We start from the raw sequence: 57,671 nt of genomic DNA on the forward strand, positions 1-57,671 counted from the left end.
ATGGTCAAGTGTCGCATAATCCTCCGCAACACGAACTGGGTCTAGAACACTTAGAACAGTTACCGTTGTCAGCAGCCGAACGCGAAAGGTTCTTGCAGCGATAGCCGTCAATATGATCGGCGGAGAGGAAGACAAGAACGGTTCACCATGCCTCTCACCCACACCGTATGCGTCAAATCCTAACTCCTCTGCCAAAACAGCTTGCTTTAGAACATTCTGAAACTTCTGCTGATCTGTCAGGACCTCCCCAGTTACAGCATTAGGGATATTCATCAATAAGCTGAACAACGCGAATTTCATCTCCTGATGTCCCCCTTTACTGGTTGCTGAAATTATTAATAATACGGATAACAGCTCCCTTTTCTTGGTCCAGGACTTCAGCACGTTGTTCTCTAAAGTAGCCTAGAAGTGACTTTTTAACTGTCTCTTCTAACTCTCCAATAGCCTTGCCACGGCCCTCATATTCGGGATGATTCGCCCAAAAAGCATCGATCCATTGGCTGAAAAGCGCCGAAATCTCTTCCGGTCTCTCAATAAAAACACCGAGCTCCTCACCCGCTTGATTAAAGAAGATATAGGTCGGTATATGGTTACGGCCATCAGGATGCAGATAAAGTTCAGCAATATCCTGATTATCGGGATCGCGAGGGAGGATATGCAAATTCAGTTTATGTGTCTGATCCGCTATTTTGCCGAAAAGAGGTAAATTAGCAACGACATCTCCGCACCAATCATGAGCAAGCACAAGCACATCAAGAGGTTGCTCTAAGCTTTCGAAGAAAGCGAGATCCTGTTCATTCAATAAATAGGCTTCATAGTTAGCTTCTAGTATTTCCTTATTTACGATAGCCTCATCGGAAAATTGCTTATACGTAACCGCCTCCTGAAAGGCACGTAAAAGGCGCTCAGTAGCCATACTTCTATAATTGGAAATGCTCATTAGAATACCTCCTCATGTATAATTCCGACTATTCATATCATTATTTATTTAATTATCATATTAACCCTTCCTTCTGAATCAGTCTAATCAACAATTTCTATAAGAGAATTAACTAATTCCATCTTACATTTCCATGTTTATATGCTCCAATGGAACAGAGAGCTTTTTACTTTTCATTTGTCGTATGACAGAATAAGAAATAAGCTTCGTTCTCAACGATAAATCTAAGGAGGTATTCATGAACAACAATTCAAGCTCTTCCCGTGCGCTTTCCGTTGACTCTTTATTCAAACCTTTCGAAGCAGGGCATTTATCCCTTGCTAATCGTATCGTTATGGCCCCAATGACACGTGGATTCTCTCCAAACGGTGTACCAGGAGCAGATGTTGCTGATTATTATCGTCGCCGAGCAGAGTATGGTGTCGGACTAATCGTAACTGAAGGCACATTGATCAACCATCCTGCTGCGGGCAGCAGCCCGAACGTGCCGAATTTCCATGGCGAAGCTGCATTGAATGGCTGGGCTCAAGTCGTCAAAGATGTTCATGAGGCTGGCGGTACAATCATTCCTCAGCTTTGGCATATTGGAATGAGTCGCCCCCTCGGAGCTCAGCCAAACCCAGAAGCACTACCTGTCGGCCCATCAGGACTTAGCCTCACTGGAGAGAAAGTTACAGAGCCATTATCGGAGCAAGAAATCAGTGAGCTCGTGAAGGCTTATGCCCAAGCTGCAGCAGATGCGAAGCGTATTGGCTTCGATGGTATTGAGCTTCATGGTGCGCATGGTTACCTGATTGATCAATTTTTCTGGAAGAAGACCAATCAGCGTACGGATCGCTATGGGGGCGATTTGGTGAAACGTACGCGGTTTGCGGTAGAAGTGATCGAAGCTTGCCGTGCCGCAGTTGGGCCTGACTTCCCAATCGTGCTGCGTTTCTCCCAGTGGAAAGGAGCGGAATACACGGCCAAACTAGCAGAGACACCAGATGAACTCGCTCAGTTCCTTGCGCCTCTTAGCCAAGCTGGCGTCGATATCTTCCACTGCTCGACTCGTCGTTTCTGGGAACCGGAATTCGAAGGCTCTGAGCTCAATCTTGCCGGATGGACGAAGAAGCTAACGGGCAAGCCAACAATAACGGTTGGATCAGTTGGTCTAGACGTGGAGTTCACTAGCCTCTTTAGAGAAGGCAAGGGCGCCGAAACGGTCAGTATCGATGGATTAATTGAGCGGTTAGATCGGAATGAATTTGATCTGGTGGCCGTCGGCCGCGCACTGTTGAATGATCCCGAATGGGTAGCCAAAATCCGCGAGGGCCGATTAGACGAGCTCGTCCCGTTTACTGCGGAATCAACGAGAACATTGGTTTAGCTCCCCTCGCCAATACAGGACAGGACAGCTGACCAATCGCTTATACCCCGTTAATCCGGATTCAAATGATTAAGTAGCAGCTGCGGAATGTTAAAAAAAGCGGAAAAGCATAGAATCTGCTTTTCCGCCTTTTGTTTATTTACTCTGTGTGCCGTTGATTACCTCATCGGCTTTCTTCAGTGCATCCTCCAATGATGTTTCATTAGCTACATATTTCTTGAGCGCTTCACTGACTTCGGACTCGACTTTTTGGCCCGCTTCGGCCTTCAGCAGGACGTCGGTGTCGCGTCCGACCGTTTTATCAACATCGAATACGAAAGCGTCCGTATTCTTGCCTTCAACGATGCCTTTTCTCCAGTAATCATCGGTTTGGAGCGATTTCAGAATCGGAACAGCCGTTCCGCCGGCTACGCCGAATGCTTTATGCTCGGAAGCTTGGCTCGCGCGCAACGGAAATGCTCCTGTTCGAGTGGTCCTCCGACTCCGAAAAAGGTATACTCAAGGATGAGATCGTCCCGACCCTTATTGTCCGCAGCAGCACGATAAAGCGGATACCCGAGGAAACGAGTTGACTTATATAGCTTGCAATAAGAAATCTCTCCTTTTGTAGATGGTTGGGTGGTACCTCCATTTACCAAAAGAGAGATTTCTTTTTGTCGTTTTCTCATTCTTTTTGAGATCAGACCTGTAACGGATTATAAGGCATATTCTAATACCTCACCAGTTTCCCCGATGTATTCAATGACAGTCCTATAGGTTTTCAGATCGATCAACAGCTGACAATTCTGATGATCCTTTTTCCAACCAAACCGAATTTCGTCGGTGGCCGAGGGTAAAACGGTGAACTCTCCGTCGAATGCCTCATATTCATTTCTAAATTTGATAAGTTTAATCAATCTTTGAACTACATTCTTCTCAAGAGACTTTTCGATTTCCTCAAGACTGAAGTTATGACGGTTGATTTCTCGGCCTTCTCCGGTACTCTTTATACGCTCCAAATCGTTTTCTCCTGCCAGAAGTCCGACATAGTAGACTTGAGGGATTCCCGGCACGAAGAATTGAATGGCTCTTGCCGCTAAATAGGCGTCGTCGTCACAACCGAGAACAGAGTAATAAGAGCATCTGATTTGATGAACATCGAAGCCATCCTCAGCCTTATGCTCATTAGATACTATGAGGCTAAGATTCGAACCTCTTTCCACGCATAAGTCCACCAATTTTCTAGCTTCTTTCGAATCGATCAAACCATCCATGTCTGGCTTAACAGGTATACCATCGTGACAATCCAGCATGGTGAACTGTTTTTGAGGACGAGTCTTCAGATAGCTGTACAGATGCACGTTTGACTTATAGATCAAAGCATCTAGTACGGTGTAGGGCAGTATAAAATCATAAATCCAGCAGCCGTGCTCCGCAAGCTTGTACTGAATGGTGTAATGAGCATGAACTTCAGGAAGCAATTCGATGTCCAACGATTTCGCAAGATCCAAAATCCAATCAAGGAATTCGTAAATGTCCGGCTCAACAAAAAAACAGCTTGTTCCCAGCTTCTTAATAAGATATCCGACAGCATCCAGCCGAACGATCTTGACATTCTGTTTCTTGAAATTGTTAAAAATATCGATCAGCAGCTGCCTCACCTTATCCGATCCGATATCTAGATCAATCTGTTCGGACGGGTCCTGCTTGCCGAACGTCGTCCATACCTTCTCTTCCTCTCCAGTTTCTTCAATGGTAAAAGTAGAATAAGGAACCGGTCTGCGCAGAAACATTTTGGCAATGTCTTCTTGAACCGGCTGGCCATCCTCCCATATTTTATCTAATGATAGAAAAAAGTCGGCATATGCCGATTGGCGCCCCTTTCTGAGGAAATCCTGGAAATATTCGGACTGCCTCGAAATATGGTTTACCATCACATCGACCAATACATCAAAGCGTTCTCCAATGGCTCTAATATCGTCCCATGTACCGAAGCTCGGCTCAATTTCCAGATAGGTGAGTGGAGCAAATCCTCTGTCTCCGGAAGACGGGAAAGGAGGCAAAATATGAACGCCACCTTTAAACACATCGGAAAAATGTTGAAAGAGCACCTGTTTAAGAGCCTTCAAATCACCACCCAAGGAATCAGGATAAGTGATCAGCTGTACTTGGTTTTTCACTGGCATATAGCGACTCTCCTATAATCCGTATTTTTCTTTTATATCCTCGAGATTCGGTAAATTCACAATGGCTCCTGTATATTTCAATTTATAAGCACTCACGGCGAATCCCAAGGAAAGAGCGTGTTTCAACGAATATCCTTTGACGATTGCCGCATAAAATCCCGACCAAAATGCATCTCCGGCTCCAGTAGTATCTTCAACCTGAGTAGCCAAAGAGTTGAATGTAATCGTCTCTCTTCCATTAGAAACGATGGCGCCGTCTTTCCCCAATGTCAAAATAACCAGTCTAGCACCCAGTTCTAAGAAATTATCGAGATAACGCTCAGGCACCGCTTTTCCAAATAATCTCTCAGCATCGTCCTCCGAAGGCTTTACAATATCAACTTTACCGATAATGGATTTTACATATTCGATTCCATTCTCGCCCTTTTGCCATATCATCGGATGATAGTTGGGGTCGAATCCAATCAGAACATCATGGTTTCTTGCCGTATCAATAACCCTTTCAATCGTATAGCGAGACGGAACTCTCGATATCGGCCAGCAGGAGAAGTGAACGATTTTGGAATTGATTAGGGAGTCTTCAAGCTTGGGCGTATAAGATATCTGATAATCAGCACCTCGATAAAATATCGGAATAGGTGTAGATACACTCTTTGTTACAACGACCATACTTGTGGATTCATCGGCACGCTGGATATGATCCGTATCGATATCCGCATGTTTCAGTTGATTAATGAGAAACCTGCCCAACCCGTCTTCTCCAACTGTTGATACTATAATCGGGTTAACCCCTAATTTTTTTACATTCAAAGCAATATTGGACGGAGATCCCCCAAACAGTTTACGATACGTATTACATTCATCGTTATTGTCATATTCCGTTGTCATCATATCGATAAGAAGCTCGCCCACAGTCAAGATATCATTCTTCTTTTCTCTAAAAGGTATGTTATCCTTGAATTCAAACACATCATCACTTCCCGGTATTTATTGCAATGCCCACAATAAAGCTTTTTCGATGTATTCATTCCAAAAATCCCATGTATGGGCCCCCGAGCTTTCTACATACGTGATCTCTACCTGCTCGGCAATTAGAAAATCGCGAAATTGCTGATTGACATCCAATAGGAAATCTTCGGAACCACAAGCCAAATACAGCCCAGGAACTGCCGCTTCTTTCCGCTTCAAGCTCAAGATCAGAGCCTCCGGGTCTTTATCGCTCCCTTGAAGCTGATCCAAGTCACCGAATACTCTCGTAAAATATTTATAATCCGCTATGCCATCGTTATAATCTACACTAGCATTTGCGATCTTATAAGTAATGATGGCCGAAGACAATGCGATGATACGGCTAAAATGTTCTGCATATTTTAAACCGTTCCGAATGGCTCCATACCCGCCCATCGATAAACCACCTATGAAGGTGTCTTCTCTTCGATGGGATAATGGGAACATGTCACGTGTAAATGCTACTAGTTCATTTCCGACATATTCTCCGTATAATGCCCCTTTATCTACATCATCCAGATAAAAATGGTTTTCTCCGGCTGGCATAAAAACCGCAACACGGTATTTGTCGGATAACTCCCGAATTCTTGAAAAGCTGATCCAGTCTGAATAGGTGCCACTGTATCCATTCAACAGATAGAGCGCTTTTATCGGCTTCTTCTCCGTTTTTGTTTGCCCTGGGAACTCCATAACATCCAACGGAACAAGCGCATGAAACGTGACTTCTCTTCGCATCGCCTTAGAAAAAAAGTTAACCTGCAGCATCGCCATCGTTCTATTCTCCTTTATATTTCATCTCATATCATTAGGCTTACAGATACAGAAAAGGCTCCTTTGCATCGATAAATGAAACCGGGAGGCCAGCTACCAAAGGCTTCAGCCATTCGGCCATAAATTTCATTCCCCATTCCTCGCTTCGCTCATGACCAACGACTATCATGGCTTTATTTAGTCCGAGCATACGTGCATCGTTGACATAAGCGCAAAGTGTCCATTCCACGATTTCACCGCATACGATGACATCCAAGTTCTTATCGCGCATCAGCTCCATGGGCATTTGCTCTCTTCCAAGACCCAAGCTGCCTCCGCCTACCAGAATTCCAACTCTTGAACACTTCATGGCAGGATCGCCTACGATTTGGATCACATCCATACCCAATTTATCTTTAAAGAATCCTGTCAGTTCTCTCAAAGAGACCTCCTCAATTTGGTAGGTGTGAGGCGGGTGCTTTTCCAACAAATTGTCTTCCCAACCGATCTCCTTAAGAAGTCCGTCGTAAATTCGATCTGTCTTTGCCATGTGCATGTAATCATGATAACGCCAGATCGCAATTTGTTGATCCTCTAATAATTTTCGCTTTGCCTGATATACAGGGTCATCCTGAAGCCAGTCCAATTCGTCGATTCCTGTATAGAAGGTGGGTTCGTGTGTGATGATCATATTAGCCCCGCAAGCGATAGCCTGATTAATCACATCGACTGTTGCCATAAACGTCGTTACAATACCGGTTACCTCCGTATTGGGGCTTCCACTCACCAATCTATCGCCAGTTTTCTCTAGTCTGAAAGTGCCGCATGAATCCGTAAGAATCGCTTCAATTACCTGCTGAACATTCATTTCATAACCATCCTTCGTTTTATAAAGTGATTAACCTTTTACGGCGCCGACAACGACGCCCTTCGTGAGATATTTCTGCAGGAAAGGAAGTACGAACAGAATTGGGACGATAGCGATAATACCCATTGCCATCCGTACCGCTGTGGATGGAAGATCCGCTGCACCGGCACCTAGCAGGCTACTCGCTTGGCTTGATTTTAAAAATTGAATATTGTTCATCAGACGGATCAACAAATTCTGGATACCATAATATTGAGGTTTCGTGATAAAATATAATGCATTAATCCAATCGTTCCAGTAAGCAAGTCCCGTAAACAAACCGATTGTTGCCATAACTGGAACCGAAAGCGGCAGCATAATGCTGTAAAAAGTTCTTATTTCGCTAGCTCCGTCAATTTGAGCCGATTCGATAAGCGCGGCAGGCACATTATGTTTATAGAAATTCCTTACCAGTAGAACATTAAATCCATTCATCAGCATATTGGGTACAATCAGTGCGGCTAACGAGTCTTTAATCGAAAAAACTTTTGTCCACATCATGTAGGAAGATACAATGCCTCCGTTAAACAACATGGTGAAGAATACGATAAATGCAAGGACATTATGGTACTTAAAATCCTTTCTCGACATTGGATATGCAAGCATTGTCGTTATCGCGAGACTGATGCCTGTTCCAACGACAGTCACCAAAATAGAGACTCCGTATGCCCTCACAAAGGTCGACGCATTACTGAACAAAAACACGTAGGCTTCGATGCTCATTTTATTCGGAAAGTAACTATATCCGTCTCTTATTAGCGTTTTTTCGTCCGTAAACGATGCCATTAGCATCAATATAAAAGGTAAAAAAGCAAATGCGGTAATTAAGGTCATGGCTGCCGCGGAGAACATCGTAAATGCCCGTTCTCCTCTTGATTGTAAACTCGTCATGATGGATTCCCCCTAAAAAAGTGCATTGTCGGAGTTTATTCTCCTTACAATACTGTTTGCTACAATGACAAGAATAAAGCCTACCAGTGACTGATAAAGACCAGCCGCCGCTGACATACCAATATCGTTAACCTGCATAAGAGCTCGATATACATAAGTATCGATGGTTTGTGTTGTGCTGTATAAAGCGCCCGCATTTAACGGTACTTGATAAAAGAGTCCAAAATCGGAATTAAATATTCTGCCGACCGATATTAATCCCAGAATGATAATGGTTGGCGTCAGCAAAGGAAGTGTGATCATAAAAATTTGCTTTAGTTTACCTGCTCCATCAATTTTAGCGGCTTCATAAATACTTTTATCGATTCCCGCGATAAAACCGAAGTAAACGATAGAACCATATCCCGCTGTTTTCCAAAGCTGTAAGATAACAAGTATGAAAGGCCAATATTTAGGCTCCGAATACCAATTAATTCCCGATATCCCCAGTGGTTGTAAAATCGAATGATTAATAAAGCCGCTATCTGCATTAAAGTAAGCAAATACGAGAAAAGATACGATCACCATAGATACCAGGTTGGGAAGAATTAAACCTGACTGAAAAAACTTCGAGTAAAACTTATTTAATAGCTCGGTCATCAGAATAGCTATGAATATGGAAACAATGGTACCAAGAATGATAAATGTGACATTGTAAAGAATCGTATTTCTAGTCATGATCCATGCATCGGAAGTCCGGAATAAAAACTCGAAATTTTTCAACCCAATCCAATCGCTTCTGAATATTCCTTTTGTAAAATCAATATCTTTAAATGCGATAAATACCCCGAACATCGGAATGAAATTATTGATCAACAAGTATAACAAACCGGGAGAAGCAATCAGTAAAAGCGGCAACGTATTGCTCACTTTCTTCCTTTTTTTATTTCCTTTATTCTCCATAACACGTACCCCTTAAGGAAGGAGAATGGAGCAGTTTCCGGCTCCATTCTTCACCAAATGTTTATTTTTTTTGCTCAGCAATCCATTTATCCAACTGCTCTTGCTTCTTCTGAATAATGATTTGCGCCCCAGCATCATTCAATGCTTTTACAAACTTAGGAATGGTTTTATCCGGATCCAACACGCCAGTGATCAAACCAGGAATGTATTGGTTAATCACATTGTTTACTGCACTTAACTCCGTTTTTACGGAAGATTGGTCGAAGATGAATCCAAAGTATGGCGACCTTTTCGTTTCTTTGTTCTCTTTAAGCTTAAACTCGGTATCTTTCCAATCCGTACCTTCCAGTGCATACTGAAGCGACTCGGAGCCGAGAATGCCGGAGGATAACTGTGCAGTGTAAGGAACAGTTGATGCATCTTTTCCATCCGGATATTTGACATGATGGTCGTCCACTTTTACATAATCCCGTCCTTCAATTCCATAAAGCATCGTATTTAATAGATCTTTATCCGTATAAATTAAGTTCAAGAATTTCATGGCAGCTTCGGGTACTTCGGTCGTACTTGACATCATCCAAACAACGAAGTCTACTGCTTGTGTATCAAAATAAAATGGAGCAATTCGTTTCATGGCGATGTTCTTGCCGGTCTGGGCACTTAACGCCTTACTTGCTTCCATACCGCTATAACCACCTAACGTGGAGAATCCGCGTCCTGATGAAGCTAAATCGGAATAACTGGTTGAAGTTGTGGCCGCATCTTTTTGCAGATAGCCTTTATTGTACCAATCTCTCATCATGTTAACGCCGTTTCTAAAAATATCTGTTTCATAAAGATTAACTACTTTATTGCCATTTCCAACAACTACACCAACCCCTGATTCATCGGTTAGAAGATCTATGTCATTTGTTCCTCTTAACAATCTAACCAGATTGGTATCACTTGGATTGACATTAATCGGAGCAAAGGGCACAACATCCGGGTGCTTTTTCATTACGGCATCGAATATTTTAGGCAAATCATTGACTGACTTAATGTCGTCTGCAGTAAAACCTGTTTCTTTCAACATGTCGGCGTTATATACAAAGTTGATCGGAATAGACATTCCTTTATTGGCGGGAATTCCATAAATATGCCCGTTCATCGATGTTGCTTTCAACAGTCCGTCGCCGAAGTCTTTGTCTAGAATGGCTTTTGTTTCTTGACCGTATTTATTGATTAAATCTTCCAGCGGATAGAGTTGTTTTTTTGCAGCATAGCTTGGAAATTGACCCGGACTGGTAAATAAATCTAGTTGTTCTCCGCTTTGAAGAGCCAAATTTACTTTTTGCCCGTAGTCTGCAGGTCCATATACTTTAAAGTCTACTTGCACATTAATCTTCTTTGTTGTAATTTTGTTAATTGCGTCATTTATGCTGCTCATGTCATCGGGAATTTTATTAAATGACGGCATGGCTATAACAACTTTTTCAACCTTTCCGTTGGTCCCGCTCGTTTTCGAGTCTTCTGATTCAGTGGACTTTCCAGTCCCGGTCGTGCAAGCTGTCAGCACGGTGCTGACTAGCGCTACTGACATCAATGACGCTAAGATACCCCTTTTGTTTCTCATCTTTCGTAGCCTCCTGAAATAGGTTTTTGAATACGGTTTCAGTTTAATCTTTATCCCAATGTTTATCTTTAAAAAATCAGCGCTATTTTTTCGAAAATCAGTTGTATAAGAAGAAATGGCTTACGCCGTCCTTGGCGGCGAAGCAAGTTTCTTCCCTCTAAAATATAAGCAAAGTATAGAGGAAACTTATACTTTCTTATATTTTTACAAAAAGAAAAAGGCCTGTTTCGGCCTTCTTCGCTTTATTATTTAAATTTGGCTCTAAAAGCATTCGGCGTTTCTCCCGTTATTTTTTTGAAAACTGTTGAGAAATAAGATATGCTGTCAAAACCGATCTCGGTTGCAACAGTACCAATACTCTCGTTTCCTTGTATAAGCAGTTCTTTTGCGATTAGGATACGATGCTCATTAAGATAATCTTTAATGGATAAACCTGTATCGCTTTTAAAAATTTTAGAAAGATAGTCGGGTGATAAAAAGACGCTCGACGCTACATCCTCGCGATTCAGATCCTGAAAGTAGTTATTGTGTATGAAGGTTTTAGCCTTCTCTACAACACTTTCGGATTGTTTCACTTCTCTTAGATAATCGATTGTTTTATTGGTTACGAAAGCGGCCCATTTCATCATGTCCATGACACTATGTTCCGATTTCTGCAACAATGTTTCAGAGATTTTATCGGAAAACAACCTGTGTGCAAGAATTTTATTTTTATACAGAATCGAATATACGATCTGCATAAAATCTTGCTTGATGGAATGCAGGGTATTGGCATCTAGTTTATTTGAATCAGCTAACATCTCTAGATCTTTTTTAAGCTTATTTACGATTTGTACCTTTTCTCCTTCTATAAATAGCTGCTCAAATACATTCACATCAAGCGTATACGATTCATTCGTTGCATAATCGAATCGGTCTTCTTGATAATGAACTTTTCCTTTAAAAATAATGTTCTTCCTGTCCATGACCTCTAATGTAGTCCTCGTTGCTGTCAGCATATCAATCGCTACTTTCTCGCTGATGTAGCAGGTCGCAGTGCAGTGAAAATAATCCCGACAATAACGGATTAGCTGTCGGCATCTAGTTGTAATCTCTTCCAGAGAACTATTGCCCCTTAGTATCGTCGCAATATAATAACGATCATGTTGCTGATAATTGATAACATGACTAGGATTCAGGTTGTCCAACATCATTTCAGAAGTTAGATTGAGGAACGCATAAATAAAGGTGCTTTCTTCCCAACTATCCTCAATTTCCGTTTTTCCGATGCTCGCTAATACGAGAAAATTGCCATATTCCAATTCTAGAGATAGATCTCTCTTCCGAATTTCGCCATGAATCAGATCTAAGCGCGGTGAGATTCGGGCAAATAATATGTCTCTCCAGAAGCTTTGTTCTACAAATGCTTTATTTTTTAACCAACTCACGCCGAATTGGCTGTATTCTTGCAGCTGATTCTTCGTTCTCAGTGAATTTACTGTTTTGGATAGCGCCGATTCAACCTTACTTTTATCAAAAGGCTTGATCAAATAAGCATCAGTATTGAAGGAAATAGCCGTCGAAGCAAATTCAAAATTTTCATGACAAGAAAAGAAAATAAAAGCACAATCATAATGGTTCTCCCTTACCCATTTGATCATGTCAAGTCCAGAACCTTTTGGCATTTCGATATCACAGATGATGATATCCGGTTTATTGGCTTCGAGTAGAATCTTAGCATCCGTAATATTATGCGCAGTTAGTATGCTATTAATTCCAAATGTATGCCAGCTAATGAAGTCACGCATAACCTCTACAGTTGGAATATCATCATCAATCAAGAGACACTTCAATTTCATCCCTCCTCAGCTTGATCCACGAATGATTGATAAGGAAGTAAAATTGCCACCTTTGCGCCAGAAGGTTCGTTGTTGGAAAGCTTTAAAAGTCCATCCCTCTTATAAAGTAAACTCAACGTTTTCTTGATATTGGAAATGCCTATTTTTCGCCCCGTATCATTGAAATTAGTATCCACGGCATTCACTTCTTCAATAATCTCCGTGGGAAACCCTTCCCCATTATCTTCAATGGTAATCAAAATAAAGTCCTCTTCTTGATTCGAGTATATTTCCACTTTAATAAATATCGACAGGATGTCTCCATAAACTAACGCATGCTTAAAAGTATTCTCTATAAAGGTTTGTATAAGAAATTGCGGCAGCATATGCTGCTCCAAGTTTTGTTCTATATCAATCATATGGAAAATATGATTGGGGAATTTTATCTCTTGCATATGAATGTAATTTTTCACATGATCGATTTCTTCTTTTATTGTTACGTTCACCAGAACTCCCTTGAACGTATATCTCAGGTACTCCGACAAATAGTTGATCAGTTGGCGAATTTCATCGCTTTTATTTTGATACGTGAGACTGGAGATGGTTGTGATGGCATTTAAGAAAAAATGGGGCTTAATTTGCATTTGAAGATATCTAAGCTCAGCTTTGTTTCGCTCAAGCTTTTCTTCATAAGAACTAATCTTTAACAGTTTTATCTCTCTAGTCATGGATGTAAATGAATGAAACAGCCTTGCAAACTCGAAGGACTCCTTATGCGGTGGCAAATGGTAATCCCAATTCCCCTTCTCGATTTCTTTCGTTGCTTTGACAAGTTCAAAAACAGGCTTGATAATTTGTCGCGAAAGTGAAATTAAAACGAGAGGAACGATAACTATGGAAATGACTCCTAGAGAAATAATCATCCATTGTATAATATCCAAACCGGAAAAAACGCTCTTGCGTTCTATAATATTCGAAATTCCCCCGATCTCCGGTATGTCCTCTGAAATGATAAAATATTTGTCATCAAGCTTGAACGAGGTATTCAGGTAATCTGGCAGCGAATTCATATCAAAAAGAAAAGGATCGGAAACAGAAAGCAATTTTCCGTTTTTTTCTGTTAATACATAATGGTTTTGGAAATTTGCAGTCTTTCTCACATTATTCATAAGGGTATCTGCTTTTACCATCGCCCCAATCAAAATGTCCGACACCTTGAAGCTTTTAACTTCATAACTTATTCCATTTATTTGCATCGAGGACCATTCTCTTCCGAACACCGTATTCCTCGTGAATTTTTCACTCTTAAAATAATCGGATAAAGTTGGTTTTTCTTTTGAAAGTATGTTTTTACCGAACTGCATCAAAAAAATATCTTCACTAGGCTCCAAAATAAATAAAGCATCAATATTTTCGTTATTGGAAACTTTAGAGATTATCATATTTTTTAATCGTAAGGCATCGAAGTATTTGCCGCTCTCATCTTTTTGCGGATATAGAACGACGTCATCTATATTATTTTCAAATACTTCATCTAAATCTTTGGAAACACTGTTTAAACTGTTTTGGATATTATTAATGTGTATCCCCATGGTGTATTTTGAGTTATTAACCATATTAGTTTCAACTACATTGAATGAATATACATTGCTAATAATCAGAACTGCAACGAGAATTGCTAATATCGACGTAATCCGTAATGAAAATTTGTGAACTAGTGATACCTGCTTTGTCCCTTTAAACATGGCAACCTTCCCTCTATACATAACCTTAATCAAAGAGAGTGCCTGAAGCCTTAACTCTCCTTAGCCTGTGAACGATAAATTCAGTTTCCTGCAAGTTTATAAATAGTGTTTTCATTATAGTATTTCTCAAATAATAATTCAGCTGTTGTTATTGATCAACTTATTTATTTTCGCTGTGAAGTCTTCAGTCGGTGCTGCCAATGGTAATCGTACCGGTACAACAGTTAAGCTATCCGCACACGAGCCCATGCGGAGAGCGATATATTTTCTTGACCTTAATCGTTTCCCCCCCACTTTTTTAGCCCCGACAAAATTAAAAAAACCGCCAATTAAAATTGACGGCAACCTTACAATCTAAAATGTCTTCAGTGTATACGCCACCATATTTCGTCCAGAGCATCAGCTCGCAATAGATGAACTAGCTTGTCCATAATAAGCTTGAAGTGCGGGTATAAGGCCAAGTGGATTTTTACGCAAATCTTTGGCACTGAAGAATAGATCACCGCTTACTTCAGGATGAAGCTTATTATACTTCAACTGATTAATGATTTCCTGGGCATTCTGCCAGCCAGCCTCAGTCGTGCCGAGCTTATAAGGCGAGTGTCCGATATACAACTTCACTTTCGTTCCCTTTACTTCATTGGACCACCAATCCACAAGCGTATCATATCGAGCCGCAGAGAATGATAGGCTCCAATAGATTTGGGGAGCGACATAATCGATCCAGCCATGCGTAATCCATGCTCGTACATCGGCATACATGTTGTCATAAGCTGTCACGCCTGCTTTTGTATCCGAGCCGGTAGCATCCATCGCTTTGTTGCGCCATACGCCAAAAGGGCTGATGCCGTAGCTGACTTGCGGTTTATCTCTATGAATCGTCTCACCTAATTGTCTAACGAATTCGTTGATATTGTCACGACGCCAGTCAGGTATCGTTGCAATATGGTTATTATTATACATACGGAATGTCACGTCATCATTGAACACCCCGTTAGAAGGATAGAAATAATCATCAAGATGGACGCCGTCAATATCATAATTATCTACGACTTCCATAATGGTATCGATAATATGCTGCCTTGCTTCTGGGATACCAGGATTGATGTAAAGCAGATTACCAGACTGTACAATCCACTCTGGATGCTGTTTCGTCACATGCGTGCTATCCAGCTTATCGATTTTTGTATCCGTATTTGCTCGAAAAGGATTGAACCAAGCATGGAAGGTCATTCCTCGTTTATGTGTCTCTTCAATCATAAAGGCTAGCGGATCATAATCAGGAGCTTTACCACTTGCACCCGATATATACTTGGACCACGGAACAAGCTTGGAAATATAGAAGGCATCAGCAGAAGGCCGAACTTGGACGAATACAGAATTCAGTCCCATTCCCTGCAGCTCATCCAGCAGATTGATATATTCCTGCTGCTGCTTGGCCGAATTTCCGACAGCACTCGATGAAGGCCAGTCCAAGTTATAAATGGTAGAAACCCAAGCTGCTTTCAGATCCTGACTCCCACCGTTGTTACTTCCGTCACCATTACCATTATTCCCACCTGGCTGCGGAGAAATGCCTGCGGATAATAATGAAATCGTATACGCTTTCTGATCCCAATTGACCTGAAGACCGAGCTGTTCTCCGACAAAACGCAGCGGAACCATCACTCTTCCCTGTTTGGAATCAACAGAAGCATCTAATGGGACTTGGTTTCCATTAACAAGCGCATACTTCTGTCCAATTGTCATCGCAATTGCAGTTTCTGGCCATGTAATCGTAACGGACTTTGATGTCTGATTCCAGTCAACGGCAGCGCCAAGACCTTCGATAATCACTCGCAGGGGCACCAAAGTTAGATTGACCTTAGGTAGTACATAAGGTGACACATCGCTGTTAATCTCCTGTCCATCCAGAAAAATCCGGATATTCTGGGCACTCTGTGCGGACGCTGGCTGATACATCGTAGAGATCGACAAGAGCAATACAACAACAAGAAACATAACCATTCGCTTGCATACATTCATTAAAAAATCCTCCATTAATTATAACGTCTTTCATATAGACGCTTAATAATGGAATTTGTTACTGTAAAATAAGAATAACCTCCGAACATCGGAGGTTATTCCACGTTTTTGTAATGAACATGTTACGAGAGGAGGAAAAAAACCTTCCCTGAAGAATATGTTAATTTTGAATATTTAGTTGTACGAAGTAGTCCTCGATCTCTTCGAGGAGTGGAGGTAGATATCTAAGGATGAATAAGCGCTATTGTTTCAATCAAAATGAAATCGAAAATATAATTAAACGTTTTGGTAAAGAATTTTATGAAAAAGTTTTGAGGGATATTGACGTATATGCTGTTAAGTGGACTTTAACCTCTTTTCAATTTATTCCTTCCTATTCTGCAAACTTAGTTTTTAAATGCTATTCAGAAAACTTTGGTAGCGTAGTGCTGAAAATAGGCAATCATTCTTTCAGAGAAATATTTACAGAATTTAATACTTTGTGTCAATATAACGGCAGACGATTTTGCGGAGTTTTTGACGCTGATATTGAAAACGGCGTCATACTTGAAGAGTGTGTGCAGCCGGGGAATCCTTTAAGGGATGAGAGTTCTCTTGATAAAAGACTATCTGTATTTTGTTCCCTATATAAAGGCTTGCATATAACGCCCGCTAAAGCAGAAATATATCCGACTTACACAGAGTGGATCGGCAGGATAACAGAATACATGAGCAAGCGACAAGATTGCAAAGAATTATATTTGTATATGAAAAAAGCAAAAGATATATGCTTATCGGTTTCTACTTTGTATCCACAAAAGATGCTGCTTCATGGCGACTTTCATCATGATAATATTTTACTTGGTAATGATGGAGAGTATATAATTATCGACCCAAAAGGTGTAATAGGCGATCCTGTATTTGATGTTCCACGTTTTATATTAAATGAATTTGGTGATGAAATAACTACTGAGTTATATAAGAAAATAAACGATATAATAGGCATCTTAGAAAAAAAGCTTAATATTCCAAACGACATACTAAAGCAATGTCTTTATGTGGAAACTGCAATGGGAGTATGCTGGAGCGTAGAAGACGGCTCAACCCCTGAGGAATATCCGAGTCTTATAAAAAAAGTTGCTTTCGCAGAAACAATTTTGAATACTTGATTGCTTATTTATACTATTCGATAACACACGGAAGTTAAGTTAGTTCATCATTTTCAAAAGCAAAGCTGTGCGTGAGCTGAGAAATCTATGTGTACCAGCCCAGTCGCGCACGCCTTTGTAAAGTTCGGGGTACAAGCTGCATCGTTGGTTCAGCTTCTTGGACGACTAAAGCTTGGCTCCATCCAGCAATTGATGACGCGTCCACTCATTGCCTACAATGGGGTCGCCATCGGCCGTGAGCTGTTCATATAGCCGCCAACGAAGCTTCGCTATAGTCGCTGCGTTTTCTGGATTAGCAATTTGATTGACAAGCTCTGCTGGGTCAGCGTCAAGCTCATAACACTCATCTACATCTGTTAGATTCCAAATGTACTTCCACTTCTCCGTTCGAATCATACGCTGCGTATACAGTCCGAATTGTTGACCGTTATAGGTTGCTACGATTGAATCCCGCCATTCTGGAGTTATCGTATTCTCAACATTCATAAGCAGCGGCATGAGTGACCTTCCCTGTAAATGACCAGGATCACAATGCTGCAGCTCCAAAAGCTCAAGCAGCGTAGGCGGCATATCCAATAGATTATAGACAAAATGATGGCATGACTTCCCCACCTGCTGCTCACCTGGCAGTCGAATCATTAGCGGAACACGAACCACATCGTCATAAAGTATATAATGCTTATCCATCATGCGATGAGAACCGCACATATCACCATGATCCGCCGTAAAAATAACAATCGTATTCTCGCTCGCCTCCATCGCATCAAGCTTGGTAAGGACTTTGCCAATTGCATCATCTAACTGGCTAATAATGCCGTAGTAACGGGCAACGATGGGGGCCCAATCTGTCCACGTATAATGCTCGACTCCCCAGCTATGAAGCTGCTGACGTTGGATATAAGGCTTTCCTTCAAGATTATCCTTGAAGCCTGCCCACTCGGGTATCGAATCCGGGTTATACATTGAAGCAAATCGACCAGAAGGACGACATGGCAAATGAGGCTCAGAGAAATGAAGGGCCAAATGCCAAAGACCACCGCTGGCCTGCAGCTGCTCAAGAGTCTCAATCGCTTGATCCGCCAACCAGTGCGTTGCAGAATCTTCTATCGGGACAGGATTCGATTCACCGAAATAGCCGTTCGTAAACACCACGTGCGGATAACGGGTGGACATAAATGAACGATAGCTATCTTCTCCCACATAACTGCTATAACCGAATGAAGTGGGATCATAGACCGGATTCACCCCCCATTTTCCTATAAAAGCCGATTTATATCCATTCTCCGCAAGTGCTGCTGTCCATGAGAAATCCTCCGGCTGAAGCGAGGATACCGGCAGAGAAGCCTTATCGTTCCATAAAGCACCGAAGGTCTCCGGCCTCCTCCCGTTAAGAAAAGATTGCCTCGCTGGGCCGCATACCGGTATATGCGAATACGCATGATGAAACACCGTACTCTGTGCTGCTAAACGATCCAAGTTCGGAGTCCGAACCGGATACTGCTCGCTGTATCCGACACAATCGTAGCGAAGCTGATCGGCCGTAATCAATAGAACATTCGGTGGACTTTTATCCATGCTGCGTCCTACTTCCTTTCCCTAGCCTGTCATTCGATACTGAGTGGGGGAGCATCCAACATGTCTTAGAAACAGTCTATTAAAGAAGGATTGGTCCTCGTAGCCCACCATCGTTGCTACAACGATGACCTTCTCGCTTGTCTCCAGCAATAGATGCTTCGCCCGCTCCATACGAATCTCGTGCAGTGCCTCGAATACACTTCGGCTGTACTCTTCGCGCATAAGTCGGTTGAGCTGTCTAGTGCTCGAGTTGAACAACAAAGACAGCGATTGAAGCGTAATCTTCTTCTCGTAGTTTCGCTCCAAATAACCATAGATACGTCTGGCCGTCATTTCACGATCCAACTGGCGCGGCGAAGGAACGGCTCGATGCTGCTGCATGAGGGTATAATACCGAGAAAGCAGAACGAGCAGCTCAATCATTTGCAGCCGGATAATGGTAGTATGACCCAGTCCCCCGCAGCCGATTTCTCTAATCATGCTCTCAAGAAGAGTCAGGACAGAAGCCGCTTCCTGTCCATGCAGATTAAGACGGTGATTGAACCTGACGTCATGCTTCAGAAACGGATGAACATAGAAATAATCCATAGAGGCCGTTATTTCGAGCTCACTTAGCAGCGCATCGGGAATGAAAGAAGGCATGAACAAACAGTTAATAATTTCAAGCTGATCTCCCGGTTCCACGAAATAAGCATGTGTTTCTCCAGGATTAATAATGAATACATCTCCGGCTTGAACCGCATAGCTTGAACCCTCAAAGATATGCAGTCCTTTACCCCGAACCACATAAACAAGCTCAACAAATTCGTGACCATGCTCGTCAATAGACCCCTGCACCGACCGATTGATCCAGAAAGGGAATTCCACTTTCATTAACTCCTTGCTGCTAATAATAGCCTTCATCCCATCTCACCCTTTGTCAAAAGACTACCACTCGTTGGTTCGTAGTTTGATTGGTGCTGGTATTCATTAAATCTTAATCAGTCGTGACTGCGCGAAGCCTGATCGAACCTCTCTCGATCTGGATCCCGACTCCATTCCTCCCAAGACATGCCGGCAGCATCCAGAATTTGCTCGATTCGTCTTCGAAAGGGCAGCCCCTTCTCTTCCAGCTGCCGCTCCATTGGATCCTTGTTCCCGGATAGCTTGGCTGCTGTCCAATCGTTCAATTGTCCCTCAAGTAAATCAGCTAGCTCTGGCTCCTTATCCGCAAGGTTGACTGTTTCCGCAGGATCAACAAGCAGATCATACAGCTCTCTTGCTGGGCGGTTGAACGGTCCCGAATCGTAAGTACAGATAAGCTTATAACGTTCCGTCCGTATCCCTCTTGCGGCCTGCCATGCACATTCGCTTAAGTAGATTATTTCGTGCGTGCCATCCTCTTCTCCTCTAATCGACTTCCATAAGCTTTGCCCGTCAAGGCCTGCTGGATCAGCAAGCTTCGAGCTGTCTATATCAGCAGGCGCTTCCGCACGGACCGCCTCCAATAGGGTAGGCAGCAGGTCAACTTGCTGCACAAGGCCTGGAACCCTTCGACCAGCCGAGATTCGTCCAGGCCAGCGCATGATAAGCGGCACATGAACAGTTGGTTCGTACAGTCCGCAATGATCCCAGTAGATATCATGCTCGGTCAGACTCTCACCATGATCGCCGAATAGAATCATTAAGGTGTCTTCTTGAATGCCTAGCTTTAGCAAATGTTCATCTAATTCCTTCAGACAATCATCCAAATAACGGATTTCAGCATCGTACAAAGAATCGTAATAGTCACTATCCGTCACTGGACCTACAAGGTCATAATGATGGTGCTTAAAAAACGGATAGGCTGAATGATTATACGCCTGCTCCATGCTTTTGTTTCGAGGATCGAATGGATCTTTACTCTGATCGTAAAATTGTGGAATATAGGATTGCGGCGGCAAATACGGAGTATGCGCATCCCAGTAATGAAGGAAGAGGAAGAAGTCCTCCTCTTGATGCTGCTCGATCCAAGGCAGCGCCATATCGTTAACCGTTCGCCCATCAATCCAACGATTACCACCTACACTGTTCAGATAATACTTGTATCCTCTCGCGAACCATTCTTTGAGCTGATATAAATTATCTACCGCCGCAGTCGTGAAGCCCGCAGAACGGAGCAGCGCCGGCAGCCATTCGACAGATTTGGGCAGTTGAGTCAGCTCTGATCCATGTGACACAACCCCTGTCGTCAGTCCAACCTTTCCCGTAAAAATGCCGGTATGTGCCACCTCTGTCGGGATATCTGCTGCGAAGGCCCGCTCAAACAACACGCCCTCACTTGCAATTCGGTCCATATGCGGACTTGTAGCCTTGCCGTATCCATAACTGCTTAATCGAGACGCACGAAGAGTATCAAGTGAAATAAGGATGATCTTCATCTTATATCCAATACTGCATTGTAGCTGCTTGGAGTTGTGGTGAAGCTTGGTCCATCCAGGTTAGAATGGTTTGACCATTTTGCTCCAATGTTGAAGTCGAAGTACACAAGGTAAGCGCCGGATGGGCAGGCTCTTCATAAGGGTCAGAAATACCGGTAAAATGATTCACTTCACCGGAACGAGCTTTGGCATACAGCCCTTTGACATCCCTCATCTCGCATACATGGAGGGGACATTTCACATAAATCTCCACATAGCTTGGAAGCTGCTGACGTGCGTACGCTCTCATTTCATTGTATGGCGTAATGGCCGATACAAGCACATCTACCCCATTGCGTGATAGCAGTCCTGCCACATAAGTGATTCGCTTCACGTTCTCATAACGATCCTCCCGGCTGAAGCCGAGTCCCTTGCAGATCGTTTCACGCAAATCGTCTCCATCGAGCAGTTCCACGCGTCGGCCCTGCCCCCTGAGTTTCTTCTCCACATATTTAGCCGTTGTTGTCTTACCGGCTCCAGATAATCCAGTAAACCATAAGACAGATCCTTGGTAACTGTTCATGTTCGTTTTCCCTCCGTATCTCCTGCCTCAGCCTTTTGTAGGTAGTGTCACAGGTATTCCACCTAGCTGATGTGAACGAATTGCCGCTTCAATGACTTCCTGCGCAGCAAGCGCATCGGCCCCTGATGCCGTTATTTCTTCCGGTTTGGTGTCTCTTTTAATATCCGCAATAAATCGGTTAATTCGCTGATCGAATGTATCGTCAAAACCTTTCATTCCACCGAATAGCGGGTTTCTCACAACCGTCAATTCATCCGAATGATGCGGGTAATAGGTCATGCTTTCGTATACATTGTCAATGACAATACGACCTTCACTGCCAGCCACCTCACAGTATTCGATGGGGTGACGCATGGACATATCGTAGCTTCCAGTAAGATGCCCGACCGCCCCGGAGACGAACTCCATATTCACGGAGACGGTGGACCAGGTTTGACGACCTGGCGCCTTCATCATAAAAGATTGAACTCTCCTCACATCGCCTGCGAAATATCGCATCACGTCGATCGAATGAGGATGAAGCGCGCGCATGTGAAGCCATTCCGCATCCTCCTGCGGATTGTGAATAGTCAATCGCATGTTGAGAAATAGCAGTGAACCAAGCTTTCCCTCCGTCACCAGTTCCTTGGCCTTATATGCAGCAGGAGTAAAGCGGTGATTCAAGTTGCAAGCTAACCGGACTCCTTTTTCCCTGGCAAAAGCAACCATCGTCCTAGCTTCTTCGATTTGATTCGAAATCGGCTTCTCGACGAATACGTTCTTCCCTGCTTCAATCGCCATCATCACTGGTTCGAAATGATGACTGCCTTTCTCCACTCCTGCTGTGGCAACAACGACTACATCAATATCTTCTTTAGTTAGCAGTTCATGCAAATCTGTGTAAAAAGGAACTTGATGCTCGCTTCCCGCCGCCTCAGCGCGATCTGACAAAAGATCACAGACAGCGATAAGCTCGGTATCTGGATGCCGTCTGTAAGCCTGGCAGTGAATTTTGCCAATATGATTAACACCTACAACAGCAACTCTAATCATGAGATGCCATCTCTTCTTTCGCCTTTTCTGCTGCCTTATCCTTCGATTGAAGAGAAATCGCGTTACCGATTGAGCCAATATAGAGGGAGTCATAAGCTTCTTGAGAAGAGGTGAAGATTTTCCCTTGGCCGCTCCAATTCACATTGGTATATATCGGATTAGGACGATTCACCTGCTGCTCACGCTTCATAATATGGTTGTTCATCCGCTGCTGCAAGAGTGCTACCACTTCAGGCTCCTGATCAGCTACATTCACATTTTCCTCGGGATCATGAATTAGGTTATACAGCTCCACTTCAGGCTTGAAATGAAAATCCGGCTCCAACGCACAGATCAGCTTCCATTCCGTCGTTCTCCATCCATGCTTGCGCATCCATGTACATTCCGAGATGTAGAATTCACTGATTAGATCGCTCTTCTCCCCAGCTATTGCCGCTGTGAGCCGTCTGCCATCGAACTCCGTTTTTGTTGTGATCTGCAGCAGATCCAGAATGGTTGGCATAATATCCGAAATGAGAGAAACGTCAGAGATTCGCGTACCCGCGGGTACACGACCCGGGAATTTCAGAATGAGCGGAACAACGAGCGTGCAATCATACAGGCCATGATGATCATAATAACATTCATGCTCATTCAGCGTTTCCCCGTGATCAGAAGTGATAACGATTAATGTCTCTTCTTCAAGTCCCATCGCTTCTAGCTTCGTGAACAGACTTTGAATGGCCGTATCCATATAAGCAATGGCTCCGTCATATTGCGCCGTTACATACTCCGCATCCGTTACACCTTCTGGAATCCAAGATTTTAGATAATCGGCAAAAGGCTTGAATGCATAGATAGGTTCCATCGATTGATTATCGGCTTCGAGCTCGTCTTTTCCATAGAAAATTCGTTCGAAAGGAGCTGGCGGCAAATAAGGAGAATGCGGATCCATATGCCTTAAGAATAAGAAGAACGGTTTGTCTTCCGCAGCAAGTCGATTTAGCTCTGGAATGGCGACCTTATTCAAATTCTCCGCTTTAGGCGCGCGTCCAATCTCCTCATCTGGCAGCCAGGATTCATAGTCCAGATAAGTTTGGAACCCACGTGAGGATGGGTTTCCCGTGAAGCCAATACAGGTTGTATTATAGCCGTTCTCGCCAAGTACCTCGGCCAGTGTTTGCACGTGTCCGCCTAAGGGACCTTCGTGTCTAAGGGCTACAACATCTGTTCCGAATACATCCATTCCGGTCAGCATAGACGCGTAAGCAGGAGTTGTCGGAATACTTGGGCTAAAATGCTGCTCGAACAACACGCCTTCTGCGGCAACCTTATCCAAGTACGGTGTCGTCAAACGGGAATATCCGTAAGCACTCATATGATCACGACGCAAGCTGTCAATTCCAAAAATAATAACGTTCGGCTGTTTATTGGACATTGGGCGGTCCTCCTAAAAGTTGATAAGCCACTAATCAAGCTACTATCTTGCGTTCAATTTCTTTAAGCAAGCATTCAAATATCCGTAGGATTCTGCCGCTACAATGGAGACCTGCTCTATCGTATGATGAGGCTGAGCTCCAATGACTTCTAACACAACTGGGCCGTTATAGCCGCCTTCCACCATCGCCTGACAGTACCCATTAAGGTCGATTTCTCCCCTGCCGCAGGCTTGAAGCGCAATTGAGCCTGGACCTTGCTCCCTGCCTTTGCAATCTCGAATGTGAATATGCTTCACTCGGCTTAGCACAGCTGGGAGTGCTTCCTCCGCATTTTCACCAGATCGATGAATGTGACTGGGATCCATATCGATGCCAAATGCAGAGGACGAAATTGCCTCAATCGCTTGCAGTGTTGTTGGTGTGTTGTATATGGAACTACCAACATGTGCTTTTACACACAACGTAACCCCATATGAAGCAGCTTTCTCCGAGAGTCGAGCTAAGGTCTCGATAGATGATGTGAGATCTTCCTGAACACCCGATTTCCCGCCTGGTCCGACATTAACAATCGGAATTCCGATTTCCGCCGCTGCTTCGAATGCAAATATCAGCCTTTCTTCGTTCAGAGAAGCAACCTCCATCGATAGAAACCGAAGTCCATTTTCTTGGACAATGGCTTGCAGCTCTTCTTTTTGTTCCCTCCAACGGCTAAGATCAAGATGCTCGCACATTCCTTGTATGGCTGCGATCTCCACCCCATCGTAACCGCAAAGCGCGATGATCCTCGCTGCCTCGGCGAAGCTGAAAGATTGGAACAATACAGAATTCACGCCTAATTGAATCATGAATGATATCCTCCTCGATTATCTAACAGTTGTGTGCAAGCAAGCTTTATTTCATGAAATGCGGATCGCCATGAAGGGGCGGCAAAGGATAAGGACGAACAAGCTCTCCTCCGCGCTCATAGGATTCGATTACTGCGAACGTATACTCCAATACAGCTAACGCATCTCTGCCATTCGCTCGAAGCTGATCAAACGGAACTTGATTGGATACATCTTCAAGGAACGCATGCAGCCGGTTATTGAAGGTCCGGTCGAAATTGGTTGTTCCATAGTCTGTTATCTCTGGCACGATAGGCGTACTGATCGCGGGAACTCCCTTTTCCGCTTTCCAGAAGGATACTTTCTCTACACAGTTCTCAATGCAGAAAGTTCCTCGCGTACCCGCCATCTCCAGGCTCCACCAACCGCCAAGTCCATATACCGCATCGCCCCGTTGACTGAGTAGGTAACCAACCCCGCCGTTAGCGAACTTCAGATGAATGCTGTTAATTGATACCATGACATCCCCTGCACTTCGGCGGAAGCCTGGCTTGTCAGAGAAGGTCTGAATATGGGTAATGTCTCCGCAGAAATAACGCATGACACTAAGTGGATGAGTTAGAAAAGCCTTCATATGAAAATACGGATGACCTTTGACTTTAGGAGAACCCGCGAGCCCATAATTCAATTCCCCGCCATTGAAGCCCATTTTAGCTAAGCAATAAACCAATTCACCAATGTCGCCATTATCCACGTATTGTTTTGCTTTTTCAGCAGGCTCCGTAAAATAGTGGTTGAGATTACATCCCAGATATACCTTCTGTTTCTCTGCAAAAGCAACAAGCTCTCTTGCCTCCCGAATATCATGGCAGAGCGGCTTTTCAACTAAGACATGTTTGCCATAGCCAATCGCCTCCATGGCCGGTTCAAAGTGCCAGCTTCCGTTATCGATCCCACCTGTGGTCACATCAACCACTTCTATATCCGATTCATTCTCCAACATATCTTTGAGACTGTAATAGGCCTTTACTCCGTATTTCTCAGCTGCAGCGTCTGCGCGCTCCTTCACGACATCACAGACGGCCACTAGATTAGCAAGCTCATCTTCCTTATAACAGGCTGCATGGAGATTACCGATTCCGTTCAGGCCTACAATACCGATTTTCACTGTCATGATTTCGTTCCCGACCTCCGCGAAGCGTAAGTGGAAACTTCACCTCCTGAAATTTTTTACAATACTCTATACGAACATATATCTTGGAGTAGTTAATGATTAGCAATGCTTTTGCAGAGAATAGCATTACACTTCCGCTATTGCAGGATCGCTTAGCAGAACGCGTCTACCTTCCTTCGCGGATACATAAGTGGCTAATACCATACGCAGCGAGATCCGGCCTTCTTCAGCTGTTGCCAAAGGAGCACTAACGCCTTGCATAAACTCGGCAAGCGGCTTCGCTAAGCCTCGAATGCGATAGCCATGATTCGGTGGAGAAGGAATGTCACTCTCCGACCACTCCCCTGCTGCTGCGATATACGTTCTCAGCCCCACAGTTCCTTGCACGCGCGGTACGTTGCAGCTAGGCACATCCCCGAAATTTTGCATAATGGAGCCAAGCTCGCCAATAATCTCTGTCGTGTTCTCCGCTGCTGTGCAGGTGAAGGAACAGCTTACTTCTGCAAGTGGTCCACCCGGGTAACGAAAGATAATAATGCCATTATCCATAGGAACTCTTGGGTTATAGAGCGATTCAATCTCCGCAGTTACACTCTCAGGGACCCCAAGCAGCCAGTGGATAAAGTCAACTGGATGTGCGGAATCATCAGCCCAAATATCACGATTAAGCGCAGGATCGACATGCCAGGTATTGGCGAAATCGGCGTTTAATCCAACCGGAAGGCCATGTCTTCGACGGACCATGAAGATCTGACCAAGCTCACCATTCTGAAGCGATTGTTTCATCTGAATGTTCTGAGGGTCCGCTCTCATTTGCCAGGCTAATGTAAAGGAAACGCCATACTGCTGCACCGCATCTACGATACGATCTGCTTCTGCCATTGTTAGTGCCATCGGTTTTTGCAGGACTATACGTTTACCCCTCGCTGCGGCAAGCTCTACCAATTCAGCATGCTTGGAAGTCTCGGATGCAATAACTACCGCTTGAATATCGGGGCGTTCTAACAAAGCAACGACATCCGCATACCCCTCAAATCCGAATTGCTTTCTTGCTGTATCCAGCCTGAGCGCATCATGATCCCATCCTGCGAGTACCTTCACTCCATAGTCAGGATTCTTCCATTCCTCGCAGTAAGCGTGGACATGCCCATGAGCAAATCCGAGTATCCCAACGCCAATCGTTTCGATCATACATCTCCTCCATCGGTTCCTAGATGGTTTCGTGTAAACGTTTACTCCCTCATCATAATCAACCTTATCCTTCGTTTCATGGCTGATCGGGACAATAACTATTGCGATTGGGACGATTTCACAAACAACTTGTGATCACCCTCATCCCTTCACAGTTTCCAGCTGTCACAAAAAAAGCGGATCACATCTATATGGGCAAACGCATAGGCTACTTTGAAAAGCTTTCGCAATGTTCGAAGACAGAAAGGTAGGAAATTGCATGCAATCACCAGCTAATCTGCAATCCCCTTCATTGAACTTAGCTTACGATTTATCCAATGCCCCCTTCTTTATACGGAACAACAACAATTTCATCCTTCAGCTCACAGGCAGCCAGCTCCCTGTCATGCAGAACTTATCTATGTTCGACATTCGTCTCAGTCAATCACATACCATCGAACCGCATTGGCATCCTAATGCTGCTGAACTAGTTTATGTTATCAGTGGAGAGGCAATCGTCACTGTCCTTGATACATTTACCAGACAGCTGCTTACTTATCGCGTTAAACCGCCTCAAGCTGTCTATATACCTATGGCTTGGTGGCATTGGGAAATTGCACTCACCGATAACACACAGTTACTAGCTATATTCGACAATGCGGCGCCACAAACGGTGTTCGGTTCTGATGTATTAAGAAAGACACCGCCAGAAGTATTGCAGCTAAGCTATGGCATCAATGGAGCTCAGCTAGCTCAGGTGCTGCAGCCAATCACACAAACGGTTGTAATTGGACCACCTAACCCTAGCTTCGGTCAGACACCGCCAGCAGGCGCCCCAAGAGACACTGAATCTATCCCATTGCGTACCGGCACTTATCATCCGTCTACTCAGTAAAACAACGATAACATCCTCTTTAAGTCCCAACTTCATATTCATCATGATAACGAAGCAGCGGGTAGAGAATTCTCATTTCAATCGAGAGCTCTCCCCGCTTTTTTCTTATCTGTGACAACTATTTGGACGAGTATGAAGCGTAGTTATGGGGATAATAGGTGATAGAAGTTTACAATAGCCTAGTAATGCTATACCATTGAGAAAGTAGTGTGCAAAGAAGGTTTACGGATAAACTTGACTTTTACTTCCAACGTATCACTAAAAAACTTGGCCTATGCTTCCGAAGTAGTTTTTTAGCTACAGAGGCGTAATTCAGGAAGTATCACTAAAAAACTTTTAGGAGGATCATGATTTTGAATGAGCAAATAGCTCTCTTCTCTGGATCATCGAATCCACAACTTGCCGAGCTTATCGGACAGCATTTAAACCAGCCTTTGGGCAAGATCAAGCGTTCTAGATTTAAAAGCGGTGAGATTTATGTCAACTACGAAGAAGGACTTCGTAACCGACATGTTTATTTAGTCCAGTCCTTCTCTCATCCAATCAACGATAATTTCGTGGAACTTCTAGTTATGATCGATGCAGCCAAAAGAGCTTCAGCGAAAACCATCAATGTAGTGGTCCCTTACTTCGGATATGCAAGACAGGAACGCAAGAGCAATCCGCGCGAACCGATCTCTGCCAAAATGGTTTCCGATGTGCTGACGACTGTAGGAGCCAATCGAGTTATTACGCTCGACTTACACTCTCCTGCTATTCAAGGGTTCTTCAACATTCCAGTCGATCATCTGACTGCACTCGATCTTTTATGTAAATATATTAAATCGAAAAACATTGAAAATCCGATCATTGTTTCACCAGATGCGGGACGTGCAGAGACAGCGGAGAAATTAGCCAATTATCTAGACTATCCTTTCGCTATCATGGTTAAAAAACGCCCCTCCCATAACGAGTCAGTCATTACGCATGTTATCGGTGAGGTTGAAGGCCATACTCCTATCATTATTGAGGATTTAATCGATACGGGCTCAACCATTCAAAAGGTTGTAGAAGGGTTAAAAGAGCGTGGCGCCAATGATTCTTACGTTTGTGCGACTCATCCGGTTTTCTCTGGACCTGCTCTTCAGATATTGGATCACCCGAATATTAAAGAAGTCATTATTACAGATTCCATTGCACTTCCTGAGAACTACCCAAGCTATATAAAGGTGATCTCCGTCTCCTCCCTGTTAGCTGAAGCCATTAGCACCAATATCTATGGCGGTTCAATTAGCGAATTGTTCAAAATCAAAAGCGTATAAAATATATATAGCGTTGGACATCATGTAGTTTTATCTGGCGCAAAAAAAACGGGTAGAGACCTCAGAAAACATCTGAGTCTCTACCCGTTTTTTTGTGGTATTTGAAGAGTTCATTATCGTTCACAAGCAACTTCACAATGCGCACAAGGGGATGGGGTTGAATATCACTTGGGCGATTTAGTCGTCGTTAACTGTTCCTAGCCCGATACTGCAGCGGAGTTGTGCCTGTCTCCTTTAAGAATACCTTGTAGAATGAAGTCTCACTCTGGTACCCAATTAACTCGACAATTTGCCTGACCGTTAATCCTGTCGATTGCAAGTAATGCTTGGCCGCCTCCATTCGGCAGGATATCAAAAACTGGATAGGGCTGACCCCTACTTCAGCTTTAAATGCATGGGCGAGATGATATTTGTTTGCGAATGTAACGGCGGCAAGTATGTCCAAGGTAACTGGCGCGCGGTAATTCTCTTCCATATATCGACGGGCGATTAAGACGATTCCCGGTTTCACATTCGTAACGCTTGCAATACCAGGCTCGTAGTACACCTTCTGCGCCAGTTTCGCGAAAGCGATACCTAACAAGTTACTGGCGATTAACGAATATTCCGGGTCCCCACTCTCATAAATAGCGAGGCATTCCCTCATTAGTTTGCCTATGACGGGAAACAGATCTCCCAGCACAATAACGGGATCCTGCCCGGACGGAAGAAAATAATGTTCCGGCAGGTCGTTAAGCTTCAACCCCTTAAAGGCGAGATAAGTGGCTCGAAAAGGGTAAACCTTTGATGTTTCTTTATGCCATACTCCCTGCTGATAAATGAGCAGCGTTCCAGGTTCCACCCAGTAAGACTTGGAATCAATTACGAATTCCCCCTCGCCTTCCTCGATCAATAACATTTCGCTGAACAGTTCATGTTTGTGTAAATTCAAGACAAAAGGATTCTCCTCGGTATTATAGAAACACCCTCCGCTGACGAATTGAGCTTGCCTTATAAACAGACTCATTTTCTCCATCTTCCGAACCTCCATACCACAAGATTGGATAGTCAATACCGCAATCCATATTATTGTCTTGTACATCATCAAAAGGTTATTGTTGTTATGCATAGGATGAAAGCGCTACCTCATCATGAACACCATAACGCACTTTATTATGATCATGCAATATTGAATAATTTAATGGAGAGGGTGACAAGTTTGCTGCAATTCAAAAAACGTCTGCTATCGGATGAGAAATACGAGGCTTGCGCGGTATTCGACGTCAACGGGGACGGAATTCCGGATATCATAAGCGGAGCTTACTGGTATGAGGGGCCCGATTATAAGAAACGTCACTTCATTTGCGAGATCGAAGCTATATCCGGTTATCACGACGATTTCAGCGATTACCCGATGGACGTTGACGGCGATGGAAATTTGGATATCCTTACTGGGGCATGGTGGGGTGAGACGCTGCGCTGGCGCAAAAATCCGGGCGGTGACCACCAAAACTGGGAAACGTTCGATATCGATTTCTGCGGAAGCATCGAGACCATTCGGTTCTTTGACATCGACGGTTGCGGCGTTCCGGAGATCTTCCCGAACACACCCGGTGCTCCGCAAGCTTTCTATAAGTTGATCCGGGATGAACAAGGCAAAGGAACTTCACAGTTCCGCAAAGTTCCCATCGGTACCGAAACGAGCGGGCACGGCATGGGATTCGTCGACATTAACGGCAATGGCCGTATGGACATCGTCCTTTGCGATGGTTGGTTGGAACAGCCTGAAGATCCTTTCCAAACCCCATGGACGTTTCACCGGGAATTTTCGCTCGGTTCGGCCAGCGTTCCAATCCTTGGGTTTGACGTCACAGGAAATGGTCTGATGGATCTGATCGTCGGCCAAGCGCATGATTACGGCTTGCATTGGTATGAACAAGGCATTGACGAAGATGGTTCACGCACATGGACCAAACACCTCATCGACGACTCCGCTTCGCAATTCCACGACTTGTGGCTGGTGGATCTCGATCTTGACGGGGAAATCGAGCTGATCACGGGCAAGCGTTACCGCGCGCATAACGACGGGGATCCCGGTGCTCACGATCCTATCGGAATTTACTATTACAAGATCGATGGCGGCCGCTTCGAGAAACACGTCATCGACTTCGGTCCGGCAGGCGAAGCGTCTGGCGCAGGCATCTATTTCTGGGTGCAGGATCTGACCGGTAATGGATACCCGGATATCGTCGCTCCCGGCAAAGACGGACTCTATTTATTCGAAAATTTGGGATTAAGGAAGGATGCGGACAATGAGTAAATTGCGAATTGGATTCGTAGGCGTAGGCGGAATGGGACAGATGGCGCACTTAAGTAATTACACGGTGCTGCGCGATTTATGCGAAGTGGTCGCATTGGCAGAACCGCGTCCAAAATGGGCACAATTGATTGCAAATCGCTACGGCGTTCCCGAAGTCTACGAGAATCACCTACAGCTTCTTAAGCAAGCCAAAGTCGACGCGATCGTCGCGCCGCAGCCTTATCGTAACCACGCCTCTCTTATTCCGGATATTCTTCGCGCGGGAATTCCGGTATTCACCGAGAAACCGCTGAGCCTTACCGTTGAAGCCGGACGCGAGCTTGCACGGATCAGTGAAGAGACGGGTACGCTTCATATGGTCGGTTATCACAAACGATCGGACCCGGCTATGGAACGCGCCAAGGAAATTATCGAGGAATGGAAAGCTAGCGGAGATTACGGCAAGCTGCGCTATATTCGCATGACTATGCCGCCTGGTGACTGGATTACTGGAGCGGATATGCCGCTCACTACGGACGAAGCTTATCCCCCTATTGAACTTGAAGCGGGTCCCTCTGATTACACCGACAGTCAGACTGCAGAATTGGATTCGTTCGTTAATTACTACATCCATCAAGTCAATGCGATCCGGTTCTTCCTCGGGGAAAATTACCATCTGACTTTCTCCGATCGCAATGGCATTATTCTGAACGGGGAAAGCGACAGCGGAGTCACTGTTACACTCGAGATGGCTTCTTACACGACGTCGACAGAATGGCACGAGAGCATTTCGGCTGCATTCGAGCATGGCTTCGTTAAAGTGGATTTGCCGGCTCCATTAGTACGCCAAATTGCAGGTAAGCTGACCGTGTACAAAGACAATCCGACAATCGGCAAGCCAGAAATCGTTCTGCCGATTATGCCTAACGTTTCGGCCATGCGCAACCAAGCCAAAAACTTCATTGCCGCCGTCCGCGGCGAACGGCCCGCTCCTTGCGCATCGCGCGAAGCTCTTGAAGATCTGATTTTCGCCAAATCTTATATTGATTATAGAAACCACCAGTTTTCCGAATAAACCATTGGAGGGATGAAATTGAGAAGGATCGCGATTATCGGAGCAGGAAGTATCGTATTCTGCAAAACGCTGATGCTGGATATCATGGCCACCAAGGATCTGGAAGATACAGAATTCGTTCTTATGGCGCCCTCGACGGGTAAGACCTCACAGGTCAAAGCGTTCGCTGACAGAGTCATCAAGGAGAACCACCTAAAATCCAAAGTTACGATCACAACCGATAGGCGGGTAGCACTACGTGGTGCTAACTACGTCATTACCTCCTTTCAGGTAGGCGGCGTTTCGGCGTTCGAACTGGATTACAAAATCCCGATGAAATACGGCGTCGATCAATGCATCGGCGATACGCTTGGACCCGGCGGAGTATTCCGCGCCCTGCGCAGCATTCCGGTCATTCTGGAAGTCGCGAAAGATATGGAAGAGTTATGCCCGAATGCAACGTTACTTAACTATGTAAATCCGATGGCTATGATCTGTTGGGCACTCGGCGAGACGAACGTCAAGTATGTCGGCTTGTGCCATGGTGTTCAAACGACGCTCGATCTTATAGCAGGCTATACCGGCGTATCCAAACAGGAAATCGACTATATCTCTGCTGGGATCAATCACATGGGTTGGTTTACCGAGCTTTCCCATAAGGGCGTAGATTTGTATCCGTTACTTAGGGAGAAGTTCGAGCAGCCCGAGTTCTACGTGAACGAGAAAGTCCGAGGTGAAGTGTTCCGTCATTTTGGTTATTTCATGACTGAATCGACGGGCCATCTATCCGAGTATGTACCATGGTTCCGTAAAAATCAGAAGGCACTCGACGAGTATTGTGACGAGCCGTCGTTCGGCGGAGAAACGGGCGCGTACTATACATGGTGCACGTATGTTGCTGACAAGTACAAGGAGCAAGATATTTTGTCCGAAGAATCAGCCGCTCTCCCTCCTCGCAGCGTTGAATATTGCGCCTATATTATTGAAGCGTTAGAGACGGGACGTACGTTCAAGTTCAGCGGTAACATTCGCAATGACGGGATGATCTCCAACCTGCCTGCGGAATGCTGCGCGGAAGGTGCAGTATTCGCCGACCGTACTGGTCTTCACCGCACCATCATTGGAGAAATACCACCACAATGTGCGGCGCTGAATCTGACGAACATCAACGTACAGCGCCTGGCTGTCCTCGCGGCTAAGTCGGGAGATCCCGAGACTGTCGTCCATGCGCTCGCACTCGATCCTTTAACTTCATCTGTGCTCACGCTGAGGGAGATCCGGGAGATGGTCACCGAAATGTTGCAAGCCGAGCAAGAGTGGCTTCCACAATTCGGAGGGAGGCTGCCGCGCCCAACGCCGGAGATTCCCATTCCTATGGACCTAAAACGTGCGGAAGTACCGATCGATCCCGCTCTCGCCGTCTTCTCAAGGTTCGGTGAGCTTGCGAAATAGTTCCGAAAACGCGGGTATTCTTCATGAATATCCGCGTTTTTCCACATGGATTCACCAAAATTCACAGAAATGAGGTGCTGTCCCGCAAGTAGCAAAAGTCTACCTCGCGGGTACAGCCCCTTTATTTTTCATAGATACGATAGTTCCACATGGGGTCGACTGACTTCTTCCTCCATATAAGATTTTATTATTATATTGTCTACAATCTTTTGTGTTTATTATGATTGACTACAACGTAATGTTATGCTGTTTACATCCATAATCATTTTCAGTACTATAGGGAATGGAGCAACTTAGGTGAGATGAAAGCAGGTAAGCCCAAATGAGTGAATTTCGTTTTGAAGAACAAAAAAACACATCGTTACGCCATAAAATAACCGATGATATACGTAAAGCTATTTTTCAAGGGAAGCTTAAACCTGGTGATCGTCTACGCGAGGTAGAGATGGCGAAACAGATGGGGGTAAGTCGTGGTCCCATACGCGAGGCTATTCGCATGCTTGAGCAGGAAGGTGTAATCAATTCCCAACCCTACAAGGATACAATGGTTGCTGATATCTCTGTTGAGGAAGTGGAGGAGGTCCTTCTCCCCATTCGTCTTACGCTTGAAATCTTCGCAATCCGCAAGGCATTGCCGAATCTAACAGAGCAGCATTTAAACAATCTAACTGCCATCATTGGCAATATGAAACAAGCGGCGGATGAGAAGGATTTATACAAATTGGTAGATTGCGATTTGGCCTTCCATGAATATTGGGTTACGCTCTCAAACGTCCCTAACTTACTCGGAATTTGGACTTCCATCTTCAATCGCATCAGACTGTATTTTATCGTGCAAGGGCAGACTTATTCCGACCTCAATCCCTTATGGGAAAGTCATGAATTGCTGCTGCAAACCATACAAAAAGGTAATCTCGTAGAAATAAACAGCTTGCTTACCGAACATATTCTAGATGTCGATCTCTAGCATCGCGACATAAAAATGGAAATTTAAACAGGCTGCCGTAAAAAATTATCGGCAGCCTTGATATGATAATGACGCTATTAATTCCCAAACGCATGTTTTTTCTTCCGTATTGCTCTTTTAACAAAAACGGCGCATAAGTTGACAATATAGAATACACATAATGTCGTATAAATCAGTACATACAAGAATGCTCCAATAGTGGTTAAGCCCTTCGTATCTTCTACGTCTACAAGGGTATTCATTGGAACAAACGAAATGGATCGTTTATCAAGCATATAGTCATGCCCATCATCCGTAACTAAACTAATGATTTCACTCCCATAATGCCCCGAATAAATCAAATTCCCGTTTACTAGAGCTTCCCATGTTTGCTCTACTCCACCTACTGCCATTGCTGGGCGTATTAAAAACGGCAATTCCATTTTTAGCAAAGTAACTTCTTGTGATGATACCGCTTGATAATGTTTTTTTAACGCGATACTTATGAGGTGAGAATCATGGAAATACACAAATATACTTTTGAAGAGAGGGAGACTTACGAAAATTACGACGACAATAATAATTACATGTGACTTTAATTTCACTTGCATCCCCCTTTCACATCACCAATTTCTTTTTTCCAATATGTATGTAAATACGGAATAAGCCCACGTCTATTCCTCATATAAATACATTCATTTGAAAATTTAGTAATTCTAATTTGTGTATTATTAGCTACCTTTGAGAAACAAATGAATCTAGTCGGTCGTCCTCTGGGATATGGTGAATAATAGACAAGGCCAACTTCAACAATCTCCTCCCAGTTTAATTTTATACTTTTTTTAAACGACCTATATTCAACACTCTTGTCACTTACTACAACTACTTTATTTATCCCAGTAAAATAAAAATAGCTAATTAGAAAAAAATACCAACTAACTACAAATGTTATTTTAATCCACGGATTAATTACTTCACTGAAGTAAACAATAATGGTTGGTATTACTGCCAAAACTACTAAATATACGATCATAGCGACTATAACAGCTGGATTAACAAATAAATATTTTTTCACATATTTCCTCCCAATACTTTTATTGCTAATAGAGAACCTTTTTGATTAAAGATAGCGACAACTATTAAATACTCCCATGAATCCGTTGTTGATTGTAGTCCTGAATGAATTGCGTTACGATATCGTAGGTCCATATAAGTCTATTAGCTACATTCTACATTACCATAATTACCCTAAAAAAAGGGGTGGGGTTTGATTTTGTATAAGAACGCCGAGTAATAGTCTGACATACACGGGTGCTTATTCTGATTCCGAGGATGATGAGTGAAAACAGAAACCTGAAATAACCTTGACCCATTACGGATCAAGGTTATTTGTTTAGACTTCTTACTTTCGAATCATACGTTTAGCCATATTCACTGGAATATTTCGATTCTTCATTCCGTACGCAGCAACAGAACTTCCTATTACTCCTAGAGCTATTAAAGAGTATAACGTTGCTCGAGTCATGAATAAACCTCCCAATTTTATAGTTTGACGTACCTCTTTATTTTCTTCAATTAGAGAAGAATTTATTCTTCAGATCGTAATTGGTTGATTGCGAAGATTATCTCGTTTCACGGTGCAGCGTTATTCTTTTCAGACGAGGGCTGTACTTCATGAACTCTATGCGGCTGGTTAGCGTTCTTTTATTCTTGGAGGTGGTGTAGTTCCGATCTCCTGTTTCTGTACAAGCTAAAGTTACAACGACTCGCATGATTCTTTCCTACCTTCTATTAGGTTTAGGCTATTGGACAAGCTTCTGCATCTAAAGGTTCCACCTCAGAGTTAGGCAGCACGTCTACAAACTGCGTCCAATCTTCTTTCATTTCTTGATCGGTGAGCAAGCAATCATCTAGGCTTGTACTGATGCCTTGACGATCCATATCGATCCCGATAAACACCACTTTGTTGATACGATCCCCATAAGTTGCATCCCAGTTCGATGCAAGTTCTGGATCCTCTTGAAAATGAACCTTGCGTTCATTTTCCGGAAGCGCTGCAACCCAATAACCGGATGGACCAAAGGAGATCGAAGGACCCGCTTGGCTTATGCTTTGTCCGAGTGCATTGCGGCTTGCGAGCCACATGATACCCTTGGCACGTACGATCTCAGTCGGCCATTCGTTGAACCACTCCATTAATCGCTCTGGATGAAATGGTCTGGCTCGTTCGTATACAAAGGAGGAGATTCCGTATTCTTCCGTCTCCGGGGTATGTACAGGCTTCTCCATTTCTTTCATCCAACCGGCGGAAACACTTGCTTCATCGAAGTCGAATAGACCCGTGTTCAAAATCTCGCTTGGATCGACCTGTCCCTGCTGGATACGTATTAGTTTAGCCCTTGGCTGAAGCTTCCGAAGAACTCCCTCAAGCTCAACTAATTCATCCTCCGCTACCAGATCGCATTTGTTCAGCAGCAGAACGTCGCAGAATTCAATCTGATCAATTAGCAAATCGACAACCTCACGGGTATCATCCTCCCCTACAGCTTGACTGCGCTCCAAAAGCGTCTCTCCTGAAGAGTAATCATGCCAGAAGCGATAAGCATCAACTACCGTAACCATGCAGTCCAATCGGCAAAAACGAGTCAAATCGATATTCTGCTCTTCATCCATGTAGGTAAAGGTCTGTGCGACAGGGATCGGTTCACCTACACCCGTTGATTCAATCAGGATATAATCGAATCGATTCTCCTTCGCCAGTCTCTCGACCTCACGAAGCAAATCTTCTCGAAGTGTGCAGCAGATACAACCGTTAGACATCTCGACCAAGGTCTCATTCGTACGTGAAAGACCACCGCCATCCTTAATCAACGTGGCATCGATGTTAACTTCACTCAGATCATTGACAATAACGGCAACCTTTAAACCATCACGGTTGTTCAGCACATGATTCAATACCGTTGTTTTACCAGCACCCAGATAGCCGCTCAGAACGGTTACCGGTAGTTTAGCTGCGTTCATTTCATCACCTCATATACGTAATTTTTACGAATTTAAACCAGAATGGTGCTCCAGACTCCATGCTACTCGTTTAATGCTTTCTTCAATGCTTCCAGATTATTCTTCATAATCCCGATGTAATCCAAATTTTTGGTCTTATCTTCATCCGTCAAGCCTTCAATCGGGTTCAATACATCTGTCTTGGCTCCAAGCTCATTCGCTACAGTCTGAGCAACTTTTGGATCAACTAGAGTTTCAAAGAAAATCGTTGTGACTTGATGTTCTTTAGCAAATTTGATTATATCCGCCATCTTACCTGGAGAAGGCTCTTGTTCTGGGGAAAGGCCTGCAATTGGCACCTGTGTAAGCCCATATTGCTTGGCTAGATAGCTGAACGCCGCATGCTGAGTAACAAAATCTTTGTTTTTAACATCTTTAAGGCCGCTTTTGTATGCCTCGTCCAGATCCTTTAATTTCGCGATATAAGACTCTGCATTCTTCTTGTAGTCTTCTTTATTGGCTGGATCAGCTTGCTCGAAAGCAGCTTGAATCGACTCTACTTCCTTCTGCGCAAGAACCGGATCTAACCAAACGTGAGGATCTAGAATTGTGCCCTCTTCCGCATTGTGAGCATCGCCCTCTTCCTCTTCATGCATACCTTCCATCAAATTAATCCCTTTACTCGCTTCTACAACTACGCGTTTATCATTAGAAGCACTAGCAAGAGCCTTATCTACCCAGCCTTCAACAATTCCGTTGTAGATAAAAATATCAGCTTCCTTCACCTTCGCCATATCCTTCGCGCTAGGCTCCCAGTCATGAGGCTCAGCACCTGCTGGAATCAAAGCGATCACATCAGCATGGTCCCCAGCTACTTGCTTGCTGAATTCATACATCGGATAGAACGTAGTCACAACATTCAACTTCTTGCCTGTATTCACATTATTGGCAGGTACGGTTGAAGCATTATTCGCTTGGTTCGCATTCCCCCCGCAGCCTGATAATAATACGAGTGCGAGTCCCGCTGATACGGCTAATGATTGTTTGCCTATCGTCTTGCTTGTCTTCATTTACTTTTCCTCCTGAATTATGAATTTATGAAAGCTCGTTCTCAAAAGCTTCCTTCTTGAAACGGGATACCTGAGCGTTGTACAAGGCACCTTCTATTTCCTTTTTATTTTTCTTGCTTCTTTTTCCAAGCTTCAATATTAATTTCTTGATACTGATACCTGCAATTAGGAAGACAAGTAGAATAAGAGCAATTGTCCCTCCTGGAGGCGTACTAAGCTCATAAGAGGTCGTTAGACCAGAGAATACCCCAACTAAGCCAATGACCATGGAAATAAACAGGGCAGCGGTGAAGCTTGGTGCAATTCGGATCGCTAGAGCAGCCGGAAGAATGATTAAGGAAGAGACCAGCAGAACGCCGACAATTGGCATCGCTGCAGCGACGATCATACCTGTTAACACGCTGAAGCAGAGAGAAATCGTTTTGACCGGAAGGCCATTCGTGCGTGCGGTTTCCTCATCGAATGAGATTTGGTATAAAGGTCGGCGGAAGAGGTAGAAGAAGGCTAAACCTACAACAGCTACAACGATCATTAATAAAAGTTCTGTTTGATTGACAGCAACGACTGAGCCAAACAGATAGGAGGAGAAGCTTTTATTAACGCTCTGATTCAGACTCATCAGCACAACAGCCGATGATAGCCCCCCGACCATGATGATCGCAATCGATATTTCACTATAGGTTTTGTAGGATCTTCGGACATACTCCACAGCGATCGCTCCAACAACGGCAACGGCAAAGCCGGTTAGAGTTGGATTGATATGAAGATATGCTCCGCCAGCAACACCAGCCAAAGATACGTGAGATAACATGTCAGCCATTAACTCCTGGCGGCGAAGCATGAGATACACGCCAAGCACGGAAGCTAGCAGTGCTATGATCCCACCGGCGCAAAATGCCCGCTGCATGAAGTCGTAGTGCAGCATTTCCATCCTCCCTCCTCCTTTCTCTCCAGCTCAATAATACGATCCAGATAGGGCTGGACCTCAGTTAACCCATGTGTGACCATAACTACGGTTCTCCCATGCTCCTTCACTTGATGATGCATGAGCTCGTAGAATCCGAACCGACTTGCTTGATCCATCCCTGTCGAAGGCTCATCCAGAACGAGAAGATCCGGCTGCTGGGCTAATGCTCTAGCGATGCAAATCCGCTGCTTCTGTCCTCCAGACAGCTCGCCAATCTTGCGATAACGCAGCTCCCACATCCCTACTTGACGAAGTGCTTGCTCGGTTAACTCATGATCTAATGGCTTTAACTTGCGGAACCAAGAACCTCTTACATATCTGCCTGAACGAACAAACTCCAGAATTGTGCTAGGAAATCCACCATTAAAAGCCGCGATTTGCTGAGAAACATACCCTACGCTAAGCTTGCTCCCTTCCGAATTATATGGGGAGAGCTCTACCTTGCCTTTCCAAGGCTGCAATACGCCCAGTGCAAGCTTAAGCAAGGTGGTCTTAGAGGCTCCATTAGGGCCGGTTACCGCCACGAATTCACCTGAAAATATGTCAATACTTGCACCATGCAAGCATGGAACATCACTATAGCCAAACTCTACATTTTGCATAGATACTAGTAACATCTACTTCCACCTCTTTCATATGTGTAATAATTACGATATTAATAAGGTTAATATGTAATTTTTACGCTTAATCAATTTATCATCATTTAGGCTATTCGTCAAATGGTTCATACAAAGGCTATATAAAATAGATAAATTCAACTAAATCGTTGGCCGAGGGACTGCGCTGCGCGAGCAGATCGTCCTTCCGATCGCTGTTGCAGCTGGATTCTTTGATTTTCTTAACCCTTATAGGGTAAGAATCCAGCTGCAAAGGCGAACACTAGCGTTTCTCCAGAACGATTCTGCTCGCTCCGCTGCGGTTGTCTGTTTCTTTAGTTCCACGATATAGATCAATTGATTGAGCAACTTGCGCTGCTGCTGTTAGCTAAACAAGAAAATTATGATTTGCTCCCAACGTTCTCTATTGATTATAATCATAATAGTTCGTAATTATTACTTATAAATGGAGGTGTCCCTGTTGAGAATCCCGGTACTAGTCTTAAGTGGATTTTTGGGCAGCGGCAAAACAACGCTGTTGCTTCGATTGCTAGAAGAGATTGCAAGCCGCGGATTGAAGCCCGGCATTCTGATGAATGAATTAGGCAAACAAGATGTAGATGGTAGGATACTTGGTGAACACAGCCCTGCATCTTTGGAGAAACTATTAGATGGCTGTATTTGCTGCAGTAAGAAAAGCGAAATGGCAGGCAGTTTAAGCCTCCTTCTTAAAACGAAACCGGATGTCATCATAATCGAGCTCACAGGTGTCGCCAATCCAGAAGAGATTGCGGATGCTCTGACTGAGCCTGGACTTATCGGACAGCTGCGTTTGAAGCGCATTATTACACTTCTAGATGCCGAGCATGCTCTCGATTATAACAGCATATTCGCTACCGACAAGCAGCTTGTTCGAACGCTCCGCAGACAGCTGGAAGTCGCTGATTTCGTAATCGTTAACAAAACCGACCTCGTCAAACCGGCTCAGCTGCAAAAAATTGAGAAGGCAATTCGTAAGCAAAATGAACATGCATCAATCTCTTATACTACCTACAGCTCCTTGCATTTGGCACCCCTTCTTGAGGGAGTGACGAAGCGAGAAGAAATCAAGGAGCAAGCTGTTCAGCGTTTACAAATGGTAAAAAGCATCTCGTTGAAACAAAAAAATGCGGAAGGTTCAGTGTCCTCCGCACCTAAGCATGACCATGCTGAATCAGACCGTTCCTTCTCCCGCATCCAGACGCTATCTCTCTCTTGGACAACGTCTGCTCGCCTCACGCGTGAGCAAGTTGAACGTTTTCTTCATCGCTGGAAGAAAGAGCTGCTTCGGGCAAAGGGCTATATTTCCTTCCCCAATCAAGGTCAAATGTATCTCATGCAGCATGCCGGTAAACGAACGAATTGGGAGCCAACAGCCTATACGGGTGAGCCCTATCTCGTTGCTATTGGAATTGAATTCGATCAGGAGCGATTCAAGCTGGAATGGGAACAGCTTACTTAACAAGATTGGAGAAATCATCGAAGTACGGATATACGTAAGGTGTTTTTGAAGCTTTGATCTTCTCGATCTTAACGGCATCCAATTTCATAATCGTATTCTTATTGTAAACGGTCTTCCCGATGGTACCCGTAATCGTTACCCAGGTATCCTTAGGGAAGTCCTTACTCTTATTTGACTCCACCACAACCCCATAAGGGGATGAATCTGCCGAACAGCACTGCATAGCCAGTCTGGACACGACAAATTGATTGGGCGCCATATCATCTTCTCTGTAGATAAAGCCGCTTACGATCATTTTCTTACCTACAAAATTGTCCATGTAAAGATCGACGGCCGTCAATAATTCCATAAAGCCTTCTTCTTTAATCGTTATGGGAGCCTTCTTCTTATACAGCTTTAAGGCAAGTTTCGAATAATCCTCGGTATATTCATCGGGCTTGAACATTTCCTGCAGCTTGATATCTTCTGCCGAAAGGGGGGTTCCCAAAGACTTAGTCGAACTACCCGTGGATGCCATCGTACCTTGATCAGCTGCTGGCGTCGATGGAGAAATAAGTGCGCTATCTCCCGCTGTCACCGAAAAAGGATTGACCGTGGAGGACACATTCTTCTTCGCATTGTCGGACTTGAGCGCAGCAGCTGCTGCTGTCTTGACCATACCGGTAGCACTCAAATTCATACCTTTTATCGAGGCTACATCACTTCCCATGACAGTATCGGGGAGGAAAAACCCTAAGAGTAAAGGAAAGACAAATAAAGAATAGATGAACATATTGACCCCTATAGATCGCGATGGCACATGATCACAGCCACAATCCTCCTGATTCTCACCGAACCTCGATTTTACAGCCAAAAATCCTTGATAGACCGCAACCACGAATAAAAGAAGCGCAGCTATTTTCACATAAATCATCATGCGAGGCGCTATGTAGTACAGCAGGCTATCTGTCTTCACCAAATGAACAATATAGAAGGTCAAGCCAAGCATGATCACTGCGCGCAGAATGTAATGAAAGGTATAGGAACGTTCCTCTTCAAATTCCATCTTCATTCTCCTTTTCAACCCTCTATGATTCGTTATAAATAGAACCTCTCGATTAGAAATGACCCTAGACTAACGGTAATGACAATAAGAAAGGCCAGCGTGAGGACAAACCGAGTCTTGAAAACGGAGAGCAGCATTAAGGAGCCTTTGAGATCCAGCATAGGGCCGAATACCATAAAGGTCAGCAGAGAGCCGGCCGAGAAGGTATTCACGAAAGACGACGCAACGAAAGCATCAGAGGTTGAGCAAAGCGATAAAATATAGGCAAACCCCATCATGAACACATGCGAGGTTATCGCTCCTTGCCCAATATCGACCAAATCACTTCTTGGCACGAATGCCTGAATGGCCGCAGTAATGATCGAACCAAACATCAGATATTTACCCATTTCAAAAAATTCACTTCCCGCATGCTCCAGCATCTGAGTTATTTTGCTGCTGCTTCGTTTGTGCTGATGCTCAATCTTGCCGTCTTCTGTGCTGACGCTTGAATAGAGCGTACTTTGAGAGGTCTTCAATTGGTTCTTGCGCACAAAGGTAAACAGGACCAAACCAATCACAAGTCCTACAAACAGCGCCAGTCCCATTCGGGCATAAACCATCTCCGGTCTTGTCCGGAACGCGATATAGGTGGCTGCATAGACAATTGGATTGACGATTGGGCCAACCAGAATGAATACGACACCTACATAAAGCGGCATTCCTTTTGCAATTAAACGTCTTACAACTGGGATCAAGCCGCATTCACAAACCGGGAACAAAATGCCTAGTACACAGGCGAACAATATACCAAGCAGCGGATTAGAAGGAACAAGCTTGCGAATCCATTTCTCTGATACGAAGATTTGTAAAAAAGAAGAAACGAGAACCCCAAATAAGATAAAAGGAAATGCTTCAAGAATAATGCTTATAAACATTGTCTTGAAGGATCGCAATAGGGTTAAATCAGGCATGGATAAATCTGAGAACACACTCGGATGTAAAAAGATCACGACCATGAAACTCATCAACGCGATAAAAAAGAGATTAATCCCCCATTGAGAACCAAATGAACGCACGAATAGACCTCCTAAAGCAGATGAAAGTTAATGCTTCATCTCTATCTTAACAGTAATAATTACTTATTACTATCTTAAGAATGTTAGATCCATAATATGAGATATCCCCCATCATATATCAGCGATCACTAATATAACCGTTTACTTATTTAAAGGAATAAGTATAATCAAAATAAGAGGTTCCACGCTCATGTTCAATTCACTGTTCATGCTTATCCATGGTTATCCATGTCCACAATCAGAATGAAGAGGGAAATATATGATTACCGTCTCCCAACTTTCAGACTCGCTGAAGCTGCTCTCTGACAAAACCCGCCTGAATATAATTGCCCTCTTGTAGGAGAAAGAAATGTGTGTTTGTGATCTGGTTGAAATTTTGCATACCACACAGCCCAACATAAGCCAGCATCTAAAGAAGCTAAAAGCCAGGGGTCTTGTGAATGAGACAAGACGCAGCCAGTGGATTTATTACTCGCTTAACATGAAGGACAAGCCTCATTTACTTGGAATCCTCGACCAACTTTCATCTATGACCGAACAAATCCAAGCAGCCCGTCCACAGAGCTGTAATTAATCAGGAGGCATCATGCTCGCAGTCGCATCACTGATCTTTCTTCTAACGTTAACTTTTGTCATCTGGCAGCCAAAGGGCTTGAATATCGGTTGGTCTGCTAGCGGCGGTGCTTTACTCGCCTTAATAGCCGGTGTAGTCAGCTTCCACGATGTATGGGAAGTTACACAAATCGTCTGGAACGCTACACTTGCCTTTGTTGCCATCATCATTATCTCTCTGCTTCTGGACGAGATCGGTTTATTCGAATGGTCCGCCCTGCATATCGCTCGTTTGGCCAAAGGGAACGGGAAGCTTCTCTTCGTTTATGTCATCCTTTTAGGAGCTGTAGTAGCTGGCTTGTTTGCTAATGATGGAGCCGCGCTTATCCTCACACCGATTGTACTTGCTGTGGTCCGCGCTTTGAAGATCGATGAGCGAATGATTATCCCCTTCGTTATGGCTAGCGGCTTTATATCGGATACAGCCTCTCTTCCCCTAACAGTCAGCAATCTGGTCAATATTGTATCCTCCGATTTTTTTGGAATCAGTTTTGTCCATTATGCTAGTCGAATGATCATTCCCACCTTGTTTGCTGTTGGAGCAAGCTTGCTTATGCTTTACCTATTCTTCAGGCGACGACTTCCCACTCACTATGAGCAAAATCAATTAAAGCTTCCGAAAGAAGCGATAAAAGATCCGTTCCTATTCAAATTAGCCTGGGTTATTCTTGCCATTCTCCTTACTGCTTATCTGAGTAGTGAATATATCCATGTTCCTGTATCCATCATTGCCGGGGTTACTGCAATCATCTTTATTCTTCTTGCTAGACGAAGCCCTGCTATTCATACTGGCAAAATGATTAGAGAAGCACCCTGGGCAATCGTAGTATTCTCTATCGGCATGTATGTCGTGGTGTATGGCTTGCGTAATGTCGGTCTGACCGACAAGCTGGGAGCTGTAATTGGCTGGATTGGTGATCAAGGACTGTTTGCTGCAACAATTGGTACAGGCTTTCTTGCAGCTATCCTCTCCTCGCTCATGAACAATATGCCCACGGTGATGATCAATGCACTGGCTATTAATGGAATTCATCCAACTGGTATCTTGCGAGAAGCTTTCATCTTTGCCAATGTAATCGGTTCTGATCTGGGTCCTAAGATAACCCCCATCGGTTCATTAGCAACCTTGCTCTGGCTGCATGTCCTTTCTCGTAAAGGCGTAACGATTACTTGGGGTACTTATTTCAAAGCTGGCCTAGTTCTCACGATACCCGTGTTATTCCTGACACTGACAGGTCTCTATCTCTGGCTTATCATCATTCATTAAAGCTACCACCAAGAAGGAGCCTATCCATGATGAACAAAAAACTTTTTTACTTTCTTATGTACCGGCAATTCTTGCCGCAGCCAAATGGCTGACGGGTTCATGAAGGCTATCGGCGGGGATATGTACGAAGTTAAGAGTGTGCAGATGTAAAAATAAGGGGAGTCCGGGATGAGAAGCATCCTAGACCCCCTTATTTTATTGTCTTATTTAATTAACTTTTACCCTTTCACAATCGGCAAAAGCTTACTTCTTCTCATTGATTTCTTCGCGCAAGCTCAGAATTATTTCCTCTATATGAAGTGATCCGATGTCGCCTTCTCCACGCTTCCTAATCGAAACTTGGCCGGATTCTCGCTCTTTCTTACCAAGAACGAACATATAGGGCACTTTCTCCAGCTGAGCCCCGCGAATCTTGTATCCAAGCTTCTCTTCGCGAATATCAATTTCAACGCGAATACCGGCCTCTTCAAGCTCCTTCTTCAATTGAAAAGCATAATCGATATCATTCTTAGATACAGGAATAATCTTTGCTTGAATTGGAGCGAGCCACAGCGGGAAAGCGCCAGAATAATGTTCAGTTAAGATGCCGATGAATCGATCGATTGATCCATACACCGCTCGGTGAATAACGACAGGTCGATGTTTCAGGCTATCTTCTCCGATATAGTTAAGATCGAATTTCTCCGGCATTTGAAAATCCAGCTGAACCGTCCCGCATTGCCAGCTCCGCTTGAGCGCATCGAGAATATGAAAGTCAATCTTCGGTCCATAAAATGCGCCATCCCCTTCATTCAAACGGTAGGGAACACCCAGCTTATCCAGCACATTTTGCAAAGATTGTTCGGCTTGATCCCATAGCTCCTCAGAGCCCATGGAGTCCTCCGGCCGTGTGGACAGCTCGATCTTATATTCGAAACCGAATACTTGATAGAAATAATCGATCATGACCATAATCCGTTTGATTTCCTCTTCAATTTGATCTGGTCGAACAAAGAGATGGGCGTCATCCTGACAGAATGTCCGCACTCGCATCATCCCGTTAAGTGCGCCTGAGAATTCATGACGATGCACCTGACCGAATTCAGCAATCCGTATGGGCAGCTCTCTATAGGAATGAAGGCTATTCTTATAAATAAGCATATGACCTGGACAATTCATCGGTTTCAAAGCAAACTTCGTGTCATCCACGTTAGTAAAGTACATATTTTCTTTATAGTGATCCCAATGTCCAGACTGCTCCCACATGCGGTTATTCATCATGAGCGGTGTACGAACTTCTTCATAATCGCGCTGTCTCTGCAGCTCTCTTGCGAAGTCCTCCAGCTCCGTGCGGATCGTCATCCCCTTCGGCAGGTAGAACGGCATACCCGGTGCTTCTTCCGAGAACATGAACAATTCGAGCTCCTTACCCAGCTTACGATGATCTCGTTTCTTCGCTTCCTCGAGCATATGCAAATGCTCCTCCAATTGAGCCTTCTTCGGAAAAGCAGTCCCATATATGCGCTGCAGCATTTTGTTATTGGAATCCCCTCGCCAGTAAGCACCCGCTACATTCAGCAGCTTGAACGCTTTGATGCGGCCAGTGGATGGCAGATGCGGTCCTCGACAAAGATCAAGAAATTCACCTTGCTTATAGACTGTTATCACGGCATCCAGCGGCAAAGCATGAATGAGCTCCAGCTTATAAGGGTCTTCCATCTTCTCGAAAATCGCAATTGCTTCATCGCGGCTGACAATTTGGCGGAGAATTGGAAGGTTCTCATCGATAATGTTGGCCATTTCTTTCTCAATAGCTTCAAGATTATCGGTCGACAGGGACTGCTCCATATCGATGTCATAATAAAATCCGTCTTCAATGACGGGACCAATACCAAGCTTGACGGCTTTATCTCCGTATAATCGTTTAATTGCCTGAGCCATGATATGCGCTGTACTGTGGCGATAAACGGATAGTCCGTCTATACTATCATGCGTTATAATCTCTACCTCACTGTCTTGCTCGATTGGTCGATTAAGATCAACTAAATTGCCGTTTATTTTGCCAGCAACCGCATTTTTCTTAAGACTTGTAGAGATTGATTCCGCTATTTGTTCGATTGTGGTCTCCTGCTTAACCCTCTTGATTGTTCCATCTGGCAGCATTACGTTGATTTCCATCCTCTTCATCCTCCATTCTTCCTTATTCGCTTTTATTTTTTGAACGCAAAAAAACGCATCTCTCCCACAAAGGGACGAGTGCGCTTAAGCTCGTGGTTCCACCCTAATTCGACCTGCAGCTGACATTTGAATAAACATATCCATGCTGCAAAATCCTTCTTAGTATCCGTTATCGAGGATAAGTCGGTCCCGCTTACAGCCTCGCAATCAACCTTCGAGGGTTCAACGTTACAGCTGCAAAGGGGTAATTTCACATCCGGGAACTGGAGAAGCTTACAGCTGGAACTTCTCTCTCTGAACAGTCCGTAAAGGAAATCATGTCTTTGGTCATAGCCTTATATATGTGACTTGTTACAATACTAAACACTTCGGGGTGTATTAGTCAAGTGTTTCCTTGGGTTAGGAGCATGCTGTATAATAACAAATGACCATCACAACGGAGAAGGCAATTTTAACGAATGACAGGAGCATACCATGGATATCATCGAACTTCCTACGCATTTGGTTGATGAAGATACGGACCAACCAAGATATCAATTTGATGAAGAAGCTTTAGAAGAATTAATGAAAAGCATTGAAGAGCTTGGGTTACTATCCCCTATTAAAGTAAGAACCACACCAGATGGCCGTTACAAAATCATCTATGGAAATCGCAGATATAAGGCCTGCAAAATGCTAAACCGCCCGACAATCCCATGCATCGTATCCACGGTTACAGATGAAATGGAAATTTATTTGGAGCAAATAGCGGAGAATCTAACCAGAGAAGGCTTCTCGCCGATTGAAGAGGCCGAGGCCTTCAATAAACTGCTGAATGATACGAAGTTTAGCAGCTCGACTAAATTCCTCTCCAGCAAGCTCGGCAAGCCTGAAGCCTACATCAAGAACAAATGTGAGCTACTGAAATTTAGCAATGCCGTGAAGAAATTGATTATCGGCGGAACAGAGATCAAGCAAGGCAAGCTCACGGAGGATCAGTTGCTGCCACTCAAGGACCTGCCTATTGAGTATCGAGATCCACTCGCCTTGATTATCGCTAGAGACGAGATGCCAGTCAGTGATGCTAAGAAGATCAGTCAATTATTCAAGGACAAGGACATTTCTGCTGGCACGAAGGACAAGCTATTATATAAATCAGGGAATGATCTTCTTGAGACCTGGTCCGTTTATCGACAGAATAGAGCGGAAAGAGCCAAACCTGCTGAACCTAAAGCAGCACCAGTGAAGCCGGAGAAACAAGTGAAAGCCGAGCTTCCAACAACAGCAACAACAATAACAACAGGAGCAGGAGCAGGAGCAGGAGCAATAGTAATCGAGTCGGCTGAGATGAAAACACCTTCATTTCCCGGAATCGAAGCTAAATTACAGGAATTAATCGCTTTAATTCCCGCTCACTCCCCCTTACCTGCAGAGTTGAAAATTTCCCACGAGGATATCAAACCAGAAGAGCTAGATCGCTTTCACGCTAATCTGGACAGCTTAATCGACAACCTTGAGAAGCATCTTCAGGAATGGAAAAGCATAAAGGATTTGTCTAAAGCTGCACTCCTATCAACAAAATAGCATATGCAAAAGGCTAAACTCGCGATCATCTTAATCCGAGGTTAGCCTCTTTTCTTTGGCTCTTGCCCATTCAGGCCTAATTAGTGGTCGATGCCCATTTGGATCTCCCTCTTCAACTGGAGCAGCTTCTCTGTGTAGGCATACGGTAATTTCAAGGCATGCTCTATCGTTTGAAGCGCTGCTTGTAACTGACCTGCTTTCGCCTGTGAATCAGCTAGATAATACCAGTAAGGAGCGGATTCCGGCATTTGCTGGATTAGTCGTTGATAGTATGGAATCACCTTTAGAAAATAATAAGGGTAGACATCCTTCGCAATGGCAAGCCCTTGTGGACTCCATCGATAAATCTCTATCTGGTACGCATCACCTGTATCATGCTTCCATAGGGCAATTTCATATCGACCGTCTCTCCCCTGCGTGCTGGGCATATCTTCGACTTCTAGTTTGCTGAAATAAGTGCCGCTTGGAATCAGATGCTCGAATTTTCCATTTTGCCACTGTAGGAGATCCAGCTCTGACCATATACTTCCGAACTGCCATCCTGCAATAATGGTTTGCACGTGACTATCAATAAGAGGTGCCGCTAACAAATAAGTAAGGTTATATCCACTGCCTTTAAACGTTGAGAGTTTCCTCCACCTACCGTTAATCAGTTTCAAAACTATTAGGTACATCTCGCCCTTATCCTTATAGCCTGCTATGAGCTCTACTTGACCGTCACCATCAATATCCGCTAGCAGGATAGCTGGCTGGTTATGCTGCTCTTGCAAATAAACCAATTCAGCATGTGGGGGTAGAAAAGGACGTACAAGCTGGGCCATTTCATCAAGATAACGCATTTTTATCCCTCGCTCGCTGCACTTCGATTTCAACAGATTTTATGCAATAACCCGTTATAAAAGCACCGAAAGGAACCGCGAATCTTTGGGCAATAAGGAATATGCAAAGGATATCAATATATCCTTAAACACAACCAAGCGGCTGCACTAATTGTTACAAGGGTGGCAAGCGTTACAAAGAAAACATAACCCGTTTTTGTTTTGGTAGCGGTATGTTTATCATAGAATTCAGAGCTTCTGTTGAAATATCCCGTCCATAGTTCGCCAAGCAAGCTCACTACTACAAGAAAAAAACTTTTGATAACTTTCATATCGAGAACACCCCTTCGGCATTGGATATACAAATAACAACATAAATCCCATTTCAGAATAAGAACTCTACTGTTCTCACTCGGCTGTAGTAAATGCTATGATTGGTAATTATCCTCCGCCTTCTTAAAGGTCTTATTCGATTCAGATTACGCTCTAGCGTTGCGTTCCAATTGAATACGTATCCCTTCGCGGTCAATCTGGATCCAATATTCAATGATTTTTCCATCTTCAACACGATAGACTGCACTTGCGATCTCCACGATTGGTTTTCCAGTTGGTAAAAAACCGTCCACTACTCCGATGTGAGTCCCAACTTGTTTCCATTTTACATAGACTCGATTATCTTGAGCCAGTAACTCTTGAATATTAATGCTGAATGAACCGTAAGCTTCAATCATTTCTCGGACATGATCTGCATAGTTAGTTGGGGACCGCTCTACAGTTACCTCATTTTCCGATGTAACCTGATGGGCCAAAATACATTCTGCCATATAATTATGTGCCGCATCGGGATCACGACCTGAACGTACTTTTTCAAAAAAAATCCTTACAACTTCTGATGCCGTCATCGTTTATCCCCTATCCCAAGTTATTAATTTTCATTTTACTTCAGAATGAACACGCACGCCATTCTTCAGCCGGATCTTCATCTGTTACGTATGGATGGGCCCGTGGTCCAGAATACGGTGAACGGAAAACTGCTGCCGCACACTGCCTATTTCACCGATCAAATTAACGAACACTATGCGTACATGCAAGAAAAAGGTGTTCGATTGGATCCTATTATCGAAGAAGGCGAATGTGGCTGGCACTTTGACCTCTATGACCCGGACGGAAATGTCATCACGATTTGGCGGGCGAAGAACTTAAGGGGAGTGTGTTGACAAATAAAGCAGCTAACCGACTTTAAAGGATTGGATTGGATTGCCTGCTTTTTCATGCTTATTACTATATTCTTGCCCCTACTTCAAGAAGTCCCAGAGATGGTACCGCGACCACGCTAAACTGCCCGTAACTTCAACAAACAAAAAAGGAGCTACTACATAGCAAGCTCCTCCGTAATCGTTTCCCGTTAATTTAATTTTCATGGAAGTTTAAAGTTCCTCACGCTTCTCGAAGTATCGGCACAAAAATATCGGCGTTATTAAAGTGTTGTTCTTCTCCAAATCTGAATACTTCAAGTGCAAGCGATCTTGGATTATTATCCAAACTTTTTTCTTGTAAAAAAGATTTAATTAGCGCATAAGGATCTTGATCTATTGATCTTACCTTGGCATAACGTTGACTTGGTACACTGAATCCAATCATGCCTTTCGGAACATCCTCAATTCTTGTTACTTCCATACAGTAGATGTAAGTAAAAAGTACATCGTTCGCAAAATGAGGACATACATATACGTGCGGATTCATAATCTCTTTAATTTCGCTTTTTCTAGCAAGAAATACTTGATGTGCTTCTTTTATGCTTTCCGGCTCAACCCTTTTGAAAACATTTGTTACGGGAACTCCGACAAAATGCTTCTCCTCAAGAGTAACGATCTCGATTTGATTGTTCTGCATAAACCTCTCTCCTTGCAATATGAGTTGGAAGAAATATTCTACTTTGATTATTCACGGAATCAATAAAGCAGCCTGCTCAACAAAGACTAGTGCCCCTCAGTCTTTTTTGGAAGCTCGAGACTGATGAACATCAAACATATTTCCGAACGGATCATAAAAAGTAAAGAACTTACCAATAACCCCTTCGTCTTTAATTTCATTGACTTTTGTTCCTAATCCTTTTAAGTAATTATGAAATCCTTCTATGTTTTTCACTTTGAATCCAATGGAGTAATGATCTTCCCCATTTACGAGAAAGGTAGATGTTGTTTGATCATTCGTTTTAACCAAAAACAGACTAGGACCTGTTATAAAGTTAACTGCCACCAATTCTGTGTTTTGGAATAAAACCTTTGCCCCTAATTTATTGCGATACCAATCTAAAGCTATTTCAAGATCCGAAACTGGAATTTCCGTGTATTCAATACCTTCAATAAAATTCTCTTCCAAACGGATTCTCCTTTTAAATGTAGTAGTTTAGGGCTAATAGCTCTTCGCCTATGTTATCAAACATTTGTTCGTATGTAAATGTTTTCCTATTGACCTAATCTGCCCGTTACTTCAATAAGAAAAGAGGAGCCACATCACTGCAAGCTCCTCTACTATCGTTTTCCGTTAGCGTAACAAAGACTACAGTGGGTCGTCGATTTCCCATCGAAGAAGTCTCCTAATCCTCCTCTAAGATAACCATATTCTTCATTTCAGGTGCTGCGCCTTTTTAAAAAACCAATAAGCTGCGTCTTCTTTAGTGCTGTCTTTTTCTGCAACTGCGGATTTAATTTTCATGGGAGCGTAATAGAACCCCGGAAAAGACTTCAGAGAATTGCTTTAGAATGGATGAACTTCTTTTACACAAAGAACAGGACAACTTTATGTCGTAGAATTCGACACGAAGTTATCCTGTAATTAATAACAAAACCTCAATATCGGCGTAAATCGCTCCAGCTAAAAATGGTCATCAAAGCTCTAATGCTTTGCTTTCTATTGGTATGACTTCAATAATATTAATAACGTGACCGTCGGGATCGCACACATCAAACATAATATGATGATTCCATGGCGAGGTCCACTCCACGATCGGCTTTAACTTGTACCCGCTAAGATCCAAATCTCTATACATTTCCCTTACATTTGTCGCATTAAGATTGTAGCTGTGGTAATCCAAAACTTGAACTTGCTCGGATTCAACTAAGGTCAGTAGCGGCCAGCCGCCTTGATCCTGGGTGAAGAAAAACGTTGCTCCACGACCAGGGTCCCAATTCTCGATTCCACGGCATCTCAACCCAAGAGCGGAATAGAATGGAATCGAATTCTCTAGACTGGTCACACGTACAAATACTGAACCTAATGTTTGCACTCCCATTTTTGCTGCCTCCAATATAATGAATATTTTCTACACTCAATAAACGACGTTCTTGATAGAAACCAAACATCCTCCACGAAAAAATTATTCCGTTATCATAAATCTGTTTCCATCTGGATCTTCCATATAGAAAGCAAGTTTGCCATTCACCCATAGTAACCTGCTAATACGTACCCTTCGCTTTGCGAGTCCTACATATGCACGGCAAATTGCCTTCGGATCTCGTCTACGGAACGCATAGACCAATTCGTCGAAATCACGAGGCAACCACTGCTCAGATGAATCGTTTGATCCCGAACGATCCTCTCCCACCTTCGATTGTAAGGCAATCTTTTTCAACCTGACCCGCGCACGACTAAGAGCAACTTGTACAGCATCTTCGGTAGAGGACAGAAAGATTGCCGTCTCTTTTGCAGTGAAATCAAAAACATCCCTCAACAACAGAATTACCATAGATCTAGGGGATAGCCGATGAGCCAGTACTTCCAACAGCTCTCTCGTCGTCAGCCCCTCATCGTTTATAGACACTTCTGGCACAGAATTGTCTAGCATCCGCAAATGACCTTTATTACGCTTCCATTTATCCTTCCAAGCATTGCTTACAGCACGGAATAAGTACGCCTTCGAAATTTGTTTTAGAGGATTTGCTTCTAGGATACGATGAACCTTTAACAGCGTGTCTTGCGTTAAATCTTCAGCCTCCCATGAATCATTCGACATTCGTAATCCATATTGGTATATCAACGCCTTCATTCGTTGCAAATCCACCATTGATTCCAGTATACTCTTCCTTTCTTGGCGATTCCTTACATTGTTAATTCCTTGTTGAAATGATAATTCCTTTTAATGGGGGAGTTCAAAATCGCTTGTTGACTTCATGTAGACTCCGGAACAGAAAAATGCTGAGCATAGGTGACCATCTCGCCATGCTACATTTATTCCGGGCGCGAAAATTAAATGAATGTTGCGTTAAACTGCCCGTTACTTCAATGAAAAAGCAGACCACTGTTGTGATCTGCTCTGTTCAACTATAGTGTCCCGTTAGCCATTCATGCAGCGCAAGACCAGCGCTGCACCACAGAGGATGAAAATGGATGAAATCCGTCAATACTTCTACTACGGCTGGGTGAGGAAGGTCGATCAACTATGGTGCCTTAGAGCCCATCCGTTAGTCTGACTCCACCGACCACGGTGCATCACAGAATGTCGCTCCTTCGGGAAGCACTCATGGTAGATTAATCCTATTTTGGTTGTTGCACCAGCCCCCAATATTCAAAGCCGTAGAAAGGACAATTTCAATGGATATACTCATTGAGCGCGCATGTGGCATGGATGTTCATAAGGATTCCATTACTGCATGTACAATGACACCCGAAGGAAAGGAGATTCAAACGTTCTCTACTAAAACCGTATTTCTACTCCAATTAATTGACTGGATTAAAAAGCATGGTTGTACCCACGTAGCGATGGAGAGTACAGGCGTATTCTGGAAGCCAATAGTTAACCTATTAGAAGCTGAAGATATTGAATTTTTAGTTGTAAATGCTCAGCATATGAAAGCTCTCCCCGGACGTAAAACGGATGTGAAAGATGCGGAATGGATAGCCCAACTTCTTCGTCATGGGCTGCTAAAGGCAAGCTTCATTCCGAACCGTTACCAAAGGGAACTGCGAGAACTAGTTCGTTATCGCCGAAGCATCATTGAAGAACGAGCTAGACAACATAATCGGATTCAAAAAGTGTTAGAAGGAGCAAATATCAAGCTTGGGTCTGTGGTTTCAGATATTATGGGTGTCTCATCTAAGGACATGCTTCACGCCATCGCAGACGGTGAAGAAGATCCGGAGAAATTAGCAAGCTTCGCTCGGCGAACGCTGAAAAAGAAGAAAGATGAACTTGAGCTCGCTCTTCGAGGTTACGTTAATCCTCATCAACGCATGATGCTTAAAACCATTTTAGGTCACATTGACTTCCTCACCGAACAAATTGAGAGGTTAGATCAAGAGGTTGCCCAGAGAGTTATTTCAGATCAAGAAGACATCGAGCGATTAGACTCTATCCCTGGAATTGCCACTCGAATGGCTGAACAAATCTTAGCTGAAATAGGAACAAACATTAAAGAACAGTTTCCAAGTGCGGCTCACTTATGTTCTTGGGCAGCACTCGTACCTGGACATAATGAGAGTGCAGGCAAACGGAAATCCTCTAAAGGAAAGAAAGGAAACAAATATTTAAAATCTGCCTTAACAGAAGCCGCACACTCCGTAGGTGCTTCAAAAAACTATCTTGGCGCTATGTACAGACGAACATTAGCACGAAAAGGCAGAAAAAGAGCAGCTGTTGTTGTGGCCCATGCCATGCTGAGAATCGCTTATTATCTGCTGACAAGAAAAGAAATGTATGTAGACTTAGGTGAAGATTATTTTGATAAACAAAAACTTGGAGCTATTGTACGGAATTCGGTTCGAAGACTCGAAACTTTAGGCTACAACGTTACCATTTCGGAAGTCTCCTGATCCACGGATCACCAATATCCTAGGCGCTTCATATTTTTAAAAAATCAAAGAGACGCGTCTTCTTTAGTGCTGCTCTTTTCTTCGACTCCCAGCTTTTAATTTTCATGGTAGTTGAACGGATTACTGTTATGGATGTTCTCGTGTAGACTCATATTCCTCAATTATTTCCTCACGACACTCATCTGCGCCTTCCTCATCAAGCTCTTGGTCGTCCAGCCATTGATAATAATGACCCAGTTCATGTACAATTGAACCCAAAATTGCAGCCAAGGTATTATCTTGCCCACGATCATCTACCATTTCCAAATAATCTCCTGTGGCAACTCTTATATAGGGTTCTTCGTTCTTGTCATATGGTGCAAAGAATGTTGCAGATACAAGCTCTTTTGTGTATCTGTTTTTGATTTGATAATCTCTTTTTAAATAGACGACCACTCGTATTGGGAAATTGTATTCTGTTCGCAGCCACTTGGCAAATTCGAGACAGGCTCGTTTGACTTCGGGATGCACTCCCGATTCTGTTCTTATTCGTAAGCCATTCCTCGGATAGTTCATTTTTCCCCCACGCATTTGATTATTTGATTGTATTTAATTTTAGCACGTGGAGCACTTTTACTAAAACATTGAATGGTTGAATTATTCTGCCCGTTACTTCAATGAAAAAATCAGGCTACCGTAGTGCCTGCTCATCAATGTTCATTATTCAACTAAAGTTCCTCGTTAGCTTAATCTTTTCTTTTATTACGTCTATATCTAATAAAAAAATATATACAAATTAGAGTGAGCCCCATAAAACTGACGTACCTG

55 protein-coding genes and 1 pseudogene (1 of these 56 running past the window's edge) are annotated in these 57,671 nt (G+C 43.8%); 15 read left to right on the forward strand and 41 right to left on the reverse strand.

What is annotated here, in order from left to right; all coding sequences use genetic code 11:
- On the reverse strand, positions 1–300 hold the start of the coding sequence (locus EKN16_RS09165; protein ID WP_125655637.1) for an LLM class flavin-dependent oxidoreductase. 774 nt of this gene lie to the left of the window's left edge; the window shows 300 of its 1,074 coding nt (coding positions 1–300); it begins with the start codon at positions 298–300; the stop codon falls past the left edge of the window.
- A 16-nt stretch (positions 301–316) separates the two neighbouring features.
- Positions 317–940 (reverse strand): thioredoxin family protein, encoded by a 624-nt coding sequence (locus EKN16_RS09170; RefSeq protein WP_125655639.1) that lies wholly within the window; start codon positions 938–940, stop codon positions 317–319.
- A gap of 238 nt (positions 941–1,178) precedes the next feature.
- Between EKN16_RS09170 and EKN16_RS09175 the strand changes: the two genes are divergently transcribed.
- Positions 1,179–2,309, forward strand: a complete 1,131-nt coding sequence (locus EKN16_RS09175) for an NADH:flavin oxidoreductase (protein ID WP_125655641.1) — start codon at positions 1,179–1,181, stop codon at positions 2,307–2,309.
- Positions 2,310–2,444: 135 nt separating this feature from the next.
- On the opposite strand, the gene EKN16_RS09180 is transcribed toward EKN16_RS09175, so the two are convergent.
- From EKN16_RS09180 to EKN16_RS09230, 11 genes are all read right to left on the reverse strand, one after another.
- Positions 2,445–2,759 carry a hypothetical protein gene (locus tag EKN16_RS09180; protein WP_125655643.1) on the reverse strand — a complete coding sequence of 105 codons (315 nt, stop codon included), beginning with the start codon at positions 2,757–2,759 and terminating at the stop codon, positions 2,445–2,447.
- A gap of 245 nt (positions 2,760–3,004) precedes the next feature.
- On the reverse strand, positions 3,005–4,474 hold the full coding sequence (gene gtfA / locus EKN16_RS09185; protein WP_125655645.1) for a sucrose phosphorylase: 1,470 nt from the start codon (positions 4,472–4,474) through the stop codon (positions 3,005–3,007).
- Positions 4,475–4,486: 12 nt separating this feature from the next.
- Positions 4,487–5,443 (reverse strand): carbohydrate kinase family protein, encoded by a 957-nt coding sequence (locus EKN16_RS09190; protein WP_125655647.1) that lies wholly within the window; start codon positions 5,441–5,443, stop codon positions 4,487–4,489.
- Between the two features lie 18 nt (positions 5,444–5,461).
- On the reverse strand, positions 5,462–6,253 hold the full coding sequence (locus EKN16_RS09195; RefSeq protein ID WP_125655649.1) for an alpha/beta hydrolase: 792 nt from the start codon (positions 6,251–6,253) through the stop codon (positions 5,462–5,464).
- A 40-nt stretch (positions 6,254–6,293) separates the two neighbouring features.
- Entirely contained in the window at positions 6,294–7,100 is an 807-nt protein-coding gene (locus EKN16_RS09200; RefSeq protein WP_125655651.1) for a Nif3-like dinuclear metal center hexameric protein, read from the reverse strand.
- A 30-nt stretch (positions 7,101–7,130) separates the two neighbouring features.
- Positions 7,131–8,030: a carbohydrate ABC transporter permease gene (locus EKN16_RS09205; protein WP_125655653.1), complete on the reverse strand. Its 900-nt coding sequence runs from the start codon at positions 8,028–8,030 to the stop codon at positions 7,131–7,133.
- 12 nt (positions 8,031–8,042) lie between these two features.
- Complete coding sequence (locus EKN16_RS09210) at positions 8,043–8,972, reverse strand: ABC transporter permease (RefSeq protein ID WP_125655655.1); 930 nt, start codon at positions 8,970–8,972, stop codon at positions 8,043–8,045.
- Positions 8,973–9,033: 61 nt separating this feature from the next.
- On the reverse strand, positions 9,034–10,584 hold the full coding sequence (locus EKN16_RS09215) for an ABC transporter substrate-binding protein (RefSeq protein WP_125655657.1): 1,551 nt from the start codon (positions 10,582–10,584) through the stop codon (positions 9,034–9,036).
- Positions 10,585–10,829: 245 nt separating this feature from the next.
- Positions 10,830–12,422, reverse strand: coding sequence for a response regulator transcription factor (locus tag EKN16_RS09220; RefSeq protein ID WP_232016321.1), 1,593 nt, complete (start codon positions 12,420–12,422; stop codon positions 10,830–10,832).
- Positions 12,419–14,179, reverse strand: a complete 1,761-nt coding sequence (locus EKN16_RS09225) for a sensor histidine kinase (RefSeq protein ID WP_125655661.1) — start codon at positions 14,177–14,179, stop codon at positions 12,419–12,421. The genes EKN16_RS09220 and EKN16_RS09225 overlap by 4 nt, the downstream gene beginning before the upstream one ends.
- A gap of 366 nt (positions 14,180–14,545) precedes the next feature.
- A complete protein-coding gene (locus EKN16_RS09230) occupies positions 14,546–16,171 on the reverse strand; it encodes a family 10 glycosylhydrolase (protein ID WP_125655663.1) in 1,626 nt (541 codons plus the stop codon).
- Positions 16,172–16,401: 230 nt separating this feature from the next.
- Between EKN16_RS09230 and EKN16_RS09235 the strand changes: the two genes are divergently transcribed.
- Entirely contained in the window at positions 16,402–17,319 is a 918-nt protein-coding gene (locus EKN16_RS09235) for an aminoglycoside phosphotransferase family protein (protein WP_125655665.1), read from the forward strand.
- A gap of 165 nt (positions 17,320–17,484) precedes the next feature.
- On the opposite strand, the gene EKN16_RS09240 is transcribed toward EKN16_RS09235, so the two are convergent.
- The 9 genes from EKN16_RS09240 to EKN16_RS09280 form a co-directional block, all read right to left on the reverse strand.
- Positions 17,485–18,894, reverse strand: a complete 1,410-nt coding sequence (locus EKN16_RS09240) for a sulfatase family protein (protein WP_125655667.1) — start codon at positions 18,892–18,894, stop codon at positions 17,485–17,487.
- A 21-nt stretch (positions 18,895–18,915) separates the two neighbouring features.
- Positions 18,916–19,797, reverse strand: a complete 882-nt coding sequence (locus tag EKN16_RS09245) for an AraC family transcriptional regulator (RefSeq protein ID WP_125655669.1) — start codon at positions 19,795–19,797, stop codon at positions 18,916–18,918.
- Between the two features lie 77 nt (positions 19,798–19,874).
- The gene (locus tag EKN16_RS09250; protein WP_125655671.1) at positions 19,875–21,293 is read right to left on the reverse strand and encodes a sulfatase family protein; all 1,419 of its coding nucleotides are present in this window, start codon (positions 21,291–21,293) and stop codon (positions 19,875–19,877) included.
- 1 nt (position 21,294) lies between these two features.
- The gene (gene cysC, locus EKN16_RS09255; RefSeq protein ID WP_125655673.1) at positions 21,295–21,855 is read right to left on the reverse strand and encodes an adenylyl-sulfate kinase; all 561 of its coding nucleotides are present in this window, start codon (positions 21,853–21,855) and stop codon (positions 21,295–21,297) included.
- A gap of 27 nt (positions 21,856–21,882) precedes the next feature.
- On the reverse strand, positions 21,883–22,887 hold the full coding sequence (locus EKN16_RS09260) for a Gfo/Idh/MocA family protein (RefSeq protein WP_125655675.1): 1,005 nt from the start codon (positions 22,885–22,887) through the stop codon (positions 21,883–21,885).
- Positions 22,880–24,304 carry a sulfatase family protein gene (locus EKN16_RS09265; RefSeq protein ID WP_125655677.1) on the reverse strand — a complete coding sequence of 475 codons (1,425 nt, stop codon included), beginning with the start codon at positions 24,302–24,304 and terminating at the stop codon, positions 22,880–22,882. The genes EKN16_RS09260 and EKN16_RS09265 overlap by 8 nt, the downstream gene beginning before the upstream one ends.
- A 42-nt stretch (positions 24,305–24,346) precedes the next feature.
- Positions 24,347–25,150 (reverse strand): sugar phosphate isomerase/epimerase family protein, encoded by an 804-nt coding sequence (locus EKN16_RS09270; protein ID WP_125655679.1) that lies wholly within the window; start codon positions 25,148–25,150, stop codon positions 24,347–24,349.
- Positions 25,151–25,196: 46 nt separating this feature from the next.
- Entirely contained in the window at positions 25,197–26,303 is a 1,107-nt protein-coding gene (locus EKN16_RS09275) for a Gfo/Idh/MocA family protein (protein ID WP_125655681.1), read from the reverse strand.
- A 126-nt stretch (positions 26,304–26,429) separates the two neighbouring features.
- Positions 26,430–27,494, reverse strand: coding sequence for a Gfo/Idh/MocA family protein (locus tag EKN16_RS09280; RefSeq protein ID WP_125655683.1), 1,065 nt, complete (start codon positions 27,492–27,494; stop codon positions 26,430–26,432).
- A 229-nt stretch (positions 27,495–27,723) separates the two neighbouring features.
- Between EKN16_RS09280 and EKN16_RS09285 the strand changes: the two genes are divergently transcribed.
- Positions 27,724–28,368: a cupin domain-containing protein gene (locus EKN16_RS09285; RefSeq protein ID WP_232016323.1), complete on the forward strand. Its 645-nt coding sequence runs from the start codon at positions 27,724–27,726 to the stop codon at positions 28,366–28,368.
- A 353-nt stretch (positions 28,369–28,721) separates the two neighbouring features.
- Positions 28,722–29,669 carry a ribose-phosphate diphosphokinase gene (locus tag EKN16_RS09290; RefSeq protein ID WP_375782091.1) on the forward strand — a complete coding sequence of 316 codons (948 nt, stop codon included), beginning with the start codon at positions 28,722–28,724 and terminating at the stop codon, positions 29,667–29,669.
- 187 nt (positions 29,670–29,856) lie between these two features.
- On the opposite strand, the gene EKN16_RS09295 is transcribed toward EKN16_RS09290, so the two are convergent.
- Positions 29,857–30,684 (reverse strand): AraC family transcriptional regulator, encoded by an 828-nt coding sequence (locus EKN16_RS09295; RefSeq protein ID WP_164522742.1) that lies wholly within the window; start codon positions 30,682–30,684, stop codon positions 29,857–29,859.
- A gap of 96 nt (positions 30,685–30,780) precedes the next feature.
- On the opposite strand from EKN16_RS09295, the gene EKN16_RS09300 reads away from it, so the two are divergent.
- From EKN16_RS09300 to EKN16_RS09315, 4 genes are all read left to right on the forward strand, one after another.
- On the forward strand, positions 30,781–31,968 hold the full coding sequence (locus EKN16_RS09300; RefSeq protein ID WP_232016325.1) for an FG-GAP repeat domain-containing protein: 1,188 nt from the start codon (positions 30,781–30,783) through the stop codon (positions 31,966–31,968).
- Entirely contained in the window at positions 31,961–33,022 is a 1,062-nt protein-coding gene (locus EKN16_RS09305; protein WP_164522743.1) for a Gfo/Idh/MocA family protein, read from the forward strand. The genes EKN16_RS09300 and EKN16_RS09305 overlap by 8 nt, the downstream gene beginning before the upstream one ends.
- An 18-nt stretch (positions 33,023–33,040) precedes the next feature.
- Positions 33,041–34,453 (forward strand): alpha-galactosidase, encoded by a 1,413-nt coding sequence (gene melA / locus EKN16_RS09310; RefSeq protein ID WP_125655691.1) that lies wholly within the window; start codon positions 33,041–33,043, stop codon positions 34,451–34,453.
- Between the two features lie 322 nt (positions 34,454–34,775).
- On the forward strand, positions 34,776–35,420 hold the full coding sequence (locus EKN16_RS09315; protein ID WP_125655693.1) for a GntR family transcriptional regulator: 645 nt from the start codon (positions 34,776–34,778) through the stop codon (positions 35,418–35,420).
- A gap of 77 nt (positions 35,421–35,497) precedes the next feature.
- Here EKN16_RS09315 and EKN16_RS32160 read toward each other — a convergent pair whose 3' ends face one another.
- The 7 genes from EKN16_RS32160 to EKN16_RS09350 form a co-directional block, all read right to left on the reverse strand.
- Entirely contained in the window at positions 35,498–35,812 is a 315-nt protein-coding gene (locus EKN16_RS32160; protein ID WP_164522744.1) for a hypothetical protein, read from the reverse strand.
- Between the two features lie 188 nt (positions 35,813–36,000).
- On the reverse strand, positions 36,001–36,474 hold the full coding sequence (locus EKN16_RS09325; protein WP_125655697.1) for a hypothetical protein: 474 nt from the start codon (positions 36,472–36,474) through the stop codon (positions 36,001–36,003).
- Positions 36,475–37,021: 547 nt separating this feature from the next.
- Positions 37,022–37,171, reverse strand: a complete 150-nt coding sequence (rpmG, locus tag EKN16_RS09330; RefSeq protein ID WP_125655699.1) for a 50S ribosomal protein L33 — start codon at positions 37,169–37,171, stop codon at positions 37,022–37,024.
- A gap of 25 nt (positions 37,172–37,196) precedes the next feature.
- Positions 37,197–38,420, reverse strand: coding sequence for a GTP-binding protein (locus EKN16_RS09335; protein WP_125655701.1), 1,224 nt, complete (start codon positions 38,418–38,420; stop codon positions 37,197–37,199).
- Between the two features lie 62 nt (positions 38,421–38,482).
- Positions 38,483–39,469 (reverse strand): metal ABC transporter substrate-binding protein, encoded by a 987-nt coding sequence (locus EKN16_RS09340; RefSeq protein WP_125655703.1) that lies wholly within the window; start codon positions 39,467–39,469, stop codon positions 38,483–38,485.
- 25 nt (positions 39,470–39,494) lie between these two features.
- The gene (locus EKN16_RS09345) at positions 39,495–40,400 is read right to left on the reverse strand and encodes a metal ABC transporter permease (protein ID WP_125655705.1); all 906 of its coding nucleotides are present in this window, start codon (positions 40,398–40,400) and stop codon (positions 39,495–39,497) included.
- Complete coding sequence (locus EKN16_RS09350; protein ID WP_125655707.1) at positions 40,343–41,053, reverse strand: metal ABC transporter ATP-binding protein; 711 nt, start codon at positions 41,051–41,053, stop codon at positions 40,343–40,345. The genes EKN16_RS09345 and EKN16_RS09350 overlap by 58 nt, the downstream gene beginning before the upstream one ends.
- 460 nt (positions 41,054–41,513) lie before the next feature.
- Between EKN16_RS09350 and EKN16_RS09355 the strand changes: the two genes are divergently transcribed.
- Entirely contained in the window at positions 41,514–42,533 is a 1,020-nt protein-coding gene (locus EKN16_RS09355; RefSeq protein ID WP_125655717.1) for a CobW family GTP-binding protein, read from the forward strand.
- On the opposite strand, the gene EKN16_RS09360 is transcribed toward EKN16_RS09355, so the two are convergent.
- Positions 42,526–43,578 (reverse strand): TIGR03943 family putative permease subunit, encoded by a 1,053-nt coding sequence (locus tag EKN16_RS09360; RefSeq protein WP_125655719.1) that lies wholly within the window; start codon positions 43,576–43,578, stop codon positions 42,526–42,528. The two genes, EKN16_RS09355 and EKN16_RS09360, sit on opposite strands and share 8 nt — an antisense overlap.
- A 32-nt stretch (positions 43,579–43,610) precedes the next feature.
- A complete protein-coding gene (locus EKN16_RS09365; RefSeq protein ID WP_232016327.1) occupies positions 43,611–44,636 on the reverse strand; it encodes a permease in 1,026 nt (341 codons plus the stop codon).
- A gap of 349 nt (positions 44,637–44,985) precedes the next feature.
- Here EKN16_RS09365 and EKN16_RS09370 point away from each other — a divergent pair, with 349 nt between their 5' ends.
- The 3 genes and pseudogenes from EKN16_RS09370 to EKN16_RS09380 form a co-directional block, all read left to right on the forward strand.
- Positions 44,986–45,210: an ArsR/SmtB family transcription factor gene (locus tag EKN16_RS09370; RefSeq protein WP_311547856.1), complete on the forward strand. Its 225-nt coding sequence runs from the start codon at positions 44,986–44,988 to the stop codon at positions 45,208–45,210.
- A 12-nt stretch (positions 45,211–45,222) separates the two neighbouring features.
- Positions 45,223–46,515, forward strand: a complete 1,293-nt coding sequence (locus tag EKN16_RS09375) for an arsenic transporter (protein ID WP_125655721.1) — start codon at positions 45,223–45,225, stop codon at positions 46,513–46,515.
- A gap of 29 nt (positions 46,516–46,544) precedes the next feature.
- Positions 46,545–46,653: pseudogene (locus EKN16_RS09380) on the forward strand (arsenate reductase/protein-tyrosine-phosphatase family protein); the annotation flags it as partial.
- Positions 46,654–46,758: 105 nt separating this feature from the next.
- On the opposite strand, the gene thrS reads toward EKN16_RS09380, so the two are convergent.
- Positions 46,759–48,672 carry a threonine--tRNA ligase gene (thrS, locus tag EKN16_RS09385; RefSeq protein ID WP_125655723.1) on the reverse strand — a complete coding sequence of 638 codons (1,914 nt, stop codon included), beginning with the start codon at positions 48,670–48,672 and terminating at the stop codon, positions 46,759–46,761.
- 474 nt (positions 48,673–49,146) lie between these two features.
- Between thrS and EKN16_RS09390 the strand changes: the two genes are divergently transcribed.
- Complete coding sequence (locus tag EKN16_RS09390) at positions 49,147–50,235, forward strand: ParB/RepB/Spo0J family partition protein (RefSeq protein ID WP_125655725.1); 1,089 nt, start codon at positions 49,147–49,149, stop codon at positions 50,233–50,235.
- Between the two features lie 80 nt (positions 50,236–50,315).
- On the opposite strand, the gene EKN16_RS09395 is transcribed toward EKN16_RS09390, so the two are convergent.
- From EKN16_RS09395 to EKN16_RS09405, 3 genes are all read right to left on the reverse strand, one after another.
- Positions 50,316–51,074, reverse strand: a complete 759-nt coding sequence (locus EKN16_RS09395) for a hypothetical protein (protein ID WP_125655727.1) — start codon at positions 51,072–51,074, stop codon at positions 50,316–50,318.
- Positions 51,075–51,187: 113 nt separating this feature from the next.
- On the reverse strand, positions 51,188–51,385 hold the full coding sequence (locus tag EKN16_RS09400) for a hypothetical protein (protein ID WP_125655729.1): 198 nt from the start codon (positions 51,383–51,385) through the stop codon (positions 51,188–51,190).
- A 147-nt stretch (positions 51,386–51,532) separates the two neighbouring features.
- Positions 51,533–51,955, reverse strand: a complete 423-nt coding sequence (locus EKN16_RS09405; protein WP_125655731.1) for an ester cyclase — start codon at positions 51,953–51,955, stop codon at positions 51,533–51,535.
- Between the two features lie 45 nt (positions 51,956–52,000).
- On the opposite strand from EKN16_RS09405, the gene EKN16_RS09410 reads away from it, so the two are divergent.
- Positions 52,001–52,270: a VOC family protein gene (locus tag EKN16_RS09410; protein ID WP_331852373.1), complete on the forward strand. Its 270-nt coding sequence runs from the start codon at positions 52,001–52,003 to the stop codon at positions 52,268–52,270.
- Positions 52,271–52,490: 220 nt separating this feature from the next.
- Here the strand turns inward: EKN16_RS09410 and EKN16_RS09415 are convergent, their stop codons facing one another.
- The 4 genes from EKN16_RS09415 to EKN16_RS09430 all read right to left on the reverse strand — a co-directional run bounded on the left by EKN16_RS09415 (position 52,491) and on the right by EKN16_RS09430 (position 55,119).
- Positions 52,491–52,946, reverse strand: a complete 456-nt coding sequence (locus EKN16_RS09415) for a GyrI-like domain-containing protein (RefSeq protein ID WP_125655735.1) — start codon at positions 52,944–52,946, stop codon at positions 52,491–52,493.
- Between the two features lie 96 nt (positions 52,947–53,042).
- Positions 53,043–53,435: a VOC family protein gene (locus tag EKN16_RS09420; protein ID WP_164522745.1), complete on the reverse strand. Its 393-nt coding sequence runs from the start codon at positions 53,433–53,435 to the stop codon at positions 53,043–53,045.
- Positions 53,436–53,943: 508 nt separating this feature from the next.
- On the reverse strand, positions 53,944–54,348 hold the full coding sequence (locus EKN16_RS09425) for a VOC family protein (RefSeq protein WP_125655739.1): 405 nt from the start codon (positions 54,346–54,348) through the stop codon (positions 53,944–53,946).
- An 84-nt stretch (positions 54,349–54,432) separates the two neighbouring features.
- Positions 54,433–55,119 carry a sigma-70 family RNA polymerase sigma factor gene (locus tag EKN16_RS09430; protein ID WP_125655741.1) on the reverse strand — a complete coding sequence of 229 codons (687 nt, stop codon included), beginning with the start codon at positions 55,117–55,119 and terminating at the stop codon, positions 54,433–54,435.
- A gap of 527 nt (positions 55,120–55,646) precedes the next feature.
- Here EKN16_RS09430 and EKN16_RS09435 point away from each other — a divergent pair.
- A complete protein-coding gene (locus EKN16_RS09435; protein WP_125655743.1) occupies positions 55,647–56,864 on the forward strand; it encodes an IS110 family RNA-guided transposase in 1,218 nt (405 codons plus the stop codon).
- A 126-nt stretch (positions 56,865–56,990) separates the two neighbouring features.
- On the opposite strand, the gene EKN16_RS09440 is transcribed toward EKN16_RS09435, so the two are convergent.
- Positions 56,991–57,374 (reverse strand): hypothetical protein, encoded by a 384-nt coding sequence (locus EKN16_RS09440; RefSeq protein ID WP_232016331.1) that lies wholly within the window; start codon positions 57,372–57,374, stop codon positions 56,991–56,993.
- Between the last annotated feature and the right edge of the window lie 297 nt (positions 57,375–57,671).

Source organism: Paenibacillus baekrokdamisoli, from assembly GCF_003945345.1.
GTDB classification, from domain to species: Bacteria; Bacillota; Bacilli; order Paenibacillales; family Paenibacillaceae; genus Paenibacillus_Z; species Paenibacillus_Z baekrokdamisoli.

Bases quoted from the DNA above. Each gene is read 5' to 3' on its own strand.
- EKN16_RS09170 (WP_125655639.1), bottom strand. From the start codon at position 940: ATGAGCATTTCCAATTATAGAAGTATGGCTACTGAGCGCCTTTTACGT.
- EKN16_RS09175 (WP_125655641.1), top strand. From the start codon at position 1,179: ATGAACAACAATTCAAGCTCTTCCCGTGCGCTTTCCGTTGACTCTTTA.
- gtfA (WP_125655645.1), bottom strand. From the start codon at position 4,474: ATGCCAGTGAAAAACCAAGTACAGCTGATCACTTATCCTGATTCCTTG.
- EKN16_RS09195 (WP_125655649.1), bottom strand. From the start codon at position 6,253: ATGGCGATGCTGCAGGTTAACTTTTTTTCTAAGGCGATGCGAAGAGAA.
- EKN16_RS09200 (WP_125655651.1), bottom strand. From the start codon at position 7,100: ATGAATGTTCAGCAGGTAATTGAAGCGATTCTTACGGATTCATGCGGC.
- EKN16_RS09205 (WP_125655653.1), bottom strand. From the start codon at position 8,030: ATGACGAGTTTACAATCAAGAGGAGAACGGGCATTTACGATGTTCTCC.
- EKN16_RS09210 (WP_125655655.1), bottom strand. From the start codon at position 8,972: ATGGAGAATAAAGGAAATAAAAAAAGGAAGAAAGTGAGCAATACGTTG.
- EKN16_RS09215 (WP_125655657.1), bottom strand. From the start codon at position 10,584: ATGAGAAACAAAAGGGGTATCTTAGCGTCATTGATGTCAGTAGCGCTA.
- EKN16_RS09220 (WP_232016321.1), bottom strand. From the start codon at position 12,422: ATGAAATTGAAGTGTCTCTTGATTGATGATGATATTCCAACTGTAGAG.
- EKN16_RS09230 (WP_125655663.1), bottom strand. From the start codon at position 16,171: ATGAATGTATGCAAGCGAATGGTTATGTTTCTTGTTGTTGTATTGCTC.
- EKN16_RS09235 (WP_125655665.1), top strand. From the start codon at position 16,402: ATGAATAAGCGCTATTGTTTCAATCAAAATGAAATCGAAAATATAATT.
- EKN16_RS09240 (WP_125655667.1), bottom strand. From the start codon at position 18,894: ATGGATAAAAGTCCACCGAATGTTCTATTGATTACGGCCGATCAGCTT.
- EKN16_RS09245 (WP_125655669.1), bottom strand. From the start codon at position 19,797: ATGAAGGCTATTATTAGCAGCAAGGAGTTAATGAAAGTGGAATTCCCT.
- EKN16_RS09250 (WP_125655671.1), bottom strand. From the start codon at position 21,293: ATGAAGATCATCCTTATTTCACTTGATACTCTTCGTGCGTCTCGATTA.
- cysC (WP_125655673.1), bottom strand. From the start codon at position 21,855: ATGAACAGTTACCAAGGATCTGTCTTATGGTTTACTGGATTATCTGGA.
- EKN16_RS09260 (WP_125655675.1), bottom strand. From the start codon at position 22,887: ATGATTAGAGTTGCTGTTGTAGGTGTTAATCATATTGGCAAAATTCAC.
- EKN16_RS09265 (WP_125655677.1), bottom strand. From the start codon at position 24,304: ATGTCCAATAAACAGCCGAACGTTATTATTTTTGGAATTGACAGCTTG.
- EKN16_RS09270 (WP_125655679.1), bottom strand. From the start codon at position 25,150: ATGATTCAATTAGGCGTGAATTCTGTATTGTTCCAATCTTTCAGCTTC.
- EKN16_RS09275 (WP_125655681.1), bottom strand. From the start codon at position 26,303: ATGACAGTGAAAATCGGTATTGTAGGCCTGAACGGAATCGGTAATCTC.
- EKN16_RS09280 (WP_125655683.1), bottom strand. From the start codon at position 27,494: ATGATCGAAACGATTGGCGTTGGGATACTCGGATTTGCTCATGGGCAT.
- EKN16_RS09285 (WP_232016323.1), top strand. From the start codon at position 27,724: ATGTTCGAAGACAGAAAGGTAGGAAATTGCATGCAATCACCAGCTAAT.
- EKN16_RS09295 (WP_164522742.1), bottom strand. From the start codon at position 30,684: ATGGAGAAAATGAGTCTGTTTATAAGGCAAGCTCAATTCGTCAGCGGA.
- EKN16_RS09300 (WP_232016325.1), top strand. From the start codon at position 30,781: ATGAAAGCGCTACCTCATCATGAACACCATAACGCACTTTATTATGAT.
- EKN16_RS09305 (WP_164522743.1), top strand. From the start codon at position 31,961: ATGAGTAAATTGCGAATTGGATTCGTAGGCGTAGGCGGAATGGGACAG.
- EKN16_RS09315 (WP_125655693.1), top strand. From the start codon at position 34,776: ATGAGTGAATTTCGTTTTGAAGAACAAAAAAACACATCGTTACGCCAT.
- EKN16_RS32160 (WP_164522744.1), bottom strand. From the start codon at position 35,812: ATGGCAGTAGGTGGAGTAGAGCAAACATGGGAAGCTCTAGTAAACGGG.
- rpmG (WP_125655699.1), bottom strand. From the start codon at position 37,171: ATGCGAGTCGTTGTAACTTTAGCTTGTACAGAAACAGGAGATCGGAAC.
- EKN16_RS09335 (WP_125655701.1), bottom strand. From the start codon at position 38,420: ATGAACGCAGCTAAACTACCGGTAACCGTTCTGAGCGGCTATCTGGGT.
- EKN16_RS09340 (WP_125655703.1), bottom strand. From the start codon at position 39,469: ATGAAGACAAGCAAGACGATAGGCAAACAATCATTAGCCGTATCAGCG.
- EKN16_RS09345 (WP_125655705.1), bottom strand. From the start codon at position 40,400: ATGGAAATGCTGCACTACGACTTCATGCAGCGGGCATTTTGCGCCGGT.
- EKN16_RS09350 (WP_125655707.1), bottom strand. From the start codon at position 41,053: ATGTTACTAGTATCTATGCAAAATGTAGAGTTTGGCTATAGTGATGTT.
- EKN16_RS09360 (WP_125655719.1), bottom strand. From the start codon at position 43,578: ATGGAATTTGAAGAGGAACGTTCCTATACCTTTCATTACATTCTGCGC.
- EKN16_RS09370 (WP_311547856.1), top strand. From the start codon at position 44,986: ATGTGTGTTTGTGATCTGGTTGAAATTTTGCATACCACACAGCCCAAC.
- EKN16_RS09375 (WP_125655721.1), top strand. From the start codon at position 45,223: ATGCTCGCAGTCGCATCACTGATCTTTCTTCTAACGTTAACTTTTGTC.
- thrS (WP_125655723.1), bottom strand. From the start codon at position 48,672: ATGGAAATCAACGTAATGCTGCCAGATGGAACAATCAAGAGGGTTAAG.
- EKN16_RS09390 (WP_125655725.1), top strand. From the start codon at position 49,147: ATGGATATCATCGAACTTCCTACGCATTTGGTTGATGAAGATACGGAC.
- EKN16_RS09395 (WP_125655727.1), bottom strand. From the start codon at position 51,074: ATGCGTTATCTTGATGAAATGGCCCAGCTTGTACGTCCTTTTCTACCC.
- EKN16_RS09400 (WP_125655729.1), bottom strand. From the start codon at position 51,385: ATGAAAGTTATCAAAAGTTTTTTTCTTGTAGTAGTGAGCTTGCTTGGC.
- EKN16_RS09405 (WP_125655731.1), bottom strand. From the start codon at position 51,955: ATGACGGCATCAGAAGTTGTAAGGATTTTTTTTGAAAAAGTACGTTCA.
- EKN16_RS09410 (WP_331852373.1), top strand. From the start codon at position 52,001: ATGAACACGCACGCCATTCTTCAGCCGGATCTTCATCTGTTACGTATG.
- EKN16_RS09415 (WP_125655735.1), bottom strand. From the start codon at position 52,946: ATGCAGAACAATCAAATCGAGATCGTTACTCTTGAGGAGAAGCATTTT.
- EKN16_RS09425 (WP_125655739.1), bottom strand. From the start codon at position 54,348: ATGGGAGTGCAAACATTAGGTTCAGTATTTGTACGTGTGACCAGTCTA.
- EKN16_RS09430 (WP_125655741.1), bottom strand. From the start codon at position 55,119: ATGGTGGATTTGCAACGAATGAAGGCGTTGATATACCAATATGGATTA.
- EKN16_RS09435 (WP_125655743.1), top strand. From the start codon at position 55,647: ATGGATATACTCATTGAGCGCGCATGTGGCATGGATGTTCATAAGGAT.